Source organism: Hespellia stercorisuis DSM 15480, assembly GCF_900142165.1.
Classification (GTDB): domain Bacteria; phylum Bacillota; class Clostridia; order Lachnospirales; family Lachnospiraceae; genus Hespellia; species Hespellia stercorisuis.
Genome location: NZ_FQZY01000014.1, coordinates 1 through 57,671, shown reverse-complemented (window position 1 = coordinate 57,671; position 57,671 = coordinate 1). Strand labels below are relative to the sequence as shown.

The 57,671-nt window shown below is 48.9% G+C and carries 51 protein-coding genes, 8 tRNA genes, 1 rRNA gene and 1 other RNA gene (1 of these 61 running past the window's edge); 8 read left to right on the top strand and 53 right to left on the bottom strand.

The features are described 5' to 3' along the window. The 20 genes from BUB85_RS05740 to BUB85_RS05645 all read right to left on the bottom strand — a co-directional run. On the bottom strand, nt 1–817 hold the 5' portion of the coding sequence (locus tag BUB85_RS05740) for a type II CAAX endopeptidase family protein (protein ID WP_073106728.1). Its footprint begins 167 nt before the window's first position; the window shows 817 of its 984 coding nt (coding positions 1–817); its start codon is at nt 815–817; the stop codon falls past the left edge of the window. A gap of 21 nt (nt 818–838) precedes the next feature. Beyond that, nucleotides 839–1,564 carry an NAD-dependent protein deacylase gene (locus BUB85_RS05735; RefSeq protein ID WP_073106725.1) on the bottom strand — a complete coding sequence of 242 codons (726 nt, stop codon included), beginning with the start codon at nt 1,562–1,564 and terminating at the stop codon, nt 839–841. A 12-nt stretch (nt 1,565–1,576) separates the two neighbouring features. Next, nucleotides 1,577–2,392, bottom strand: a complete 816-nt coding sequence (locus BUB85_RS05730) for a Uma2 family endonuclease (RefSeq protein ID WP_073106720.1) — start codon at nt 2,390–2,392, stop codon at nt 1,577–1,579. 305 nt (nt 2,393–2,697) lie between these two features. Next, complete coding sequence (locus BUB85_RS05725) at nt 2,698–3,177, bottom strand: MarR family winged helix-turn-helix transcriptional regulator (RefSeq protein WP_408607069.1); 480 nt, start codon at nt 3,175–3,177, stop codon at nt 2,698–2,700. Between the two features lie 90 nt (nt 3,178–3,267). Then, entirely contained in the window at nt 3,268–4,329 is a 1,062-nt protein-coding gene (locus BUB85_RS05720) for an NAD(P)H-dependent flavin oxidoreductase (protein ID WP_073106714.1), read from the bottom strand. Between the two features lie 23 nt (nt 4,330–4,352). Then, nucleotides 4,353–6,221, bottom strand: a complete 1,869-nt coding sequence (locus tag BUB85_RS20950) for an acetyl-CoA carboxylase carboxyltransferase subunit alpha (RefSeq protein WP_084533927.1) — start codon at nt 6,219–6,221, stop codon at nt 4,353–4,355. A gap of 88 nt (nt 6,222–6,309) precedes the next feature. Then, nucleotides 6,310–7,674: an acetyl-CoA carboxylase biotin carboxylase subunit gene (locus BUB85_RS05705; RefSeq protein ID WP_073106711.1), complete on the bottom strand. Its 1,365-nt coding sequence runs from the start codon at nt 7,672–7,674 to the stop codon at nt 6,310–6,312. A 9-nt stretch (nt 7,675–7,683) separates the two neighbouring features. Then, nucleotides 7,684–8,112, bottom strand: a complete 429-nt coding sequence (gene fabZ / locus BUB85_RS05700) for a 3-hydroxyacyl-ACP dehydratase FabZ (RefSeq protein ID WP_073106708.1) — start codon at nt 8,110–8,112, stop codon at nt 7,684–7,686. 35 nt (nt 8,113–8,147) lie between these two features. Beyond that, nucleotides 8,148–8,708 carry an acetyl-CoA carboxylase biotin carboxyl carrier protein gene (accB, locus tag BUB85_RS05695; protein ID WP_073106705.1) on the bottom strand — a complete coding sequence of 187 codons (561 nt, stop codon included), beginning with the start codon at nt 8,706–8,708 and terminating at the stop codon, nt 8,148–8,150. Between the two features lie 26 nt (nt 8,709–8,734). Further along, the gene (gene fabF / locus BUB85_RS05690) at nt 8,735–9,976 is read right to left on the bottom strand and encodes a beta-ketoacyl-ACP synthase II (RefSeq protein WP_073106703.1); all 1,242 of its coding nucleotides are present in this window, start codon (nt 9,974–9,976) and stop codon (nt 8,735–8,737) included. A gap of 11 nt (nt 9,977–9,987) precedes the next feature. Further along, complete coding sequence (gene fabG, locus BUB85_RS05685; protein WP_073106699.1) at nt 9,988–10,728, bottom strand: 3-oxoacyl-[acyl-carrier-protein] reductase; 741 nt, start codon at nt 10,726–10,728, stop codon at nt 9,988–9,990. A gap of 143 nt (nt 10,729–10,871) precedes the next feature. Then, the gene (gene fabD, locus BUB85_RS05680; protein WP_073106696.1) at nt 10,872–11,789 is read right to left on the bottom strand and encodes an ACP S-malonyltransferase; all 918 of its coding nucleotides are present in this window, start codon (nt 11,787–11,789) and stop codon (nt 10,872–10,874) included. Next, nucleotides 11,782–12,717, bottom strand: coding sequence for an enoyl-[acyl-carrier-protein] reductase FabK (gene fabK / locus BUB85_RS05675; protein ID WP_073106693.1), 936 nt, complete (start codon nt 12,715–12,717; stop codon nt 11,782–11,784). Before fabK ends, fabD begins: the two co-directional genes overlap by 8 nt. A 282-nt stretch (nt 12,718–12,999) precedes the next feature. Continuing rightward, a complete protein-coding gene (locus BUB85_RS05670) occupies nt 13,000–13,224 on the bottom strand; it encodes an acyl carrier protein (RefSeq protein ID WP_073106689.1) in 225 nt (74 codons plus the stop codon). A gap of 12 nt (nt 13,225–13,236) precedes the next feature. After that, nucleotides 13,237–13,413 (bottom strand): hypothetical protein, encoded by a 177-nt coding sequence (locus tag BUB85_RS21415; protein ID WP_159434618.1) that lies wholly within the window; start codon nt 13,411–13,413, stop codon nt 13,237–13,239. A gap of 36 nt (nt 13,414–13,449) precedes the next feature. Continuing rightward, nucleotides 13,450–14,442, bottom strand: a complete 993-nt coding sequence (locus tag BUB85_RS05665; protein ID WP_073106686.1) for a beta-ketoacyl-ACP synthase III — start codon at nt 14,440–14,442, stop codon at nt 13,450–13,452. Between the two features lie 268 nt (nt 14,443–14,710). After that, complete coding sequence (eno, locus tag BUB85_RS05660; protein WP_073106683.1) at nt 14,711–16,024, bottom strand: phosphopyruvate hydratase; 1,314 nt, start codon at nt 16,022–16,024, stop codon at nt 14,711–14,713. Between the two features lie 128 nt (nt 16,025–16,152). Next, entirely contained in the window at nt 16,153–17,136 is a 984-nt protein-coding gene (locus tag BUB85_RS05655) for a LacI family DNA-binding transcriptional regulator (protein ID WP_073106680.1), read from the bottom strand. A gap of 17 nt (nt 17,137–17,153) precedes the next feature. Continuing rightward, nucleotides 17,154–17,693, bottom strand: coding sequence for an HD domain-containing protein (locus BUB85_RS05650; RefSeq protein WP_073106677.1), 540 nt, complete (start codon nt 17,691–17,693; stop codon nt 17,154–17,156). Next, on the bottom strand, nt 17,686–21,660 hold the full coding sequence (locus BUB85_RS05645; RefSeq protein ID WP_073106674.1) for an efflux RND transporter permease subunit: 3,975 nt from the start codon (nt 21,658–21,660) through the stop codon (nt 17,686–17,688). Before BUB85_RS05645 ends, BUB85_RS05650 begins: the two co-directional genes overlap by 8 nt. Nucleotides 21,661–21,936: 276 nt before the next feature. Between BUB85_RS05645 and fabG (BUB85_RS05640) the strand changes: the two genes are divergently transcribed. Next, nucleotides 21,937–22,668, top strand: a complete 732-nt coding sequence (gene fabG, locus BUB85_RS05640; RefSeq protein ID WP_073106671.1) for a 3-oxoacyl-ACP reductase FabG — start codon at nt 21,937–21,939, stop codon at nt 22,666–22,668. A 2-nt stretch (nt 22,669–22,670) separates the two neighbouring features. Continuing rightward, complete coding sequence (locus BUB85_RS05635) at nt 22,671–23,576, top strand: DMT family transporter (protein ID WP_073106668.1); 906 nt, start codon at nt 22,671–22,673, stop codon at nt 23,574–23,576. A 4-nt stretch (nt 23,577–23,580) separates the two neighbouring features. Here the strand turns inward: BUB85_RS05635 and BUB85_RS05630 are convergent, their stop codons facing one another. The 4 genes from BUB85_RS05630 to BUB85_RS05615 all read right to left on the bottom strand — a co-directional run bounded on the left by BUB85_RS05630 (nt 23,581) and on the right by BUB85_RS05615 (nt 28,896). Further along, nucleotides 23,581–24,948: an MATE family efflux transporter gene (locus BUB85_RS05630; RefSeq protein ID WP_073106665.1), complete on the bottom strand. Its 1,368-nt coding sequence runs from the start codon at nt 24,946–24,948 to the stop codon at nt 23,581–23,583. A gap of 183 nt (nt 24,949–25,131) precedes the next feature. Next, nucleotides 25,132–26,385: a GTPase HflX gene (gene hflX, locus BUB85_RS05625; protein WP_073106662.1), complete on the bottom strand. Its 1,254-nt coding sequence runs from the start codon at nt 26,383–26,385 to the stop codon at nt 25,132–25,134. 89 nt (nt 26,386–26,474) lie between these two features. Continuing rightward, nucleotides 26,475–27,017, bottom strand: coding sequence for a tetratricopeptide repeat protein (locus tag BUB85_RS05620; RefSeq protein WP_073106659.1), 543 nt, complete (start codon nt 27,015–27,017; stop codon nt 26,475–26,477). Nucleotides 27,018–27,033: 16 nt separating this feature from the next. Then, on the bottom strand, nt 27,034–28,896 hold the full coding sequence (locus BUB85_RS05615; RefSeq protein ID WP_073106656.1) for a heavy metal translocating P-type ATPase: 1,863 nt from the start codon (nt 28,894–28,896) through the stop codon (nt 27,034–27,036). Nucleotides 28,897–29,217: 321 nt separating this feature from the next. Here BUB85_RS05615 and BUB85_RS05610 point away from each other — a divergent pair, with 321 nt between their 5' ends. Continuing rightward, a complete protein-coding gene (locus BUB85_RS05610; RefSeq protein ID WP_073106653.1) occupies nt 29,218–29,988 on the top strand; it encodes a DUF134 domain-containing protein in 771 nt (256 codons plus the stop codon). A 49-nt stretch (nt 29,989–30,037) separates the two neighbouring features. Here BUB85_RS05610 and ung read toward each other — a convergent pair whose 3' ends face one another. The 7 genes from ung to BUB85_RS05575 all read right to left on the bottom strand — a co-directional run bounded on the left by ung (nt 30,038) and on the right by BUB85_RS05575 (nt 38,720). Beyond that, nucleotides 30,038–30,706: a uracil-DNA glycosylase gene (ung, locus tag BUB85_RS05605; RefSeq protein WP_073106650.1), complete on the bottom strand. Its 669-nt coding sequence runs from the start codon at nt 30,704–30,706 to the stop codon at nt 30,038–30,040. A gap of 13 nt (nt 30,707–30,719) precedes the next feature. Then, the gene (hisF, locus tag BUB85_RS05600; RefSeq protein ID WP_073106645.1) at nt 30,720–31,481 is read right to left on the bottom strand and encodes an imidazole glycerol phosphate synthase subunit HisF; all 762 of its coding nucleotides are present in this window, start codon (nt 31,479–31,481) and stop codon (nt 30,720–30,722) included. Nucleotides 31,482–31,502: 21 nt separating this feature from the next. Further along, on the bottom strand, nt 31,503–32,108 hold the full coding sequence (gene hisH, locus BUB85_RS05595; RefSeq protein ID WP_073106640.1) for an imidazole glycerol phosphate synthase subunit HisH: 606 nt from the start codon (nt 32,106–32,108) through the stop codon (nt 31,503–31,505). A 245-nt stretch (nt 32,109–32,353) separates the two neighbouring features. Next, on the bottom strand, nt 32,354–33,823 hold the full coding sequence (locus tag BUB85_RS05590) for a sensor histidine kinase (RefSeq protein WP_073106635.1): 1,470 nt from the start codon (nt 33,821–33,823) through the stop codon (nt 32,354–32,356). Continuing rightward, on the bottom strand, nt 33,823–34,503 hold the full coding sequence (locus BUB85_RS05585; protein ID WP_073106629.1) for a response regulator transcription factor: 681 nt from the start codon (nt 34,501–34,503) through the stop codon (nt 33,823–33,825). The genes BUB85_RS05590 and BUB85_RS05585 overlap by 1 nt, the downstream gene beginning before the upstream one ends. A 117-nt stretch (nt 34,504–34,620) precedes the next feature. Next, nucleotides 34,621–38,001 carry an FtsX-like permease family protein gene (locus BUB85_RS05580; protein WP_073106625.1) on the bottom strand — a complete coding sequence of 1,127 codons (3,381 nt, stop codon included), beginning with the start codon at nt 37,999–38,001 and terminating at the stop codon, nt 34,621–34,623. Between the two features lie 14 nt (nt 38,002–38,015). Continuing rightward, a complete protein-coding gene (locus BUB85_RS05575) occupies nt 38,016–38,720 on the bottom strand; it encodes an ABC transporter ATP-binding protein (RefSeq protein WP_073106873.1) in 705 nt (234 codons plus the stop codon). 230 nt (nt 38,721–38,950) lie between these two features. Here BUB85_RS05575 and BUB85_RS05570 point away from each other — a divergent pair. Continuing rightward, a tRNA-Gly gene (locus tag BUB85_RS05570) sits at nt 38,951–39,021 on the top strand. A gap of 106 nt (nt 39,022–39,127) precedes the next feature. Beyond that, nucleotides 39,128–39,358 (top strand): hypothetical protein, encoded by a 231-nt coding sequence (locus BUB85_RS05565; protein WP_073106621.1) that lies wholly within the window; start codon nt 39,128–39,130, stop codon nt 39,356–39,358. Nucleotides 39,359–39,372: 14 nt separating this feature from the next. Here BUB85_RS05565 and BUB85_RS05560 read toward each other — a convergent pair whose 3' ends face one another. The 9 genes from BUB85_RS05560 to ssrA all read right to left on the bottom strand — a co-directional run bounded on the left by BUB85_RS05560 (nt 39,373) and on the right by ssrA (nt 47,969). Next, nucleotides 39,373–40,809, bottom strand: coding sequence for a C40 family peptidase (locus tag BUB85_RS05560; protein WP_073106617.1), 1,437 nt, complete (start codon nt 40,807–40,809; stop codon nt 39,373–39,375). A gap of 270 nt (nt 40,810–41,079) precedes the next feature. Further along, a complete protein-coding gene (locus BUB85_RS05555; RefSeq protein WP_073106612.1) occupies nt 41,080–42,015 on the bottom strand; it encodes a thiamine pyrophosphate-dependent enzyme in 936 nt (311 codons plus the stop codon). A 13-nt stretch (nt 42,016–42,028) separates the two neighbouring features. Then, on the bottom strand, nt 42,029–43,246 hold the full coding sequence (locus BUB85_RS05550; RefSeq protein ID WP_073106608.1) for a transketolase C-terminal domain-containing protein: 1,218 nt from the start codon (nt 43,244–43,246) through the stop codon (nt 42,029–42,031). A 1-nt stretch (nt 43,247) separates the two neighbouring features. Then, a complete protein-coding gene (locus tag BUB85_RS05545) occupies nt 43,248–43,550 on the bottom strand; it encodes a 4Fe-4S dicluster domain-containing protein (protein ID WP_073106603.1) in 303 nt (100 codons plus the stop codon). Nucleotides 43,551–43,552: 2 nt separating this feature from the next. Further along, nucleotides 43,553–44,125, bottom strand: coding sequence for a 2-oxoacid:acceptor oxidoreductase family protein (locus BUB85_RS05540; protein WP_073106597.1), 573 nt, complete (start codon nt 44,123–44,125; stop codon nt 43,553–43,555). 84 nt (nt 44,126–44,209) lie between these two features. After that, nucleotides 44,210–45,796 carry an ABC1 kinase family protein gene (locus BUB85_RS05535; RefSeq protein ID WP_073106592.1) on the bottom strand — a complete coding sequence of 529 codons (1,587 nt, stop codon included), beginning with the start codon at nt 45,794–45,796 and terminating at the stop codon, nt 44,210–44,212. A 12-nt stretch (nt 45,797–45,808) separates the two neighbouring features. Continuing rightward, a complete protein-coding gene (locus BUB85_RS05530; protein WP_073106590.1) occupies nt 45,809–46,171 on the bottom strand; it encodes a phasin family protein in 363 nt (120 codons plus the stop codon). A gap of 137 nt (nt 46,172–46,308) precedes the next feature. Further along, a complete protein-coding gene (locus tag BUB85_RS22290; protein ID WP_084533926.1) occupies nt 46,309–47,358 on the bottom strand; it encodes a diacylglycerol kinase in 1,050 nt (349 codons plus the stop codon). A gap of 269 nt (nt 47,359–47,627) precedes the next feature. Then, nucleotides 47,628–47,969, bottom strand: a transfer-messenger RNA (tmRNA) gene (ssrA, locus tag BUB85_RS05515). A gap of 194 nt (nt 47,970–48,163) precedes the next feature. Here ssrA and BUB85_RS05510 point away from each other — a divergent pair. Both BUB85_RS05510 and asnA read left to right on the top strand, forming a co-directional pair. After that, nucleotides 48,164–49,690: an InlB B-repeat-containing protein gene (locus BUB85_RS05510; protein ID WP_143160663.1), complete on the top strand. Its 1,527-nt coding sequence runs from the start codon at nt 48,164–48,166 to the stop codon at nt 49,688–49,690. A gap of 105 nt (nt 49,691–49,795) precedes the next feature. Beyond that, entirely contained in the window at nt 49,796–50,842 is a 1,047-nt protein-coding gene (gene asnA, locus BUB85_RS05505) for an aspartate--ammonia ligase (RefSeq protein ID WP_073106586.1), read from the top strand. A gap of 141 nt (nt 50,843–50,983) precedes the next feature. Here the strand turns inward: asnA and BUB85_RS05500 are convergent, their stop codons facing one another. Next, complete coding sequence (locus BUB85_RS05500) at nt 50,984–51,736, bottom strand: YibE/F family protein (protein ID WP_073106584.1); 753 nt, start codon at nt 51,734–51,736, stop codon at nt 50,984–50,986. After that, nucleotides 51,733–52,842 (bottom strand): YibE/F family protein, encoded by a 1,110-nt coding sequence (locus BUB85_RS05495; protein WP_242945358.1) that lies wholly within the window; start codon nt 52,840–52,842, stop codon nt 51,733–51,735. Before BUB85_RS05495 ends, BUB85_RS05500 begins: the two co-directional genes overlap by 4 nt. Before the next feature lie 241 nt (nt 52,843–53,083). Here BUB85_RS05495 and BUB85_RS05490 point away from each other — a divergent pair, with 241 nt between their 5' ends. Then, complete coding sequence (locus BUB85_RS05490; RefSeq protein ID WP_200803547.1) at nt 53,084–53,803, top strand: DUF6465 family protein; 720 nt, start codon at nt 53,084–53,086, stop codon at nt 53,801–53,803. Nucleotides 53,804–53,992: 189 nt separating this feature from the next. On the opposite strand, the gene BUB85_RS05485 is transcribed toward BUB85_RS05490, so the two are convergent. The 11 genes from BUB85_RS05485 to BUB85_RS05435 form a co-directional block, all read right to left on the bottom strand. Beyond that, nucleotides 53,993–54,550 carry a CPBP family intramembrane glutamic endopeptidase gene (locus tag BUB85_RS05485; RefSeq protein ID WP_143160662.1) on the bottom strand — a complete coding sequence of 186 codons (558 nt, stop codon included), beginning with the start codon at nt 54,548–54,550 and terminating at the stop codon, nt 53,993–53,995. Between the two features lie 123 nt (nt 54,551–54,673). Further along, the gene (locus tag BUB85_RS05480) at nt 54,674–55,279 is read right to left on the bottom strand and encodes a hypothetical protein (protein WP_073106578.1); all 606 of its coding nucleotides are present in this window, start codon (nt 55,277–55,279) and stop codon (nt 54,674–54,676) included. Nucleotides 55,280–55,560: 281 nt separating this feature from the next. Beyond that, on the bottom strand, nt 55,561–56,232 hold the full coding sequence (locus BUB85_RS05475; protein ID WP_073106575.1) for a methyltransferase family protein: 672 nt from the start codon (nt 56,230–56,232) through the stop codon (nt 55,561–55,563). 308 nt (nt 56,233–56,540) lie between these two features. Continuing rightward, nucleotides 56,541–56,627: transfer RNA gene (locus BUB85_RS05470), tRNA-Leu, on the bottom strand. A gap of 41 nt (nt 56,628–56,668) precedes the next feature. Further along, nucleotides 56,669–56,741 (bottom strand) — tRNA-Val (locus BUB85_RS05465). 84 nt (nt 56,742–56,825) lie between these two features. Next, nucleotides 56,826–56,899: transfer RNA gene (locus BUB85_RS05460), tRNA-Asp, on the bottom strand. A 24-nt stretch (nt 56,900–56,923) separates the two neighbouring features. Then, nucleotides 56,924–56,997, bottom strand: a tRNA-Ile gene (locus tag BUB85_RS05455). Nucleotides 56,998–57,024: 27 nt separating this feature from the next. Continuing rightward, a tRNA-Thr gene (locus BUB85_RS05450) sits at nt 57,025–57,097 on the bottom strand. A gap of 22 nt (nt 57,098–57,119) precedes the next feature. Beyond that, nucleotides 57,120–57,191 (bottom strand) — tRNA-Glu (locus BUB85_RS05445). Between the two features lie 32 nt (nt 57,192–57,223). Continuing rightward, nucleotides 57,224–57,295, bottom strand: a tRNA-Asn gene (locus tag BUB85_RS05440). Nucleotides 57,296–57,398: 103 nt separating this feature from the next. Beyond that, nucleotides 57,399–57,671 (bottom strand): 23S ribosomal RNA (locus tag BUB85_RS05435); the annotation flags it as partial.

Below are 57,671 nucleotides of genomic sequence, written 5' to 3'. Positions count from 1 at the left end.
ACAGCTTTTGCCGATATCCCGGCACACCTCTGTGAATCAGATAATTGCCCACATAGATGCTGAAGGGAATCACTGCGCCGTACATCACATAAACCCCCAGTGCAAGAATTGACATGGAGTCCATCTCCGAGGTCATATCTCCCGTGCTCATACCAGCGTAAACTCCCTGCACCGCATACAGCAGGATAATGGGGACAGCATTGTTGATGCAGTGGAACAGTCCGTTGTAGACCATGTTGTCCGTCTCCATCATAAGATAGCCCAGCATCATCCCCAGAAGTGCCGTCGGCACAAAACGCCAGATGCTGCCATGAAATGCACCAAATATAATTCCGGTCAGAACAATGATCAGCCACTTGCTGCGAAGTGGTTTGAAGCTGTGAAGAACCACGCCCCGGAACACAGCCTCCTCACAGATAGCCGGAGTGATGGCCACGATGAACATGGACAGCAGAAATGGAACACTGGTAAATGCCTCCCCAAGCGCGGAACTGGTTCCCATCATCTCCTGCGGAAATGCAGCCGTGATCGCCAACGTAAGGATCATTACGCCCATAAAGGTTCCAAGCCAGAGAAGAATCGTGCCAAATACTCCCGCAGCTGTCGGCTTGCGAATTGGAAGATTCGCCCGCAGACTTCCACCGAACGCCACGACCACCAGCACGGAAAGTCCGAGCAGCAGCAGTTCCCCTAAAAATGTTCCATACAATCCGAGCCGTATACTCAGAAGCGGGCTGATCCAAAAGATTACAACAAGACTAAGCAGGAGCAGAATCACTCCCTGATAAGGCCTTAGCTGCCTGTATTGTTTTTCCATATTTTTTCCCTTTTCTTTCTATTAAACCGTAATCCGCCCCATGATTTCTCCGATCGGTGCTGAGATACTGAGTTCCGCACGCACTGCCTTCGCGGTGTCCGATTTGTTGATCACCACCAGATGTCTGCCGTTAAAATAATCGATAAAGCTGGCCGCCGGATAGACCACCAGTGACGTCCCTCCGATAATCAGAGTGTCCGCCTCACTGATTGCATGGACTGCGCCCTGAATCACGCCCGAGTCCAGCCCCTCCTCATAGAGCACTACGTCCGGCTTGATGACACCCCCGCACGCACAGCGGGGAATCCCCTCAGACTGCTTCACATACTCCGCGTCATAAGACTTCCCGCACTTCTGACAGTAGTTTCTCATGATGCTGCCGTGCAGTTCATAGACGCACCGGCTTCCCGCCGCCTGATGAAGCCCGTCGATGTTCTGCGTGACAACCGCCCGCAGCTTTCCGGCCCGCTCCAGCTCTGCCAGCTTCAGATGCGCCTTGTTCGGTCTGGCATCCAGAATCATCATCTTCTCCTTATAGAACTCATAGAACGCTTCTGTATGCTGCATAAAAAAGCTGTGGCTGACCACCTGCTCCGGAGAGTATTTATACTTTTGGTGATAGATACCGTCCGCACTTCTGAAATCCGGAATGTTGCTCTCGGTGGACACTCCCGCGCCCCCGAAAAAGACGATATTGTCACTGTCATCGATAATCTGCTGTAATTTTGCTGCTTCCTGCTCATACATACTGCTACCTCCTTATTCTGATTCATAGCGTGCATTATATTCCTGCAATAACCTGCCTATGTTTATTGTAAACCCTTTTAGGGCAACCGAGGAAACTTTTTGTGAAAATGTCTTCGTAACCGGTGCCAATGCTCCCTCCTGCATGTTATATATCGTAATCTGCTGCGTCTCCGGATTCACGATCCAGTATTCTTTCACACCGTACTTATGATATAATCTTGTTTTTTCAAAATAATCATAGGACGCATTCCCGGGTGAGACAATCTCCATGATCAGATCCGGTGCGCCATAGCACATCCCGCCCCGAAGAAGATTCAGGTCACAGATCACCGAAATGTCCGGCTGGAGCACGATGCCATCTGCCTCACTGGGAACCACACAGAAGGGGGCCGGTATGACCTTGCACTTTCCCTTCTTCTTTTTAATGAACGCAAAAAGCTCCATGCTGAGCTGAAGGCTCAGTTCCTGGTGTGTGTCCGAGGCGGCATTCCTCCTCACCAGCTTTCCCTCCACCAGCTCGTAATCTCCAAAATCCGGGAGCTGCAGGTACTCTTCCAGCGAAAACTCCATAGGCTGTGCCTTATAAACTGCCCGCGCCTCCCGGATGACACTGGGCATCTCGAGATCCTCCTGCCCCATCAGTTCATTCAATGACACATGCAGAACAATGGATATCTTATACAGCATATCCAGATCCGGTGATCTCTTTCCAATCTCATAACAGGCATAAGCTGATCTGGATATACCAAGCTTTTCACTCATCTCGCTCTGTGTAAACCCCCAGGCTCTTCTGATTGCCGAAAGATTCTCCGCAAATCTGCTTTTCATGATATCCCCTCCTTTGAACAACGGTCTCTTTTAAATCTTTTCTTATGTAGAAAGCATATCATCTTTTGTTGCAATATGCAACACTAAAGTTACAAAATCAGGGCTGCTGCACTCAGTATATCTCATACGTGGTACAGACGCTTCCGGTATCATATGATACAATGTCTTATATGATTTATTCTCAGTGCAGCAGCCCCGTTGAACTCATGTCGTGATCTGCTGTCTTCATTTATTATTTTAACCTTATCAGACATACCGCAAAGCTGACTGCGGCCCTCCGCTTTGACTCTGTCGTTCTGATTTTATCATTCGGATCTGCTGTCGCCAATTGCTGCCCGGGTCTTCGGATTTTGCTCTGCTGGATTCTGATACTGTCGGAAGAACGTGCGCAGACTGTCCAGTGTCTTTATCAGCACATCAATCTCCTCTGTTTTTAAGCTCTGGATCACAGCGTCCGTCATCTGCTCGTGAAACTCTTTGTGGTGATTGTATGCCCTGATTCCTTTCGGTGTCAGACGGATGAACACGACCCGTCTGTCCTTGTCGCTTCTCTCCCTCATGGCATACTGCTTGTTGACAAGACTGTTCATTGAAGTGGTCAGCGATCCCGCCGTAATGTTCAGAAGCTTTGCCACCTGGGACATGGTGCGGTCACCTGTGAGCCCGATTGCTTCAATGATATGCATATCGTTGTTGCTGATATCCTTAAATTCTTCTGTTATGATGGCATCTGCTTCCAGCTCCCATATTTCATTAAATAAATGAACCAGTACATCATTGATCATGTCATGTGCATTCACGTTTTCTTATTCTCCTCATCTGCGAGCCGCTCCACCGGAGGTTCATAAAAATCCGCTTTGCCGCTTTCTTCCTGTTTATCTTCCTGTCAGCGAATCCATCACCTCGCGCACCGTCTCGATTCTTGTCGCTCTGTATGCATAGGCTCCGCAGAACAGCAGTGCCTGATCCACATTTCCCTCCGCGGCATTGACCAGCCCGTCGGTAATGCAGTACGGGATCTCCGCCGGCTTGCATCTGGCGAGACATCCATGGCATGGGGAATGGGATACTTTCCCCTCTACTTTAACACGTTTCATAAAAGGATTCAAGATGGCGCGTCCCGGCATTCCCACCGGACTTTTCACAATCACGATATCCTCCTCCTTTGCCTGGATATAGGACTCTTTGTAGTTTTCATCCGCATCGCACTCTGTGGTAGTCACAAAACGGGTCGCGACCTGCACACCGTCTGCCCCAAGTTCCAGCGCATGCTGTACGTCGTCTGCGTCATAGATCCCCCCGGCGATGACCACCGGAACGTGACACTGGTACTTCTCTCCGTAGGCTGCCACGGTCTCCAGAATCTTGTGAATCTCCGCCTCGTACGCCGGCACATCATACTCCTCAAGCTGTTCCATGCTAAAACCCAGATGACCGCCTGCCTTTGGTCCCTCGATGACGACCAGATCTGCAGTTCTCTGAAACTTTCTGTCCCAATATTTCAAGATGACTTTTGCCGATTTATCCGTGGATACAATGGGAGCAATCTTCGTCTGTGATCCCGCCACAAGCCCCGGAAGTTCCGTCGGAAGTCCGGCTCCCGAGATGATCAGGTCTGCACCGGCATCTACCGCCGCCTTCACATGGCTCTTATAATCCTTCAGCGCCACCATAATGTTAAATCCGACGATGCCCTCCGGCGCGATCTCCCGCGCTTTTCGAAATTCTGCCGCAATGGCACGCTCATTTGCGAGAACCCGGTTCGTCTCAAAATCTGGTTCCCGGAATCCGATCTGCGCAGTGGAAATGATTCCCACTCCGCCTTCTGCTGCCACAGCGCCGGCCAGCCCCCCAAGGCTGATTCCGACTCCCATTCCGCCCTGAATCACAGGAACCGCAGCTGACTTGTCTCCAATCATTAATGGGGATAATTTCATAATATACTCTCTTTCTCCATGAATTACATAGCACGGAATCTCTTGTAACGATGTTCTGTCAGTTGTTCTTTTGTCATACCTGTGTAGTCATCCAGAAAACGTGTGATCTCTGTCTCCATCACCTTGCGCACCTGATACAGGGTATGCTTTGTCAGAATCTCCGGTTCCGGAATCACTTTTTCAATGATTCCCATCTCCTTCAGATCCACAGCCGTCAGTTTCATGACCTCAGCTGCCTGGTTCGCCAGCTTGCTGTCCTTCCAGAGAATAGACGCAAAGCCTTCCGGTGACAGGATGGAATAAACAGAGTTTTCCAGCATCCATACCTCGTCCGCCACTGCCATGGCAAGCGCGCCGCCACTTCCGCCCTCGCCGATTACGATGGAGAGCACCGGGACGGTAAGCCCTGACATCTCATACAGATTTCTCGCGATGGCCTCACCCTGGCCACGCTCCTCTGCCTCCAGTCCGCAGAAGGCTCCAGGTGTGTCTACAAAACAGATGACCGGACGGTTGAACTTCTCCGCCTGCTTCATCAGACGAAGCGCCTTGCGGTAGCCTTCCGGTGACGGCATACCAAAGTTGTGCTCTATGTTTTCTTTTGTGGTTCTTCCCTTCGCCTGGGCAATTACCGTTACCGGCATGCCGCCGAATCTGGCTGCACCGCCGATGATTGCCTCATCATCCCCGTAAAGGCGGTCTCCGTGAAATTCCACAAAGTCAGTGAACATGGTCTCGATGTATTCCTCTCCCACCGGACGGTCCTTCTGGCGGGAAAGCTGTACACGCTCCCAGGCATTTGCAGCTTTTCTCGTAATGTCCATGGTCTGCACGGTCTCCTCTGCATTTCTCGCAAATCCAGCGGACATTTCCGACGCCTTTTCCGATCCGGCAGACATTTCTGCGCCTTTTCCGGATTCTGCAGACGCTTCTGCATTTTTATCGGATTCAGCCGCTTCAGACGTTTCCACATCATACTCCGACATGATCTTCTCCGCGGCATCTATTGTCCCCGCATTCATACGATCCAGTTCGTGCTGCTCCGGTTTCCTGTGCAGTTTCAGAATCCGGGCAAGTTCTTCCTTCATTTCTTCGCGCTTCACGATCCGGTCCACAAAACCGTGCTCCAGAAGAAATTCAGAACGCTGAAATCCCTTTGGCAGCTTCTGTCCGATGGTCTGCTCGATCACACGCGGACCGGCAAACCCGATCAAAGCCTTTGGCTCTGCAAGGATAATGTCTCCCAGCATGGCGAAGCTTGCGGTCACGCCGCCGGTGGTCGGATCGGTCAGCACCGAAATAAACAACTGCCCCGCATCACTGTGACGTTTCAGCGCAGCCGACGTCTTGGCCATCTGCATCAGGGACACGATGCCCTCCTGCATTCTTGCCCCACCAGAGCATGCGAATATAATGACCGGCATCCGCTCTTTTGTAGCACGTTCTACCATACGGGCAATCTTCTCACCCACGACCTCACCCATGCTCGCCATCAGAAAACGGCCGTCACACACACCAATTGCGGTCTTTTCCCCGTCAATACATCCGGCCCCGGTGACAATGGCCTCCTGAAGTCTGGTCTTCTCCTGAAGGGCCTCCATTTTCTCCTGATACCCCGGGAACTCCAGCGGATTCGTGGTAACAAGATCATGATTCCACTCCTCGAAGGTTCCTTCGTCTACGATCTGCTCGATTCTGCGATAGGCATGTACGCGGAAATATCCCCCACATTTTGGACAAATGTAGAATCCTTTTTTTACATCGTCTGCCATGATTGCAGCCCCGCATTTATTACATTTGCGAAGCAGACCTTCCGGCACTTCCGGCTTTGTGTTCCGGATCGAAATGTATCCACTTTTATTTGTCTTTTTAAACATGTTATGCAATTTCATGTGTGTCTCCTTACCTGTTTCCGATCATTTTTCTTTGATCTCTCGACTATATCCTAATATCCCCTGTTGAATCCAGGGGATATTTTCATTATTCATGATTCGTTTCCGCAGCCGAGGCATTCAGCTGGTTAATAAATTCAATGTTGATATCTCCACTGATAAACTGCGGATTATTGAAGATTTCGTACTGGTAATCCACATTGGTGTCAATTCCCTCGATGATGATCTCTCCCAGAGCGCTCCGCATCTTCTTGATCGCCTCGTCACGGTTCTTCGCGTGAACGATGAGCTTAGCCAGCATGGAATCGTAGTACGGCGAAACCGTGTATCCGCTGTAGATCGCGGAGTCGATTCTCACGCCCTTCCCGCCCGGAAGATACATGTCCCGGATGGTTCCAGGGCTCGGCCGGAAGTTCTTCGCCGGGTTCTCCGCATTGATTCTGCACTCGATGGCATGACCTGTGATCTTCACGTCATCCTGTGTCAGTGAAAGATGTGCGCCCGCCGCGATTCGAATTTGTTCTTTAATCAGATCCACGCCCGTCACCCACTCGGTCACCGGATGCTCCACCTGGATTCGGGTGTTCATCTCCATAAAGTAAAAGTTGTTACTTTTTTCCAGAAGAAACTCGATGGTTCCGGCATTGGTGTATTCCGCCGCTTTCGCCGCCTTTACAGCCGCCTCGCCCATCCGCTCTCTCAACTCCTGCGAGATTGCCACAGAAGGAGATTCTTCGATCATCTTCTGGTGATTTCTCTGTACGGAACAGTCACGCTCTCCCAGATGGATCACATTGCCATAATTGTCCGCCAGGATCTGGAACTCGATATGTCTTGGATTCTGCACGAAATGTTCAATATACATGGTGTCGTCACCGAAGGCTGCCTTCGTCTCTGTCTGCGCAGTGTTGAACGCATTTTCAAACTCTTCCGGCGTCTCTGCCACACGCATGCCTTTTCCACCGCCGCCGAGCGCTGCCTTGACGATGACCGGATAACCGATTCCCGCTGCGATCTGTGCACCGGTCTTTGCATCGTAAATGGCCTCCGTACTTCCCGGAATCACCGGAACCCCTGCCTCGATCATGGTGTTTCTGGCCTGAGATTTGTGTCCCATTCTGCGCATCACTTCCGCGCTTGGCCCGATAAATGTGATGTTACACTGTGCACACAGCTCCGCGAACTTGCTGTTCTCCGACAGGAAACCGAACCCCGGATGTATGGCATCTGCCCCTGAAATAATGGTCGCACTGATGATCCGCTCCATGCTCAGATAACTCTCGGTCGATGGCGCAGGTCCGATACAGACCGCCTCATCTGCGAGCTGGGTATGGAGTGCTTCTCTATCTGCCTCCGAATACACCGCCACGGTCTCGATTCCCATCTCACGACAGGCGCGGATGATACGAACCGCAATCTCGCCGCGGTTTGCAATTAACACTTTTTCAAACATGCCCTACTCCTATCCGATCATAAATGTAAGCTCTGCGCTCACAACAACTTTTCCATCCACACTGGCCACTGCCTCGCCGACACCGACCGGTCCTTTTTGTTTGATGATCTTCGTCTCAAGTCTCACTTTATCTCCCGGAATAATCTTGCCTTTGAACTTGCACTTGTTAATTCCGCCGAAATATGCGATTTTTCCTTTGTTCTCTTCTTTTCCAAGAATCGCGACCGCGCCTACCTGCGCCAGTGCCTCCACCGTAAGTACTCCCGGCATCACCGGCTCCTGTGGGAAATGTCCCGCAAAAAAGTCCTCTCTGTAGGTCACACATTTGTAGCCGATGGCATACTCGCCCGCCACATAATCTTCAATATAATCCACCAGTAAAAACGGATGTCTGTGAGGAATGATTTCTTTAATCTGGTTAATATCTAAACTGTTCATCTTATTTTCTCCTAATTCTGGGAACATCATGTTTTCTATACAATGCGGAACAACGGCTGTCCGTACTCGACGCCCGATGCATTGTCCACGAGGACTTCCGCCACGGTTCCGTCAAACTCGCTCTCGATCTCGTTCATAAGCTTCATGGCTTCTACGATTGCGAGGACCTGCCCCTTTTTCACCACATCGCCAACCTTCACAAACGCATCCGCATCTGTGGAGGATGCCGTGTAAAATGTTCCCACCAGCGGTGAGGTTACGATCTGCCCCTCCGGCTCTGCCGTGGTTTTCACTTCCTGCCCTGACATCTGTGCCGCCTGCTGTGCATTCCCGGCTGCTGTCATTTCAGCACCTGCCGCTGCTCCATTCGCCATCTGCATCCCTGCCATCGTTCCGTTCACCATGGGCATACCCGTCATAATTCCCTGTGCCGCCGGCATCATATTTCCAGCCATCACAGTTCCCGTCATGGGCACAGCCACCTGCTCTTTTTCACGTTTCAGAGAGATTTTTACGCCATCTTCCTCGTATTTAAATTCTGTAAGGGAAGAGTCTGAGACTGCCTCCACTAATTGTAAAACCTGTTCAAATTTCACGGTTAAGACCTCCTATATCCGTCTGATTAATCCACGTATTTTTTCGCCAGCAAAGTTGCATTGTGTCCGCCAAAGCCGAGAGAGTTGCTCATTGCATACTGCACATCCATCTCCACCGGAGCGCCGATACAGTAGTTCAGATCACATTCTTCCTCCGTCGTGGTAGTTCCCACTGTCTGGTGTACAAAACCGTCCATGATAGACTTCACAACCGCCACAAATTCCACGCCGCCTGCCGCTCCCAGCAGATGCCCGATCATGGATTTTGTAGAGTTGATGACAAGACCTTTCGCGTCTTCGCCGAACGCATACTTGATTGCTCTGGTCTCGAACAGATCATTGTGGTGTGTGCTGGTTCCATGGGCATTGATATAATCCACGTCCTTCGGCTCCACGCCCGCTTCTTTCATCGCCAGCTTCATCGCCATTCCTGCACCGCTTCCGTCCTCTGCCGGGGAAGTAATGTGGTAAGCGTCTCCGGTTGCGCCGTAGCCCACCAGCTCTGCATAGATGGTCGCTCCACGTTTTTTCGCGTGCTCTAACTCTTCCAGTACAACGATACCCGCCCCTTCGCCGAGAACAAATCCGTTTCTGTCCTTGTCAAATGGAATAGAGGCTCTCATTGGATTATCGTTTGTGGTAGAAAGCGCGGTAAGTCCTGCAAATCCGGCCACTCCGGTCGGACAGATGCAGCTCTCGGTTCCGCCAGCCACCATGATATCCGCATCATCGTACTGGATGGCACGGAGCGCATCCCCGATACAGTTTGTTCCGGATGCACATGCGGTCACCACGTTGGTGCATTTTCCCTTCAGGCCAAGCTGAATGGAGACGTTGCCCGCTGCCATGTTGGAGATCATCAGAGGTACCATCAGCGGATTCACACGGCTCGGTCCCTTTTCCACGATCTTAGTGTAGTTCTGCTCAATGGTCTGAAGACTTCCGATTCCAGATCCTACGATCACACCTGCGCGAAACGCATCTTCCTGCGCCATGTCGATTCCAGAATCCTCAAATGCTTCTTTTGCCGCCGCTACTGCATACTGTGAGAACAGCTCCATTCTCTTCGCAGCCTTGAAATCCATCCGTTCTTTTCCAACAAAGTCTTTGACTTCCGCCGCGATCCGCACTTTGTATTCTGACGCATCAAATTTGGTGATCGGTCCGATACCGACCTTGCCTTCTTTGATTCCTGCCCAAAATTCTTCTACTGTATTTCCAATTGGTGTCACCGCACCAAGTCCTGTTACTACCACTCTTCTCTTCATAATCCACTCCTTTACATTGCCATGCCGCCGTCAACGTGAAGCACCTGACCGGTGATGTACTTTGCATCCTCCGAAGCCAAAAATGCTGCCGCTGCCGCAATATCTTCCGTCTGTCCAAACTTTCCGAGAGGAATCTGTGCCACAGATGCCTCTTTTACCGTATCTGACAGAACCTCTGTCATCTCTGTGTCGATAAATCCAGGCGCGATCGCATTGACTGTGATGCCTCTGGATGCCAGTTCCCTGGCCGCCGCCTTGGTCAGCCCGATCACGCCAGCCTTTGACGCCGCGTAATTTGCCTGCCCTGCATTGCCCAGCACACCGGATACAGAAGACATGTTGATGATTCGTCCGCTGCGCTGCTTCAGCATCTGTCTTGATACCTGACGGATGCAGTTGAAAGTTCCCTTCAGGTTGGTGTTCAGCACTGCATCATAATCTGCCTCAGACATCTTCATCATCAGTCCGTCCTTCGTGATTCCCGCATTATTGACCAGAATATCCACCCGGCCGAACTTCGCGGTCACTTCCTTAAAAAATGCTTCACATGCTCCAAAATCTGATACATCACACTGCATGACTTCTGCATTTCCACCGTTTTCTTCGATCTCTTTTTTCACTTCGTCAGCACGCTCTTTTGAGCCATTGTAGTTAATGACTACTGCCGCGCCCTCTTTCGCCAGCTTCAGAGCGATGGCTTTCCCGATTCCACGGGATGCGCCGGTAACAACCGCTATCTTTCCTTCAAACATGTTCCACCTCTTTTTAACTTTCCTGAATGGTTTCTTATTACTCTTGATTTTTTCAATTATGCTCCAGCATAATTGCTGCGAGCGGCTGTCAGCTCTGCAATCCGCCGGAGGCTATATCTCAGTTAAATGTAATGAAAGTTTTCTTATATTAAGTCCGCAATCTTGCCCAGATCTTCCACGCTCTGAATGTTCACCATTTTCACGTCCCGACTGATCTTCTTCATGAATCCTGCCAGCGTTCTTCCCGGACCGATCTCCACGAAGGTGTCGACTCCGTCTGCAAGCATGGCGCGAACGCTCTGCTCCCAGCGCACCGAAGACGCCACCTGCTCTGCAAGCAGCTCTTTTGTCGCGCTGATATCCTTGACATATTCCGCTGTGACGTTGGTCACATAAGGAATCTTCAGCGGACTCAGTTCGACATCTGCGAGGACCTCTCCCAGCTTCACCCCTGCTTCTTTCAGAAGCGGTGAGTGGAACGGTCCGCTGACCTTCAGCATCACCGCACGTTTTGCTCCTGCTGCCAGAAGTGCCTCGTTTGCCTTCTCCACTGCCTCGGTATATCCGGTGATTACAGTCTGTCCCGGGCAGTTGTAATTTGCAACAGTCACACCCTCCAGATCAGCGATCACGCCCTCGATCGCCTCACTGTCCATTCCGAGGATTGCTGCCATGGCGCCCACACCTGCCGGCACCGTGTTCTGCATCAGGATTCCGCGGGTTCTGACGGTGGTGATGGCATCTTCCACGCTCATTCCACCTGCCATCTGAATGGCACAGTATTCGCCAAGACTCAGGCCTGCCGTCACATCCGGTGTAAGCCCCTGCTCCTCCACAACCTTTGCCATCGCCAGACATGTCGTCACAAGCGCCGCCTGTGTGTACTCCGTCTGATCGAGACGATCATTCTCCTCAAAGCATAATTCCTTCATATCAAATCCAAGCAGCTCTGACGCCTTGTCAAAAATCCGGCGTGCTATCTCACTTGTCTCATAAAAATCCCTTCCCATTCCGGCACTCTGCGCGCCCTGTCCCGGGAATAAAAATGCAATCTTACTCAAATCTTTTTCCTCCAAGCAGCTCTGACGCCTCACGCATCAGCTTCTGAATCAATTCCTGGCAGCTCATCTCTTCCTTTACCATACCTGCGATCTGTCCTGCCATAACACTCCCAGTCGTCACATCTCCCTCAACCACTGCCTTACGGAGTCCGCCCAGTGTCAGCAGTTCCAGTTCTTCCACGGTAGCACCTGCATTCTCCTGCTTAATGTACTCGTTTGTCATCTGGTTTCTGAGAGCACGTACCGGGTGTCCGATTGTTCTTCCCGTGACTCTGGAATCAATATCTCTTGCCTTGATGATCGCTTTTTTGTAATTGTCGTGTACCACACACTCATTGGACACCACAAAATGCGTTCCCAGCTGTACTGCCTGGGCGCCCAGCATAAATGCCGCTGCAACACCTCTGCCATCTGCGATTCCTCCGGCCGCGATCACCGGGATGTTCACTGCATCCACGATCTGTGGAACCAGTACCATTGTTGTATTTTCACCGATGTGTCCGCCTGCCTCACATCCCTCTGCCACGACCGCATCCGCGCCGCAGCGCTCCATGCGTTTTGCGAGAGCCACACTTGCGACTACCGGAATGACTTTCATGCCAGCGTCCTTCCACATCTTTATATATTTCTCAGGAGAACCAGCTCCTGTTGTAACCACTTTTACGCCTTCTTCTGCCAATACCTGCGCGATCTTGTCCGATTCCGGATTCATCAGCATGACATTGACACCGAAGGGCTTGTCTGTCAGTTTCTTCGCTTCTCTTACCTGCTCACGCACCCACTCTGCCGGTGCACCGCCCGATCCGATCAATCCCAGACCGCCGGCTTCTGATACGGCTGCTGCCAGATGATATTCAGCGACCCAGGCCATACCGCCCTGTACAATTGGATATTCGATTCCTAGTAATTTTGTAATTTCTGTCTGCATATGACAGCCTCCCTGTTGTTTTGTAATTATTCAGGACTGCATAAGATTCATAATAAAACTCGTGTGAGTTTACTCGCTAAGGGATTTATTATGAATCTTATATAGGCCGGAACGGCCGTAAACCTCAGACAGAAGCTGCTTGCAGCGAATAGTTCGCAAAGCAAACGGGTCTATGGTCTGCTGTCCTGAATAGTTGTGTTTTGATTTCTATGTTTTAATTTCCAAAACAGCAGATCGATGTCTGCTGTTTGGAATGCGTTATATGAATGAATCTGATAATTCTTATTTGTGTGCTTCGATGTATTTGATTACATCGCCTACTGTTGCGATGTTCTCTAAGTCCTCTGTAGGGATCTCAACGCCAAATTCTTCTTCCAGTGACATTACTAATTCGAATAAATCTAAAGAGTCTGCTCCGAGATCTTCTTTAAAGTTTGCTGTCTCTACTACCTCTGATGCATTTACGCCTAATCCCTCTGCTACTAATTCCTGAATTTTTTCTAACATGTCTTTTCTCCTTTAATATGGGTTTATTTTCTTCTTATTGAGCAGTGTCATTTCGAATCCGGACTCTGTCCGAATGGACACTGCGTAGGTACCAAGGTTCTTTCCACCTGCGGCGGATCTCACCTTCGTACATGTTATGTAATCCGGCGAACCGGTCATTACCACTGTCTCTGCTGAGCTTTTACCCATCGGGGTCATGCTCCCGCATCTACTTTTGATCGTTTCCTACCACACCAGCAGGCTTGCCCCCCAGGACAGCCCTGCACCGAAGCCTGTCATCACAAGCTTCTGACCGGCGATCAATTTCCCGGACCGGTTCATCTCATCCAGCAGAATCGCGATGCTTGCGGACGATGTGTTTCCATACTCATCCAGATTCATCGGGAATTTTTCAATTCCTGTGTGGAGTCGTTTTGCAACAGCCTCCACAATTCTTTTGTTGGCCTGATGGAGAAGGAAATAATCGATATCCTCCGTCTCGAGCTGCGCCGCCGCGAGCAGTTCATTTACCGCCTCCGGCACCTTGCGCACTGCAAATTTAAAAACCGCCTGCCCGTCCATGTGCATGTATGTCGGATCCCCCGAAGCGAAGGTGATGTCTTTCTTTTCTATTCCGGACAGGTTCGCATATACTTTCGTATGTCTGCTTTCGCAGGTAAGCGCCCCGCCTTTTGTGCCGTCGGAATGTGAAATCACCGGGAAGGACTCTCCCTCTTCCGTCTGAAGTATGGCCGCTCCTGCGCCATCTCCGAACAAGATGCAGGTTCCTCTGTCGCGCCAGTCCACCAGATTGGAGAGGCTCTCCGCTCCGATGATCAGCACCGTTTTGTAGATTCCGCCTGCAATGTATGCCTGCGCCGTGTTATATGCGAAAACGAAACCTGTGCATGCCGCATTCAGATCGAAGCACGTCGCGTTCACCGCGCCGATTTCTTTCTGTACCTCACAGGCCGCACAGGGGAGAACTACATTGGAAGAAATGGTCGATACTATGATCAAGTCAATCTCTTCCGGAGCAATCCGGCTGTTCTCCAAAGCATTTCTGGCAGCCTTCACCGCCATGCTGACCGTATTGTCCTCTTCTATTATATGCCGTCGAACCACACCGGTTCTCTCTCGTATCCACGCATCGTTTGTTTCGACCATCCCGGATAAATCGTTGTTATCCAGAGTCCTCGGCGGGACGAAAGATCCGGTTCCTCGTATCTTTCCTATCATTTGAAATCTCCATCTTTTAATTTGACTTTAAAATACTTTGGCTCTCAAAGTATTTGATTTTCAAATCTTATCATAAGATTTTGAATTGGTCAACATATTTTCTGTGTTTTTTGTTTTCCTCTTGTACTTTTTTCTGTACAATCCAATACCGTGTCCTCCAGGTAAGGTGATTCAACATGTGAAATTCGTCAAAAAAAAGCGGGAACGGAATCGGTGCATACACTGATTCCATTCCCACTGTGCTTTCTGATATTGCCGTACCTGCTCCCTATCGTTCTCCGAACCCCAAAAACGGATTCTCGTACCGCGCCATCTCCCCCAGCTTCTCCTCAATCCGAAGCAGTTGATTATACTTCGCGGTCCGCTCACCGCGGCAGGGTGCTCCGGTCTTGATCTGCCCGGCATTCACCGCTACGGCCAGATCGGCGATAAAGGTATCTTCTGTCTCGCCGGATCGGTGGGATATGATGGTCTGATATCCCGCACTTTTTGCCAGTTCAATCGCCTCGATGGCTTCTGTCAGCGTGCCGATCTGATTGACCTTGATCAAAATGGCGTTGGCTGCTGCCCGGTCGATGCCCTGTTGGAGACGGGCAATATTTGTCACAAACAGATCATCCCCCACAAGTTGGAGATCATTTCCCAGTCTGGTCGTCAAAAGTTCCCAACCCTCAAAATCTTCCTCATCCAGCGGATCTTCGATAGACCGGATTGGAAATTCCGATGCCAGATCCTCATAATAATCGATCAGTTCCTCCACCGATCTGACCACCTGATGCCCCTGCATCCTGCTCTCTCCAGGAAAGACATACTTTTTAAAGTCCCGGTCATACAGCTCCGACGCCGCCACATCCATCGCAAAGACAATGTCCCGCTCCAGCTCATATCCTGCTGCCCGCACAGCATCTGCAATAAACTTGAGTGCCTCCTTCGCGTTGGGAAGATCCGGCGCAAATCCCCCTTCGTCTCCCACCGAGGTATTCAGCCCGTGAGTGTGCAGAAGTGCTTTCAGCTCGTGATAGATCTCCGTGCACATGCGCAGTCCCTCGCGAAAGCAGCATGCTCCCACCGGCATGATCATAAATTCCTGAATATCCAGTGTGTTATCCGCGTGGGCTCCCCCGTTTAATATATTCATCATGGGAACCGGCATCCGCATAGAGCGCACACCGCTCAGATAGCGGAACAGCGGCTGGTTTCTCGCATTGGCTCCCGCCTTCGCGGCTGCCAGTGAAACACCCAGCAGTGCGTTGGCTCCGAGATTCGCCTTATTCTCACTCCCGTCCGCCTTTTTCAGAATTGCATCGATGCGGATCTGATCGAATACATTGGCCCCGATCAGCTCCTGAGCAAGCTTCTGATTCACATGCTCCACTGCCCGCTGGACTCCTTTTCCCTGATATCTTTTCTCCTTGTCCCGCAGCTCCACCGCCTCGTACTTTCCCGTGGATGCCCCTGACGGCACCGCCGCGCGTCCCACTTTCCGCTCGCCTGCCAGCACTTCTACTTCTATTGTAGGATTCCCTCGGGAATCTAAAATTTCTCTCGCGTAAACATCTGTGATCGGTAAATATTCATGCATACTTTTCTCCTCCTTTTTTGAGATAGTATGCCCTGAATTAAGCCACTTATAAGGGGCAAATTTTATTGTTTTAAAAAAATTGTATATTTTGCGAAAGGCAAATCAGATGGCATGCATCCTATCAGAAATCATCGCAGCGACTCTCCCTCCACGATCCGATATCCCAGCTTCATTTCCCGGTCTGCCGTGTTCTTCCCGGCGAGCAGTTCGAGAATCATGCGCGCAGATTCTTCCCCGCTGGTCTTATACGCCAGATGCACCGTCGTCAGTCTCGGTGTCAGAACTCTGGCAATCTTGGAATCACCAAATCCGATTATCTGAATGTCGTCCGGTATCTTCTTTCCGGTCTCGCGCAGATACTCAATCGCGCCGACGGCAATCGTGTCTGTCGCACAAAACAGGGAATCTGTCTCCGGATGGTTTTCCATGAGCTGTCTGGCCATTTTATAGCCGGATTCTGAATTAAACTTCGCTTCCTTCAGCGCCGATTCCTCCACTGTGATTCCTGCTTTTTCCAGACTATTCAGAAATCCTGCTCTTCGTTTCCTGCCGACCGCCTCATCCCGCAGAGTCGCTCCGATCATTCCAAAATGCTGCCCGCCGGCTCGTATCATAAGCTCAGTCACCGCCTCCGCCGCGGCTTCATCGTCATGATACACCGAGGAATATCCTTCCAGATGCTGTCCTGCGATCACAACCGGAACACGGAGGCTCTTCAGCAGCTTCTTGTGCTCCCCGGTGAAGATGGTTCCGATCAGAATAATTCCATCCACCCGGTTATCCTGAAACAGCTGCAGAAATTCCAACTCTTTTTTTTCATCGTTCTCGGTATTCGCCAGAAGGAGATTGTAGCCCTGCTCCGATAAAACTCCGCTGATTCCCGCAACCATCCGGCTGATACTCTCCGAGTTGATCTTCGGAAGGATTACCCCAATCAGCTTTGTCTTCTTCGTGCGGAGCGTCTGTGCATGAGATGACGGGACAAACCCGGTCTCATCAATCACTTTCTTGACTGCTGCCCTCTTCTCCTCGCTGATATAGCCATTGTTCAGATATCGGGAAACCGTGGCTCTTGATACCCCCGCCAACTCCGCTATCTCATTAATATTCATAACAACCTCCACATGAACTATTCTCCAAAATTCTTTTCCACCAACTGACAGTATTCTCTGTAGGCCGGCTGATCTGAAAACGAATCCTTCAATGCATCCCGCACGCCTTTATAATACCAGCCTATGGTGTCCTTATCTTTCATTCTGAAGCGGTTCCACAGTTCATCACCCAGCACCGGATAATCCCGGTCAATGTCCCGCATGTTGGACAGTTTGTCCGCCAACGCGATCATCTGCACCTCCCAGGGTGCCTCCTTGATATGCTGGATTGTATTCGTCTTCCGCTCCGTCCAGCTCTTGCTCTTGTCTTCGCTTTCCTGGACCACAATGTTCGCAACGCGGGGGCCGAACTCCCGGCAGATTACGTCCTCCGTCACCCACTCACAATCCTCGATCGTGTCATGGAGCACCGCTGCACATCTCACTTCCTCATCCATGGTCATGGAGGATACGATATCTCCCACCTCAACCGGATGCACAATGTAGGGACGCATGGTTCCCTTTCGAAATTGTCCTGCATGTGCCTTCGTCGCAAATACTATCGCTTCGTTAATCATCTGACTCTTCGTCCTCCGTATTCGGCTTTTCATTCGTCTCTATGCTCTCGCGCAATCTTGCCTTCTCTCTCTTGTGGAACAGATCAAAGATGCAAGGTACTACAAATAATGTTAACAGAGTTCCATAAATAAGTCCACCAATAGTTACAACCGCCATCGGCTGAACCATATCTGCTCCCATTCCGACTCCGATTGCCATAGTCGACAATCCAAGGATCGTAGTCAGCGCAGTCATGATGATTGGGCGCAGACGCGTCCTTCCTGATTCCACCAGCGCGTCCTGCCGCTCCATACCTGCCGCCATCAGCTGGTTCGTATAGTCGATGAACACGATCCCGTTGTTGACGATAATTCCGGAAAGCATGACGAATCCAACCATCGCGATGATACTGATCGGATTTCCCGTCAGATACAGCCCGAAGAGACCTCCCGTAAATGCGAGCGGAACCGTGAACATGACGATAAACGGCGAGCGCAGTGACTGGAACTGTGCCACCATAATAAGGTACATAAACACAATTGCAAGCGCAAGCATCTTAAATAGCTCTACCATGGATTCCTGGATTGTCTCATCCTCACCGGTCATCTCATAGGTATATCCGTCCGGCATCTCATAGCTCTTCAGCGCCTTCTGCACCCGGCTGCTGACCAGTCCGATGTTGTCCCCCTCCGCGATCTCTGCGGTCACGCTGATAATCCGGTTCTGGGCATCATGATTGATAGACTGCAGTCCCATGGCGGTCTCGAACTCTGCGATCTCTGTAAGCGGAACTTCCTCTTTCGTCCCATCCTTCTTCGTAGCTGTGATGCTCAGATTCTTGACGGCTTCTCTCGTCAGCTCCTCATTCTTCTGATCCACCACAATCACATCGTAATCATCCACATCTGTAGACAACGTCGTCGCAGCGGACTGTGCGGCAAGCTTCGCCGCGAGCTGCTGATAGATCTGGGCGCTAGTCAGATTGTGCCGGATGGCCTCCTCTTCCTTTACATTTACCCGGAGTTCCTCGGTGGTGTCATCCAGCCCGTCGGATACATTAGCTGTCCCCTTCACTTCCTCCACACGTTTTGCAATATCCTTTGAAATAGTCTGGAGCGTATCCAGATCCTTCCCCTTGATCTGCACGACGATTCCACTGCTGCCCAGCGCACTCATATCCATGTTCGACATGCTGATATCCAGCTCACAGGGCAGATCCTTTGTCTCTTCCTCGATCTTCTTCTGAAGTTTGTCGTTGCTCAGTTTCTTATCATCCTTTAAAATACCATAGAGCTCCACCTCATTCGTGGCCGCTGCCTGCCCGGTGTACGTGTCGGTGGATGCCATCGCACCGACGTCCTTGATGTCGTCGATCGCCAGAAGCTTTTCCATGACCTGATCCGCCACTTCGCCGGTCTCCTGCATGGTGCTCCCCTTCTCTGTCGTCACCGTCATGCTGATCTGTGTACTCTCCATGTCCGGCATAAACGCCGTTCCGTTGCTGTACGCCAACAGACCACTTACCACCAGCATTGCCAGTGCCGCGAGCAGCACCAGCGGTTTCCACCGGAGCGCCCGGCGCAGCAGTCCGCCGTAAACCTTCTTGATTTTTTCAAACAGCTTCGTCTCTTTTTTCTCCTGCTTATTCAGAAGTCCCGCCGACATCATCGGCACAAACGTCAGCGCGATCACGAGGCTCGCCAGCAGTGAGTACGCGATCGTCAGTCCCATATCTACAAACAGCTGTCTGGTGATTCCCTGGGTAAATACGATCGGGGCAAACACACAGACTGTCGTAAATGTAGATGCCGCGATGGCACCGGACACCTGTCTTGCGCCCTCAATGGCCGCCTCTTTCGCTGAGGCCCCCTCCTCGTTGCGCATCCGGTAAATGTTCTCGATCACGACGATGGAGTTATCCACCAGCATTCCGACTCCCAGTGCAAGTCCGGACAGGGAGATGACATTCAGGGTCACTCCGCTGAAATACATCAGAACTAGAGCGGTAACGATACTGATCGGGATCGAGCATGCAATGATAAACGTCGGCCGGATACTCCGCAAAAACAGCAGCAGGATCAAAATTGCCAGAACCGCGCCAAAGAGCATATTCTGAAGTACAGAATTTACGATCAGATCAATATAGACGCCCTGATCCATCAGTGTGACGATGTCAAGATCCTTATTTTCCTTTCGAAGTTCATCAAACTTATCCAGAATACGACCGCTCACATCTCCGGTGGAATACCCGGTCTGCTTCTGCACGGTGAGCAGCACTCCAGGCTCGCCGTTAATCTTCGCATAAACCTCATCCTCGTTGTTTACATACGTGACATCCGCCACGTCCGACAGCCGGATCGTATCCAGACCTTCTATATCCATATCAAACATCGGCATCGCCTTGATGTCATCGATATTGTCGTATTTATCTCCCACACGGATCAGGTAATCGATTCCTTCTTCCTTCACATAACCGGCCGGCATGGAAAAGTTTTCCGCCGTGAGAAGCTGCTCCACCATGTCCGTCGTGATGGTCTTGCTCACATTCGCTGCCTCCAACGCATCTGACTTGGAATTATCCAGCTCAGTCTGCCCTTCGTCCAGCTTGGTCTCAGCCGTCGCCATCTGTGCATTGACGGTGGCCATCTCGATGGTGGCAGTGATCTTCGCCGTCTCAATCTGCGACTGCGCCTGGGCGAGGGAAATCTTTCCCTCGGTCAACTGTAAGCGCACGGCCTCCAGCTGCTTTTTCCCCTCTGCCAGCTGGGTCTTCCCCGCATCCAGTTCCTTCTGGCTGCTGTCCAGCTTTTCCTGCGACTCCGTGATTTTAGCATACCCTTGTTCGAATCCTGCCTCCACCTGCTCTTCTGCTGCCTTTTTTGCCGCGTCAACCGCTTCATCCCGGGACTGTTCCACCGCCGCTATCTGCTGCTTCATGGTATCAATCTGCGCCTGAATCTGCTGTCTCTGCGCGTCATCGGCCGCCTGCTCCAGCTGGGCTTCCAGTGCCTCCAGGCCTTGATTCATGGTTTCCAGCGAAGAGGCAAACTGCTCTGAAACTCCCTGCTCCGCGGCCGCATATGCTTTTTCCAGTGCAGTCTGCTTCTGACTGTCCAGCGCCGCCTTCATGACTTCCAGCGCGCTCCTTCCCTCATCCAGCTGCGTCTGCGCCGCATCCAGCTGTTTCTCTCCATCCTCCAGCTCTGTCATCTTGGAATCGATCTGCGCTTCTCCTTCCAGGATCTGAGCCTCCGCCTCCGAGGCCTGTGCAAGCTGGTCCGTCAACTGATTCTTCCCGGACTCCAGTTGTGCTTTTCCATCCTCCAGCTGTGCCTTGCCCTCATCAATCTTTTGCTGGGCATCATCGAACTTTCCATTCAATGCGTTCTGCACCCGCTGATTCGTGGCAGCGATCTTGTTCTTGTCGATCGTAATCTGAACGGTCTTCTCCACCGTTCCGAAGGAAGACACCGATGCCACTCCCTCCAGACTTTCGATATCCGGCAGAACATCATTCTCGATAATGGCACTGGAATCCGAGACACTGTCTTCTCCTGCGCCAATGGCTGCCACCATAACCGGCATCATATCCGGATTCAGCTTCATGATGATCGGGTTGTTCACCGTATCCGGCCAATATCCCTTAATCTGATCCAGCTTCTCCCGCATATCGATCGTCGTGGAATCCATGTTGGCAGTCTGCTCGAACTCCAGTATCACAGTCGATGCATTCTCCTGTGAGGTTGACGTGATGTTTTTGATATTGCTCACCGTCGCCATAGACTGCTCAATGGGCTTTGTCACCGCCGTCTCCACTTCCTCCGGGCTCGCCCCCACATACGTCGTCATGACGATCGCATAAGGCAGATTCATGCTCGGGAGCAGATCCACCGTCATGTTCATAAATGACACCACTCCCAAAATGATAACCAGCACTACCGCTACCACAACCGTGTAGGGTTTGCGCACACTGAATTTTGATAACATCCTTTTCTCCTCCTGTCAAAATATAAGAAAACTCTGCAAAATGCAGAGCTCCTTTTACACTGTCCTCAAGTCCCGTTTTGTCAAACCTGAAACCTATGATTTTAGCACCTATACATACATCTCTATTTTACTACCTGCCGGTCTGTTAGTAAAGCAGACATTTGAAATCCGCTTCGCAGCTTTTCATTGTTATCTGATTTGTATGCGGACAAATCGGATAATATAGTGTATAATATTTCTCGATTGTAATTTTTCAAATTAAGGAGACACAAAACTATGAGCAAAAAAACCGTACTGGTCACCGGGGCCTCCCGCGGAATCGGAAGAGCCTGTGCACTGGCTTTCGCCGGGGCCGGTTTTCACGTATTTATAAACTGCAGCACTTCTATAGATGAGCTGAACGCGGTCGGCTCTTCGATTGACCGGCTGGGTGGGACCTATACCGCTGTCGTCGGCAATGTCGGGGTGTCCGCAGATGTAGCCGACATCTTTGCGCAGATTTATCGCGAGTGCGGCAGTCTGGATGTGCTGGTCAACAACGCGGGAATCGCCCACATTGGGCTGTTATCCGATATGGCAGATGACGAGTGGAACCGTCTGATCCAGACGAATCTCAGCTCTGTCTTCTACTGCTGCCGCGCTGCCATCCCTGCAATGGTGTCGAAAAAGTCCGGGCGGATCATCAACATTTCTTCCATGTGGGGAACCGTCGGCGCCTCCTGCGAGGCTGCCTACTCGGCCGCCAAGTCCGGCGTCAACGGTCTGACTCGGGCTCTGGCCAAGGAGCTGGCCCCAAGTAACATCCAGGTAAATGCACTGGCCTGCGGTGTGATCGACACCGCCATGAACGGGCAGCTGAGCGCAGAAGAGAAAAGAGAACTGGCCGATGAGATTCCTGCCGGAAGATTCGGCACACCGGAGGAGGTGGCCGCACTGGCACTTGAGCTGGCTTGTGCCCCTGCCTATATGACTGGACAAATTATCGGAATGGACGGAGGATATATCTAATCATGACAAAACTAAAGACAAACTTACTACTGTTACTCACTGCATTTATCTGGGGTATGGCTTTCGTCGCCCAAAAGGTCGGCATGGACTATGTCGGACCGTTTACCTTCAATGCCCTGCGCTCCCTCATCGGAGTTGTGGCACTGCTCCCTGTCGTCGCATTTCTGGACCGGCAGCGCGCACATATGCATATGCCTGCTGCCACCTGGAAAAGCAAAGAGCTCTGGATCGGCGGTCTGCTGTGCGGAATTTTTCTCTGTCTCGGCAGCACCCTGCAGCAGTTCGCGCTGATGCACAGTTCCGTCGGGAAGGTCGGATTTATCACAACGATCTACATCCTGTTTGTGCCCATCCTGGGTCTGTTTCTGAAGAAACGGGTCTCACTGAATATCTGGATTGGTGTCCTGATTGCTCTGGCCGGCATGTATCTGCTTTGCATCACGGAGAATTTCTCCATCGCCCCGGGAGATCTGTTGGCTCTGATCTGTGCTCTGGCCTTCGCATTCCAGATTCTGATCGTGGATCATTTTTCACCGCGGGTTGACGGAGTGCGCCTGTCCTGCATCCAGTTTCTCGTGTGCAGTATCATCTGCTCTGTGGGGATGTTCGCCGTAGAAGCGCCGAAGCTCACTAATGTTCTGAACGCATGGATGCCGCTGCTCTACGCCGGTGTTCTCTCCTGCGGTGTGGCTTACACACTGCAGATCGTGGCACAAAAACACGCGGAGCCAACCATTGCCTCCCTGATTATGAGCCTGGAATCTGTATTTTCTGTGATCGGCGGATGGCTGCTGCTCGGACAGGTTCTGAGTGTAAAGGAATCCTTCGGATGCGTGCTGGTGTTCGCAGCAGTCGTGCTGGCGCAGATGCCTGCCAAAGTGAAGACAAACGACGCTGCCGGTCAATAATTCCTTATTCCCGCATTCTAATCAGTTCCCGCCGCGCAAAGAATACTGCAACAATCGCTGCCGCCCCGTCCGCGATCGGACCTGCATACATCACACCGTCGATTCCCATGATCATCGGGAAAATGACGATCAGCGGCAGCAAAAATATCACCTGTCTCGTGAGTGACATGATGATTCCAAGCTTCGCCTTGCCGATGGACGTAAAGAATCCCGCCGACATGGGCTGTATTCCATTGGCAAAGGTCATGAACATGAATACCTTCAGGTATCGCTCTGCGAAATGAAAGTACTCCTCTGTTCCGGTTCCGAAAATGCTGACGATCTGCCTCGGGAACATCTGAAAACAGAGGAAAAACACTGTTGCAATCCCTGTACACCAGATGGCGGACAGTTTGTACGTCCTGCGCACCCGCTTATAATTCTCCGCTCCGTAGTTGAATCCCCAGATAGGCTGGCACCCCTGAGAGATCCCGATGCAGATGCTTAAAAACACCATGTTGACCTTCGTGATGACACCCACACAGGCCAGCGGAATATCGCTGCCGTAGTTGGATGCCGCGCCGTAATATTTCAGCGTGTTATTCATAACGATCTGTACGAAGAGCATGGCAATCTGGTTGATAAATGAGGATGCCCCGAGGGATGCGATCATCGCCACATCGTGAAACCGCAGACGGAACATTCCCGCCTCCAGCTCCATCTTTTTTAATTTCCAGAAATAAAAAAGCACCAGGAGTCCTGATACAATCTGTCCGATGATGGTGGCAAATGCTGCCCCCTTGATTCCCCAGTGGAATCCAAAGATAAACAAAGGATCAAGTATAGTGTTGATGACCGCACCGGTCAGCATACAGACCATGGAATACCTTGGACTTCTGTCCGCGCGGATCAGATGGCTTCCACCGTTGGTCAGAATCAGAAACGGGATGCCGAACGCCGTGATAGTGGTGTAGTCCAGCGCATACGGCAGCACATCCTTGGTGGCACCGAACAGATGAAGGAGCGGATTTCTCGCCAGCAGCACGATCACCGCGATCGCCACACCGCACAGACACAGCATGGAGATTCCGTTGGCTGCAAGCTGATTTGCCTTTTTCTCCCGCCCTGCCCCCAGTTCCAGGTTATAGTTTGATGCACTTCCGATGCCCAGCAGCAGTGCTGTTGCCGTGCAGATCGTTGTGACCGGAAACGCGACATTTGTCGCTGCATTTCCGAGCATTCCGACTCCCTGCCCAATGAATATCTGATCTACAATATTGTACAGGGCACTTACCAGCATACTGATAATCGCGGGGATTGCAAACTTCATCATCATCTTCCCCAGCGGCTCTGATGCAAGTGGATTCCCGCTTTTTGTCCCTGTTTCTGCCATAGTTTTCTTCCTCTCTGTCTTATATATCTCTTTTTTAATCTGTTTTTTCACCAGTTTTTTAATTCTATCCCTAATCTGTTTATCCTGCCGACTTTTCTATCCGACTTTCTTATCCAGCTTTTTCATTCGGCCTGCCTGATCTGATTTTTCAACCAGATTTTTTCTCTGCCTGCCCCACATCATTTACTCATCAGATACCTTCGGATAGATCGCCGCCGGCACATATCCTCTGACAAAGATCCCATCGTCGCGGTACTCTTCCTCCAGCAGTTCCCCATATTTTCTGATTAACTGTATCTTTCCCGCATCCGCATAAGAATAAACACGCTCGATCGCAATCTTCTGCTCCCGCAGCACTTTTTCGATCACCGTCTGCAGATCATCCAGACCCTCGCCCGTCTTTGCGGACACCTTCACGATATAATCTGCCTTGAAATCCCGCAGCAGCGGCTGTTTCCCCAGCAGGGCCAGTTTATCCTGTTTATTGAGTGCCGTAATCACCGGCTTGTCTGTAACTTCCAAATTAGCGAGCGTCTCATAGACAATACACATCTGTTCATCCACCTGCGGATTTGACGTATCTACCACGTGGAGGATGATGTCTGCATATTTCGCTTCTTCCAATGTACTTTTAAAAGCTTCAATCAAGTGATGCGGCAGCTTTCGGATAAACCCGACGGTATCCGTCAGCAGAACCTCCTGCCCACTCGGCAGCTGCATGCCTCTCGTCGTCGGATCCAGCGTGGCAAATAATTTGTCCTCCGCCAGAATCTCGGATCCGGTCAAGCTGTTCATGAGCGTGGATTTTCCGGCGTTGGTATACCCCACGATTGCCACGACCGGAATCTGGTTACGGCTTCTCTGCTCCCTCGTCACCTCACGGTGACGCTTCACTTCCTTCAGCTCCCGGTTCAGCTGCGCGATCCGCCCTTTGATAAGACGCCGATCCATCTCCAGCTTCTTCTCACCGGGGCCCCTCGTTCCGATTCCGCCGCCCAGTCTGGACAGCGAGACTCCAAGCCCTGTCAGTCTGGACTGGCGATACTTCAGCTGGGCAAGCTCCACCTGGATTTTCCCTTCATTCGTGGTTGCCCTGGCCGCAAAAATATCCAAGATAATCAAGGTACGATCCATGACCTTCGTATCCAGGACATCTTGGAGATTGCCTAACTGGGCTGGACTCAGCTCATCATCACAGATGATGCCGGTCGCATCCAGCTCCCATATTTTTTCTTTGATTTCGTCGATTTTTCCTTTGCCAACGTAGGTTCCCGGATGAACCATCTCCCGGTTCTGAATCAGTTTTCCTACAACCGCAGCTCCGGCCGTCTCGGCCAGTTCTCCCAGTTCATCGAGTGACATCTCCGTGTCATCGTTCTCACTTGTGCGGACGCCGACCAGCAGAACCCGCTCTTTTATCTCATCATTATCAAACATTTATTTTCCTCAAAATATGATACCTCCAAAGGAGGCGTTGCCTGAACAGTGCCCTGCCGAACACCGTTCGGGTTTGCTGCACTGCTCCACTACCGTGTCTCTAAAAATTGAGCCTCTTTCTGTGCGTCCGTATCATCCGGATACTGGATCATATATTCCGCCATCTTTGTCTTGGCACTTTCCCAGTCAAGCTGCTTTTCATAACAGATGATGATATTGTATTTCATCTCCTGCACCGTCTTGGAATAATCCGTCTCATCGTCACCAGCCAGCTCATCGGCCACTGCAATTCCCAGATTAAAGTTGTTGAAGGCACTCTCCATATCATCCTGTTTCATATAGCAGATACCAAGCATATTGTAAATAATCGGAGTCTCCTCCACACCATTGTTCAGAGCTGACTCCAATGCTCCCTGTGCAGAAGCATAGTCTCCCAGTTCATAGTATGCCATTCCCTGTCCACGATATGCTTCTCCCGCGTTCTTTCCTTTGTCAATTGCCTCCTGAAACTTGTCAACCGCGCCCTGATAGCTGCCTTCCTCCATCAGTTTCACTCCATCTGCCACCTTGCTCGTGCATCCCACCAGCATGCAGGACATAAGCACCGTCAATACTATCAAAAATTTCTTCATAATTATCTCCTAATATTTATTGTTCCGGATACCGCAGCACCCATAATGAATTAAGCAGGTTGATTGCCAGCACCACCATATCTGCCACGATTGCATCGCGCATGGAAACGTATCCCATAATCGCAAATACCAGAAGTATCACCTTGATTCCAATCGCGAATACCATATTTTCCTTTACCACACTCAAAGTCTCTTTTGCGATACGGATAGCTTTGATAATTCCGGATGGCTCATCTTTCATAAGGACGATATCTGCCGCTTCAATTGCGGCGTCCGATCCAAGACCTCCCATTGCTATTCCGACATCTGCCATGGCAAGTACTGGTGCATCATTGATACCGTCACCGACAAATACCAGTTTTTCTTCCTCCAGCTGACTGTCCATAAATTCCTGCAGCTGCTCAACTTTTCCTTCCGGCATCAGGTTGGCAAACACATTCTCGATTCCAAGTTCACGCGCCACAGATTTTGCCACGCGTTCGTTATCTCCGGTCAGCATTACCAGGATCATCTGGTGGTGCCGCAGCTGCGAAATTGTGTACTTGGCATCCTCGCGCAGTGTATCTGCAATCAGTATGTAGCCGGCATAGACTCCGTCCACCGCCAGATGTACTGCTGTTCCGGCCGAACGGACTTTACTGTATACAATCTCATTGCGTCTCATAAATTTGGAATTGCCGATGTATACCTTCCGGCCCTCGATGTTCGCTCTGACACCAAATCCGGAGTACTCCTTCACCCACTTCACTTTCTTCTTGTCCAGCTCTTTGCCGTATGCCTCCCGCAGAGACTGGGCAATGGGATGGTTGGAATGAATCTCTCCGTACGCCATAAGCTCCAGCAATTCTTCTTTTGACATATTGCGCGGATGATATTCCTTCACCACGAAAACCCCCTTGGTCAGCGTACCCGTCTTATCAAACACAAAGGTCTCCGTCTTCGCCAGATTCTCCAGGAAATTTGCCCCCTTGACCACGACTCCCTGCCTGGATGCCGCACCGATTCCTCCAAAAAATGCCAGTGGAACCGAAAGGATCAGACCGCATGGGCATGCCGTCACAAGAAAGATCAGTCCACGATATACCCAGATGTAACGTTCCTCCGGAGCAAATGTCACCGACGGTATGATCATGACCGCAAATCCCAAAAGTGTCACGATCGGTGTGTACCATTTGTTAAAACGTGTCACAAAATTCTCACTGTCAGACTTGCGGTTGTTTGCATTCTGAACCAGATCCAGAATTTTCGACACGGTGGACTCACCGTACAATTTTGTGACACGCGCCTCCAGCAGCCCGGTCAAATTGATGCTTCCACTGTAAAGTCTGTCTCCCTCTCTCACCTCGTGTGGAACAGATTCACCGGTCAGTGCCATCGTGTTGACCGTACTGTTTCCCTTCACGATCACCGCGTCCACCGGAATCCGCTCTCCGGGCTTCACAATAATAATATTTCTCAGTTTTAATTCTGAGGGATCCACTCTGACCTCCTGGCCGCGGACTCTTCGATTCGCATAGTCCGGCCGGATGTCCATAAATTTTTCAATTGATTTCTGTGAGTGCCGCAATGCCAGATGTTCAAATAATTTTCCCATCTGATAAAACAGGAGCACCCCCACCGCCTCCGCGTTTTTTCCACAGAGAAATGCGCCTACCGTCGCCAGAAGTATCAGAATATTTTCATCAAAATACTTTTTCCCCTTAGTATTTGTCCATATTGTCCTCAGCAGTTCTCCGACCACTGTCAGATACGGGAGCAGAAATAAAATCACCGTCTCCCATTTGCCGGTATGCCAGTATTGTTCCGAAAAAATCGCATAAATATACAGAACAATGCCCACACCAAGCTCTATTAATTTTCGCTTTAACTCTTTTGTCATTCCAAACCCTCTGGGCTCCACACTCTCAGATCGGAGCCTTCTATCGCTTTACTGCCTGTTTCAATCCTCAATTGTATGATAACCGGTAACATCTTTGGTAAGGTTCTATACAAATAGATGTTTCCTAATTTATTATACGTTAATAATGAAGCACGGTCAAGGAGATCATCAGACAAATCTTTCTGTGAAAACGCTCTCAAATTCAGGGCTGCTTAAGGTCTGTTTCCCTTTTGTTTGGACCTTTATTGTACCGATAATTATTGACATATGTCATAAACGCATGTATGATAATACTCAACAAGCAAACAAGGAGGTGTTTTTTTGGCCAGACCCAGAAAATGCAGAAAAGTCTGCTGCCTGCCCGGTATCAGCCTGTTTGGCCCCGCACACCGCCGCTGTTCAGAGGCGCAGCTGATTCTCATGACAGTGGAGGAATACGAAGCCATCCGTCTGATCGACTATCAGGGCTTTACTCAGGAAGAATGCGGGCGCTACATGCAGATTGCCCGAACCACCGTCCAGCAGATTTACAACGACGCCAGAAAAAAGCTGTCGCAGTCTCTTGTAGAGGGCCGATTTCTCCAGATTGAAGGTGGAACCTACACTCTCTGTGACGGCAGGGAAGATTCTTGTGACTGCGGAGGATGTCAGAAACACCGCACCTGCAGCAATTGTAACAATAAAAATGGTTTTGAAAAGAGGAGAAGGAATATGAGAATTGGAGTAACTTACGAAAACGGGAATATTTTTCAGCATTTCGGACACACAGAAAATGTAAAATTTTATGATATCACTGACAGAAAGGTAACCGGTTCAGAGGTCATCAGTGCAATCGGCAGCGGACACAGTGCCCTCGCCACCTTCTTGTCCGCCAACAAAGCCAATGTTCTGATCTGCGGCGGAATTGGTGGATGTGCCATCACTGCACTCGGTGAGGCAGGCATCGAACTCTGTGCCGGAGTCAGCGGCTCTGCTGATGACGCAGTTGAAGCATATCTTGCAGGAACACTGCAGTATGTGCAGCAGGCAAACTGCAGCCACCATCACAGCCACGAAACCGGTGAGGGCTGCGGTGAACATTCCTGCCACTAACAGGACTGTTCACCGGGGAAACCGTTCCCCGAAGCAGCCAGTCCCTGCGCTAATCGATCTGCCAGTCCACTGGCTCCACACCATTCGCGGTAAGAAACGCGTTCGTCTGACTGAAGGGTCTGCTCCCGAAAAATCCGCGGTAAGCTGACAGCGGGCTCGGATGCGGTGCTTCCAGAATCAGGTGCTTGGGATTCGTCAGCATCTTTTTCTTCCTCTGCGCCGGACCTCCCCACAGGATAAACACGATTGGTCTGTCCTGTGTATTCAGCGCCATAATCGCTGCATCCGTAAATTCCTCCCAGCCGATTCCCCTGTGGGAATTGGCCTGGTGGGCGCGGACCGTCAGCACAGTGTTGAGCATCAGCACCCCCTGCTCGGCCCATTTTGTCAGACATCCATGGTTCGGAATCGTACAGCCGAGATCGTCGTGAAGCTCCTTATAAATGTTTACAAGAGAAGGCGGGACCTCCACACCTTTTTTTACGGAGAAGCACAGACCATGTGCCTGGCCGTTATTGTGATACGGATCCTGTCCCAGAATCACCACCTTCACATCCTTCAGCGGTGTCAGATGGAATGCATTGAACACATCATTCGCGGGTGGAAATATCAGGTTTGTCCTGTATTCTTCATTCACCTTCTGAAATAACTCCTTATAATAAGGTTTCTTAAATTCTTCCTTTAAAGCTTCGTACCAATCTCCGTTAATCCCCGGCATCGTCCGTCCTCCTTTACAGTCTCACTGAGATTCCCTCGTCTCTCAGATATTCTTTTACCTCTTTGATTTCCAGCTCTTTATAGTGGAAAAGTGATGCTGCCAGTGCCGCGTCCGCCTTTCCCTCAGTCAGAGCCTCCTTAAAATGCTCCAGCGTCCCTGCTCCTCCGGATGCGATAACCGGTATCGAAACATTCTCCGCGATTGCTCTGGTCAGTTCCAGATCATAGCCGGCCTTTGTGCCGTCACAGTCCATGCTGGTCAGCAGGATTTCCCCTGCCCCCAGGCTCTCCACCCTGCGGGCCCATTCCACAGCATCTATTCCCACATCAATCCGGCCCCCATTTTTGTAAATATTCCAACCGCTTTTATCTTCTCTGCGCTTCGCGTCAATCGCAACCACAACACACTGGCTGCCAAACTTTTCCGCCGCATCATGTACCAGCTCCGGCGTGTTAATGGCCGACGAGTTGATGGAGATCTTGTCCGCTCCCTCCCGAAGAAGTGCCCGGAAATCATCTACCGTGCGGATTCCGCCTCCTACCGTAAACGGGATAAATACACAGTCTGCCACCTTGCGCACCATGTCAGCTACAGTTTCCCGCGCATCGGAGGATGCGGTAATGTCCAGAAATACCAGCTCATCGGCCCCCGCCTTATCGTACGCTTTTGCTATCTCAACCGGGTCTCCGGCATCTTTTAAATCCACAAAATTTACGCCCTTCACCACGCGTCCTGCATGGACATCCAGACATGGAATAATTCTCTTTGTAAACATCAGTTTTGTCCCCCTTCTGTTCTAGATCGACACGAAATTCTTCAGTATCTGCAAGCCCACATCGCTGCTCTTCTCTGGATGAAACTGGCACGCGAACACATTGCCCTTCTCCACCGATGCGTGAATGTGAGTGCTGTACTCTGTGGACGCTTTCACGATCTCCGGCTCAGAAGCCTTCAGATAATAAGAATGTACAAAATACACATAAGCCCCCTCTTCCAGTCCCACAAAAAGACGTCCGCCGTTCTCAAGGTGCAGCGAATTCCAGCCCATATGCGGGATTTTCAGACCTTCACCGTCCGGGATCCGCAGAATCTCCCCCTTCAGCACGCCAAGGCCTTCCACTCCCGGAGCCTCATCGCTGCGCTCAAACAGAAGCTGCAGTCCGAGACAGATTCCAAGAAAGGGAATATTTCTCTCCACCACCTGCCTGATCACAGGCACCAGTTCATATTGATTCAGTTTTTCCATCGCGTCACCGAAGGCCCCCACTCCGGGCAGAACCACCTTTTGTGCACTGAGAATTTCCTTCGGATCTCTCGTTATCTTCACTTCCTGCCCCAGCAGTACCAGCGCTTTTTCCACGCTTTTGATATTGCCTGCATCATAATCTATTATCGCTATCATCGACATTTTCTCCTTTATTTTGGTATATCTTGTCATTCGCCAAAGACGGATGACCTGCACACGCATCCGCGTGCCCACGAATTTACACGATACAAGTGTACCACACTTTCTATCCGTCGAAAAGATGAAAAAAAGAAGTCCCCGGCGAATCTGATTGCCGGAGACCTCGTAGACTCTGCGCCGGCAAATCCGCCTCAACACGAGAAGGATCTTTGCCGCCTGCACAGATACACAAAGCATTTCTGCTATTTGGCATCCAGCTCAAACCAGAACTCGACGCCATTGTCATAATTTTTCACACCATACTGCTGATGGAAAGATTCCATAATCGCTTTCACGATTGAAAGTCCAATTCCGTTTCCACCGTACTCTCTCGTATGTGCTTTATCCACTTTATAAAATTTATCCCACAGCTTGGCGATATCATCCTGCGGGATCGGGAATCCGCTGTTGAACACGGTAATCCGCACGGTGTCGCCCTGCCGGATCAGACGAATCTCGATCTTGCGCTCATTGTCCACATGATGGATCGCATTGGTCAGGTAATTGCGCAGTACCTGCTCGGTCTTAAATTCATCCGCCCACACATATGTCGGCTCTGTCTCCACAAATGTAGCCGTGGCATCCGCCTGCTGGATCAGGATCTCACAGCTCTGCAGAACCCCCCTGATCATGTCCACAATGTCAAATCGCTCGAACTGCACATCATCCTCGCCGAACTCCAGCTGATTGAGCGTCAGCAGGTTCTTTACCATCTGGTTCATCTTCCCTGCCTCGTCCATGATGACGTCGCAGTAGAACTCTCTTCCCTCCGGATCGTCATTCACCCCTTCCTTAAGGCCCTCCGCATATCCCTGAATCAGGGCAATCGGAGTCTTCAGTTCATGGGATACGTTACCCAGGAATTCGGTCCGCATGTTCTCAATCTTCTCTTTCTGCTCGATATCCTTCTGCAGCTTGTTGTTCGCGCTTTTCAGTTCAGAGATCGTCCGTTCCAGCGTGATCGACATGGTATTGAAATTCGCACCCAGAATTCCGATCTCGTTGACGCCGCCGCTGGTATAGCGTGCATCAAAATCAAGGTTCGCCATCCGCTTTGACAGATCCACCAGCTCCATAATCGGCTCGGTAATCTTCTTCGAGAAAAACATTACCGCCAGAATGCTGAAAAAGACCGCCGCGACTCCGACATAGACCAAAAACTGATTGGCCAGAGATGCGCTCTCCTTGATGCTCTCCAGCGGACTTCGAATGATAAACAGATAGCTGTCCGCTATACTGCCCCACATCTCGATATAATCTGTTTTATTTTTGGGATCCGTACTTTTCTGGATTTCATAGTTGTCCGTAGTTTTCAGTATATCACTCTTATCCTGATTCTTTCCCAGAAGATATCCCATCATCTGTGAGGTCAGTCTGCCATCGTCCTCCCGGGCCGTCATGAACACCACCTGCCCGACACCGTCCGTGATCACCGCAGACATGTTAGCTTGCTCACACATCCGGCTCAGCTGCTCCTGCGTCGCCGCATCCGAGATGCAGCCATCATTGATTGCCTGACTGACTGTCGCATACATCTCCGTCAGGTCGTTCTGTTTGTTTGCGATATAGTACCGTTCCAGAAACTGGGAGTTGATCCCGAACATCGCAAGCAGAACCACCAGAATCAGTCCGATGAACACGACGATCATCTGGCGTTTCAGAGAACGCTTCATCATGATTCCACCTCGAACTTATAGCCCATGCCCCAGATGGTCTTGATGTAATTCCCTTTGTCTCCCAGCTTATTTCTCAATTTCTTCACATGTGTATCGATGGTCCTGGCGTCTCCAAAGTAATCGTAATTCCACACATTGTTCAGGATTTTCTCACGCGACAGGGCAATCCCTGTGTTCTCCACAAAATAAGTCAACAGTTCAAATTCCTTGAAACTGAGATCAATATTTTCCTCATTGATCCGAACGATATGCGCCGCCTTATCAATCTTGATTCCGCCGGCGTCAATGATATCGCCTGTATCGATTCCCTGTGTTCGCCTGAGAATTGCCTCCACTCTCGCCACGAGAATTTTCGGGCTGAACGGCTTGGAAATATACTCATCCACGCCCAGCTCAAATCCCTGTAATTCATCACGTTCATCGGCTCTCGCCGTCAGCATGATGATTGGAACTTTCGACAGTTCACGCACCTCACGGCACACCTGCCAGCCATCCATCTTCGGCATCATCACATCCAGAATGATCAGCGAAATATCCTTGTTGTCATAGAACACATCCATGGCTTCCATTCCATCTCCCGCTTCCAATACATTATAGTTCTCACGTGCCAGGAAATCTTTTACCAGTTTGCGCATTCTGCTCTCGTCATCTACCACCAGGATTTTAATCTTATCCATTGCTGCTCCTCTCTTTCGTCTGTTTATTTACATCTGTCTGCTGTTTTTCCGGTGCAGACACTTACTCTCAATGGTTATACTATCAGATAATTATGTTTGTTTTGTGACGGTAGCCCTTTATTCCACGCTTTTTAGTGATTCTACCATGTTGATCTTCTTTAGTTTATAATACATCACCCAGTTGACAAACAGAGAGAAAGCGACCGTGATCAGTACGCTGTAAATATAGCTGCTGAAATCAATATTCCGGCCGAACATACAATTGTCAATCTCCACCGTCACAATGATGAACCGGTGCAGAACCCTTCCGAGCAGCGCGCCGAATCCCGCACCCACAAAGGTCAGAACAACATTTTCCCGGTACACATAAGACGAAACCTCTTTGTCATAAAAGCCCAGCACTTTCAGTGTCGCGAGTTCCCTCTTCCGCTCCGTGATGTTGATATTGTTCAGGTTATACAGCACTACAAATGCAAGCATTCCGGCCGAGATGATCAGCACCACGAGTACGATATTCAGGCTTGCCAGCATGTCATCCAGCTGCTCCTCCACATCGCTCGTGTAGCTCACACCCAGTGCCGCGTCCTCGTCCAATGCAGCTTCTCCGGTCTTTCGCAGTGTCGCTTTGTCAAACTTCTTCAGTTCAAAATAGTCCGCATTATATAATGGTTCTTTTCCGTACAGATTTTCATACAGCCCCGGTGTCATATAAATGTAGTGACCAATATAGTTCTCACAGATCGTGGTGACCTTTACCTTGAGTTCCCCCTTGACATCATCCTGAACAATAATGGTGTCGCCTGCCTTCACATCGAGCTGCTTTGCCGTCTTTTCTGTCATAATGACCCCATCGTCATTCAGAGTGTATTTTTCTTTTGTAATACGATCCTCAAAACGTACGTAATCTGAAAATGAATCCACCTTCTCCGGCACGTTCAGGTAGATTTCTTTTTCCTTGCTGCCATGCTCCACGGTAACCTGTGTGAGCAGTGTCTGTGCCGCCCCCTTCACATCCTTGTTGTTGCTGAGTACGTCGTGCAGCTTGCTGCGTACCGCATCAGAAGCTTCATCTTTTACGATCACCATACCGTCATATACCTGAATCTCATTGTACTGAAGCAGTGCAATGTCGAAAATGGAATCCTTCAGTCCGAATCCGACCAGCAGCAGCGCCATACAGCCGCCGATTCCGAATACAGTCATAAAAAACCGTTTCTTATAGCGGATCAGATTCCGGATCGTCGCTTTCCAGATAAAACTCAGATGTTTCCATATAAATGGCAGCCGCTCCATAAAAACACGTTTTCCATTCTTCGGTGCCGGCGGTCTCATCAACTCTGCCGGCTGGGCGCGCAGTTCTTTGTAGCACGCAAACGTGGTCGCCACAATGGTACATCCCATGGCAGCCGCCGTCGCCATCGCCGCATAGTACATATTGTATGGTGCCAGCACGATATTCATATGCTGGTACATAATTCCGTAGGCAACAATGATGATGTATGGGAATATCTTTTCTCCGATCAGCACTCCGGTAATACATCCGCCCATGGTTGCAATAAATGCATAGCCGAGATACTTGAACGCGATGGCGCCTTTGCCGTAGCCTAATGCTTTGAGCGTACCGATCTGGGTTCTCTGCTCCTCCACCATTCTGGTCATGGTCGTCAGACTGATCAGCGCCGCCACCAGAAAGAAGAGTACCGGGAACACCTTGCCGATCGCGCGCATACGGTCTGCATTTTCCCCGTAACCATCGTATTCAGTCAGGGTGCTCCGGTCGTAGATATACCATTTGGCATGGTCGATTTTCTCTATCTCGTCTTGTCCGTCTGCCAGCTTTTTCTCCGCATCCGCAATCTTTTCGTCTGCCTCAGCCTTTGCATTATCATATTCTGCCTGAGCGTCATTCAACTTCTTCTCATTCTCCGCAATCTCTGTCTCTCCGCTCGCCAGCTCTGCTTTAGCTGTCTCAATCTTTGCCCATCCATCGTTGATCTGATTCTGCCCGTCGTCAATCTGGGCCTGACCCGCATTGATCTGAGCCTGCCCATCGTCAATCTGGGCCTGACCCGCGTTGATCTGAGCCTGACCGTCATCGATCTGGGCCTGACCATCATTGATTTGGGCCTGACCCGCATCAATCTGAGCCTGCGCTGCCTGAATCTGGGCACCAGCCTCATCCAGCTGGGTCCGGGTCGTCTGGATCTGCGGTTCTGCCGCATCGATCTGGGCTTTCAGGAGCGCCATTGTCTGCAGCGTTACCGGGTCAGTCGCCCCACCGGCCTCCAGCGCGGCGTACTGTTCTTTCATCTGTTCCACTGCATCCGCCTGCTGATTCAGCTGCTCGATTCCCGCCTGAAGCCCTGCTGACTTTTCGTCCAGTTCTGCCTGACCTGCACTCAGTTCATTCTGTTTTGCCATCAGCTCCGCCTGCTGTGCACTCAACTCTGCCTGATTCCCATTTAGTTCATCCTGATTGGCATACAGCTCTTCCTGCTTTGCACTCAGTTCTGCCTGGCTGTCATCCAGTTCCGCCTGCTTCGCATATAACTGTCTGGTATTTTCCGCAATCGTCTGTTTTCCGTCCGCAATCTTCTGTTTGGCATCCTCCAGCTGCTGCCGCCCGTCATCCAGTTTGGCTTTGGCATCTGCCAGTTTTTCGTCCGCCTCAGATTTTGCATCCGACAATTCTTTTTTTGCCTTGTCAAGTTCTTCGTTTGCCTCATCTACCACTTCATCGTACCGCGCGGTCTGGCGTTCTTCCTTGATTTCCTTTACATGATCCAGAACTTCCTCTACCCGGTCATTGTACCCATCCGTAAATGCCGTCAGACTTTTGGCGCCGTCCACCGTCGCGTACAGCTCTGTGTAGACCTCCGAATCAAAGCTTTTTTCTGGAACCGCCACAAATCCGCCGACCGTTCCGGTTCCGATGCTGCTGCTTCCCCGGTAAAAAGAAATATAACACGGACTGCTCACCAGACCAACGATCTTGTACTGATCCGTCTTCAATGTATCCTTGATATTCTTATCATTTCCTTCTGTGAACCGGATCGTGTCTCCGATTTTGTAATCGCTCCCCGCGATAAAATCCACGTCCACAACACACTCATTCTGCTTCTTTGGCAGCCGCCCTTTTTCCACCACCAGCTGGTTCATGGACGGAAGTATTGAAGTGATGTGCACAACCTTCTCGCTGTCATTGACATTGCACAGCGCATCCACCGAGTATCCCGCCTCCACCTTCTGGATGCCGTCCACAGCCCCGACTGCCTTCACATCGTCCTCCGTGAGTCCCAGCGTGCTGACAACCTTGACATCCATCAGATTCTGCCCGTCAAAATAGGCATCTCCCGAGTAACGCATATCCGGCTCTGTAGAACGGATCCCGGAAAAGAATGCCACGCCGATTGCCACGATAAAAAAAATCGACAAAAAGCGGCTCAGACTTTTTCGGATTTCCATATAAAAATCTTTTCTCAACGCTTTTTTCTTCATATTTTTCTCCCGCACTACCACTCTATGGAATCAATGGACTCTGGACTGTCATTTCTGACCATGCTCGATACCTTTCCGTTCTTGATTTTGATCAAACGGTCTGCCATCGGTGCGAGCGCCTGATTGTGCGTGATGATGATAACCGTCATGCCACGCTCCCGGCACATATCCTGCAGTAATTTCAAAATCGATTTTCCGGTATTATAATCCAGCGCTCCCGTGGGCTCATCACACAGCAGGAGCTTTGGGTTTTTGGCCAGTGCTCTCGCGATTGATACCCGCTGCTGCTCTCCGCCCGACAGCTGCGCCGGGAAATTATCAACCCGGTCGCCCAAGCCTACCTCCTCGAGTACTTCCCTCGCATCCAGCGGCTCTTTGCATATCTGCAGCGCCAGTTCCACATTCTCCAAGGCAGTCAGGTTCGGAACCAGATTGTAGAACTGAAAAACAAATCCGATATCCTCCCGGCGGTATTCCGTCAGCTGTCTCGCATTGTAGGATGTAATATCCTGCCCATCCACACTGATTTTTCCGCCCGTCGCAGTGTCCATTCCGCCCAGAATATTGAGCACCGTCGTCTTCCCTGCACCACTCGGGCCAACAATCACAACCAGCTCGCCCCTTCCAATTTCAAAATCAATCCCATCCACTGCGTGAATCTCTACTTCACCCATCTTATATACCTTTGTGATCCCATCTAATTTAACGAAAGCTTCCATAGGCACTGATCCTTTCCATTCTGATTGTCCGGGCATAACACTCCTGAAATCTCCTCCGGACCCTGGTATTCTGTTATAGTAATTATATCATATTTCACTTAGAAAGCGATCTGTTTTGTCGTCTGTTTTATTGGGGACAGGTCAAAAGTGCAATTGGGGACGTAGCAAAATGACATTTTGCTACGTCCCCAATTGCACTTTTCCAAAAATTGTGTTATAATACCATTCATGCAGATGTAGTTCATTGGTAGAACTCCAGCTTCCCAAGCTGGTGAGGCGGGTTCGATTCCCGTCATCTGCTTTTTTTGTGCTTTAAATATACGAAAGCACCCACGCAGATGCCGCGGGCAAAGCCCGCCTTTTCATGCATCCGCTCAACAACTATGTACAAAGGAGAGTGTATCATTATGAGAGAAATGGATTTCAAAATGGAGCGCCAGGGTCTTCTGGCCGAGGGTGACAAGGTCAACATCAGTGAGGGAAAGCTGCCCTCTTCCTATTATTACACCATCGAGCCTGCGCTGGCCATGAGTGCTAACTTTGTCAGCCGCGAGCGGCTCACCACCCGGGAGGGTGTCGTCAAGTCTATCGAACGGACACCGCGCGGATTTTATGCAACCGTCGTATTCGATGAATAAGATTGACGGAACGGTCAGATCCGGGCGGGTGAAACGTAAACTACAGCGTCTGTCAATTCCTCCTTCCATGTGTTTCCGTTCCGCCTCTGCACGGACAGATTATTAATAATTACGCTCCGTACTTCTCTGACCGCTTTCTCTCCCGGCAGCCTCAGAGAACCGACGGAACTGAGCACATAGTATTCTTCTTTCTCTTTTCCCAGGTAGATCATCGTATGACCGGGAAAAAACAGCGCACTTCCGGGCGGGAGCGCATCCAACATACTGCCACGCTCTTCTTCCGTCATATCAGGTGAAAATTTCACACGTATCCCGGGAGCCTCTGCCTGACTGCCTGCATCCCTCGGCAACTGCAGCCCAAAACAGCTGTAGACCTCCTGTACCAGTTGGGAGCAGTCCACTGAATCAAACATCCCGCCCCATCCATAGCAGTTCCCCAGAAACTGTTCCGCCGTTTTCAGCACATTTTTCGTCGTGTAAGGCAGATAGCCTTCATGCACCCCCGCATTTTCCGGGATCGTCACATAGACGTTCTGATAGGTTCCATCCTTTTTCACAGCTGGAAGCTCCGCCACATAGCAGCCCCATGTGCATTGTGCCAATTCTGTTTTTTCCACTTCCCCCACCCGCAGCAGACGTACCTTCGTCCCCATGGTCAGTTCCTCTCCCGTTCGGATGCCATTCTGATTCTGGCGGCACTGCTCTATTCGCAGTCTCGGAACAGTCACCACAAGAAAATCCTTCATCTGCTGCGCTTTCATCCAGGTGTCCCGATTCGGGCAGACCGCAAAATGCTCCCTTTTCCCCCACCCCTCATAGTCATACATGATCACATGGTAAAATGTTCCATCCGCCGTCTCCCCGTCAATGAGCACAGGAGTGTTGACCCGGGCAGCCGTCACCTGAAACTTATCATAGTAAATGTCTGCCGCATCCGCCGACACAATATCGGGCTCCGGCCATATCTTGATATCCGCACGTCTGACACAGATTCCATACCGCATCTGCTGCCTCTCCCTGCTCTCCATATCCAGAATGTTCTTCTGATATTCTGCGAAATCCTCCTTCCGCAGTTTCTTCCCTGTACGATACACCGGATCCTCCAGCGGTTCCTGCTCCGCCCATTTCATTTTTCGCTTTGTCCCATCAAATTCCGTGGCCATCTTCCAAATGTCATTGACAAGAGCCTTTTTATGCAGGATCTCCGCATTAAACCGGTCGATTTCTTTTTTGTCCATCAGCAGATACTCCGGCCCGTCACATTTTCGAAGCCAGTAAGCAGCTTCGTACATCTCCTTCGTAACATTTGGTGCATACGTGATATACGGGCTCTGATTCATGGCGTCCTCCCCGTTTTCCCCTCTGCTGTCCAGGACAGGAGTGTGCAGCTCAAAGCACCTGCCGGCATCAGCTTGAAAATTGCGGTAATTCTTTTTTCCTTCTTTTAGCATATGCAGCCACCCATTCTTTTGTAATTACAAGATCATAAATTCACGCTGTGAATTTCTCCAAAACATTTCTCTTACCGCTTTCCTCTGCTTCGACATACAAACCGAAAAAAGGACTGCCACTTTCGTGACAATCCCTCTTCCCTCATTCTGTCTTTTACACTTTCTGTCATACTGTCTTTTGAACTTTCTCTCACACTGTTTTTGAACTTTCTTTCACACTGCCTTTTGACGTTCTCTCACACTGCCTTTCACACTATCTTCCGTACCGTCTTATTCACATCTCGCCCGCAGTTCTTCCCACCTGCGGTCGACCTCCGCCTGGTACTCAGCAATCAGATGCTCATTCTCCGGTTTGAAAAGATGCTTGAATCTCCCCTGCGACTTCAGAAATTCCTCGATCGGCAGCTTGTTCTTGGGCTCATAGGAAATGCTCCACTTGCCCTCAACAATCTCAAACATCGGCCAGTAGCAGGTTTCCACTGCCGCCTTGCAGATATCGATGATATCCGGTGCATTGTATCTCCAGCCACGCGGACATGGTGCCATGATATTTAGAAATGCCGGTCCCGGCGTGTAGATCGCCTTCTCGGACTTAGTGTACAAATCCTTCATATTTCCGATAAATGTAGTCTGCGCCACATACGGAATATTGTGCGCCGCCATGATCGCCGCCAGATCTTTCCGGTACTGCGGCTTTCCGTTGGATACCTTTCCCGCCGGAGTGGTGGTGGTATCCGCATACATCGGTGTCGCAGAAGAACGCTGGATTCCCGTATTCATATACGCACCGTTATCATAACAGACATAAACCATATCATGTCCGCGCTCCATCGCACCCGACAGGGACTGCAGACCGATGTCATAGGTTCCGCCGTCACCGCCAAAGGTGATAAATTTATAAGTCTCGTCTATTTTTCCTTTTTTCTTCAGTGCATTGTAGGCCGTTTCCACACCGCTCATAGTCGCGCCCGCATTTTCAAATGCAGTGTGAATGTAGCTGTCCTCATATGCCGTATACGGATACATGAAAGTAGATACCTCCAGACATCCGGTCGCGTTGCCGATGACCGCCCGATCCCCCGGATGAATTGCCTTCAGCACATTTCTTGCTGCGATCGTTCCACCACAGCCCGCGCACATTCTGTGTCCAGGTGCTAAGCGGTCTTCTCTCTCCTGTATTTCTTTGAAATTAAATGTATTGTCCATGTCTTAACACCTCCTATTCTCTGAGTCCTAAGTATCTGTATGTATCACCCGCTCCATTACTTGTGACATCTCCGGTGGAGGTGTTACCCACGCCGTGTTCCGCAATGTCAGCGAGGTCAGCAAAAATCTTCTCCACATCTTCCACACGAATATCTCTTCCAGATAAGCCGTAGACAATATTGACCGCCTCCGCCTTGCTCTTGCCCCGGAACAGTGCCGCCATCAGTTCCGCACCGAGCGGTCCTCCCTGTGAGCTGTAGCTCTCGCAGCGGTCCATAATCGCAATGGACTTACAGTTCTTCAGCGCCTCCACCATCTCCTCCGCGGGGAATGGCCGAAATACGCGCACCTTCAGGAGCCCGGCCTTCACACCCTGTTCCCGTAGCTTGTCGATAGCATCCTTCGCCGTTCCGCACGCCGAACCAATCGCAACGATGGCGTAGTCCGCATCTTCTAACTTATATTCCTCAAACAGACCGTACTCCCGGCCTGAGATTTCCGCAAATTCCTTCGCCACATCCAGAATCACCTGCTTGGCATTCTTCATAGCCTCAGCGTGCGCCTTCTTTGCCTCCATGCAGTAGTTTGACACCGCGTAAGCGCCAACTGCCATGGACTCCCTGGGATTAAGCAGAAAATGCTCCGGGTGGTATTCGCCCACGAACGGTTTCACCTTTTCATCCTCGATCAACTCGATGTTCTCCACCGCATGGCTGGTGATAAAGCCATCCTGGCAGATCATGATCGGCAGCATGACATCCTTGTGCTCCGCAATGCGGTATGCCTGCAGGAAGTTATCGTAAGCCTCCTGATTGTTCTCCGCATAAATCTGCAGCCAGCCCGAATCTCTGGCGCCCATACTGTCCGAGTGCTCGCAGTTGATATTCAGCGGTCCGGTCAGGGCACGGTTCACCACCGCCATGGTGATCGGCACTCTCGTAGAAGCCGCCACGTAAATGACCTCCCACATGAGGGCAAGTCCTGCTGAAGATGTAGCCGTCATGGTTCTCGCTCCCGCAGCGGACGCTCCGATTGCCGCACTCATGGCGCTGTGCTCGCTCTCCACCGGAATAAATTCTGTATCCATCTCCCCATTTGCTATATAATTTGCAACAAACTGTGGTAACTCCGTAGAAGGAGTGATTGGAAATGCCGGCATGACATCCGGATTCACTTGCTTCATCGCGTATGCAACTGCTTCATTTCCCGACATTCTCTCTTTGACTGCCATCTTACTTTCCCTCCTTCATCGTAATCGCACCGAACGGACAGGCGCTCACGCAGATGCCGCATCCCTTGCAGTGGCCCAGATCAAATTCCCCGCGCTTTCCATCCTTCACCGGAATACTGCTGTCCGGACAATAAGGCACACAGAGCAGACACTGTCTGCATTTTTCCATGTCAAGCACCGGCGTGTTGGTTCTCCATTCCCCTGTGTCAAATGTCTTCGAAGTCGCAGGCTCATATACATGCAGCCCCATATGAAGGTCCTGCCATCTCGTCTGTTCGTTGATATCTTTCACTTTTAAACTCATCTTTAGCATACCTCCTGTAAGGCGAGCTCAAGCGCCTTCATATTTCCCTGCAGCACTTCCGGTTTCTTCGCGAACTTATGCTTTAAGGATGCTTCCATCTCTCTTAAGAATACGTCCGGTTCCATCACGCCAGACACCTTGACGATTGCCGCCAGCATCGGAGTATTTGGAAAATATTTTCCCAGTGTTTTCATGCAGACATCATGTGCATCGATGGTGTAGACTGCGCCCTCGTACCCCTTGAGCAGCGGACGGATCTCCTCCTTGGAAAGTGCGGTGTTGATCAGGATTCCGCCCTCTTTTTTCAATCCGTTCGTCACATCGACACCGTGGAGCAGGGTCTCATCGACCACCACCACGAAATCCGGATCGTAAATATTCGAATGAACCCGGATTTGTGTATCGCTGATCCGGTTAAATGCCGTAATGGGTGCTCCCATTCGCTCCGGACCGTACTCCGGAAACCCCTGTACGTATTTCCCGATGCTGAAAGCAACATCAGCCAGCAAAAGCGCCGCGGTCTTTGCCCCCTGCCCGCCGCGACCGTGCCAGCGTATTTCTGTTAAACTGCTCATGATTCTCCTCCTTTGTAAATATCAGATTTTTTGAATAATTATACTGATTTTATCACATTTATTCATCATGTACCAGCCGGTTTTCTATCTTTTCCGCTTCTTCACATGGCGCAGAAGCACAAAAATCATCAGAATCAACGCTGCAATGTATCCCACAATTCCAAGCATGGGAATCCCGAGCATCCGCGGCTTCATATCGGTCAGACAGAGAATGCTGGAGCTGACGAGCAGTGCCGTGATCAGAAATCCGATTACCAGGTTTTTCACCAGTGTGTTCATCATCCGCGCCAGATCGTCCGATGCATGCAGGTCGAGATTGATTCTCGTCTCCCCCCTGCGGTACTCCTGCAGGATATCTGCGGCAAGAATCGGAATATCCACCGTCTTGTGCAAGGCTTCATGAAGTCTGCGCCCTTCCTTCAGCACGCTTTTCTTCCAGTCAAAATCCTGCAGCCATTGCTCATTCATTCTCGCCGCCGCGATCTCCACCATGTTAATATCCGGGCTGATTTCCATCAGAACCCCTTCCATGGTGGACAGTCCCCGTGCGAGCATGGTGAGACCATGGGGCATGGAGATGCGGTTGGCTTTCATAATCTCCAGAAGATCCTCCATAACCTTTGCCAGATCAATTTCCCCAAGCTCCATCTTACCATAGCGCTTCATCAGTTCCGTGATATCCTTATAGAGCCGCGCATGATCCGGCTCCCCGCGAAACTCTCCCAGAGTTGTCACCGCATCCATGATCCGGCCTGCATCCGACTGGGCCAGCCCCAACACGGCCTCGCTGATCTGCTCTTTGTCCCGCGCAGACAGCCTTCCCATCATGCCCATATCCATCCAGACGATTTTCCCGTCCCGAATACGCAGATTCCCTGGATGTGGATCTGCCTGAAAGAAACCGTCCTCCAGAATCTGCTGCATATAGTGATTAACCAGTTTCTTTCCGATCTCGTCTAGATCGTATCCGGCCTCGTTCAGAGCCTCTTTATCGTCGATCTCGAAGCCATCCACATATTCCATGACCAGCACCTGATTTGTAGAATATTCCCGGTACAGCTTCGGACAGCAGGCGTAGGCAATTTCCTTACTGTTGGCCGCGAACTCTTCCATATTGGAGGCCTCCTTCAGAAAATTCATCTCCTCCTGCGCCACAGTCCACATCTCGTCCAGCACCATGTTCAAATCGACAGACTCCTTGATGCTGACCGGTGGTACCAGCCGGACTGCCCTGTGGAGAAGTCCGATGTCCCTCGCCATCATCTCATAGATCCCGGGGCGCTGTACCTTCACCACCACGTCCTCACCGGACCGCAGCACGGCGCGGTGCACCTGGGCAATCGAAGCCGCCCCCAGCGGAGTCTCCTCCACGGAGGCAAATATTTCTTCCGGCGGACATCCGTAAGAATCTGTCAGCATCTGACGCACTTCTCCAAACTCCAGAGGGTTGACGCTGGATCGCAGTTTCATAAGCTCCAGACAATATCTGGACGGCAGGATATCCGAGCGCATGGACGCTATTTGACCCAGCTTCACATACGTAGGCCCCAGGTCTGCCAGAATCTGGCGCAGTTTTTCCGGATTCATTCCCGCTGTCAGCTTATGCCGGTGCAGCACCGCTGTAATTTCTTTCATTCTCTGAACATACTCATTGCTATCTTTACCACTCATATTTATCGTTCCTTATGAAGCAGTGCCATTAGAATCCGCTTCTTCTGTTCCCTTTGTTTCCTCTGCCTCCGCTGCCGCCAGCTCCATCTCCGCAATCTTTGCTTTCATCTGAGCGAGCTGCTCTGGCGTCATTTTAGAAACCAGATCAATCATATCATCGGGATTCTCCGGTGTAACCTTCACTGTCATCTTCTCTTTCATTTTTTCAGAAGCCTTATGCTTCAGTTCTTCATTCAGCACCTTCCCCTGCTCCACGGTCAGCTCACCTTTTTTCACCAGTTCCTCAAGCACGTCCTTTGACTTATCCGCTGTAATTGCCACTGCTCCGATACCTGCCAATACGATTTTTTTCAAAGAATCTCCCATTTTTTCCATAATGTTCTCCTTTCCTGTGCAAGCACTGCCACATGCCGTTTCTGCTGCGGCTCTCTACTCTCGCACGCAAATCCTCGTGTTTCCTTTCTATAGTCAACCGGATTTTTCAATCCGCATGGCCACACTCTCATATTGCCCTATGTGAACAGCGCAATTATCTTCGGGACGAAAATGAATCCGCCAATCACAGCCGCGATAATTGCCGCCACCAGCACGGCTCCCGCCGCCATATCCTTCGCCTTTTTGGCCCGCACATCAAACTCTTCCGTCACCAGATCCACCGTGCACTCCACCGCCGTATTAACCAGTTCCAGGCTGATGACAAGCGCGCAGAGAATCAGGCAGATACACCACTCCGTGGCAGACAGCTTCAAGGTGATGCCAAACACGATCACCATACAGAGTGCGAAATAATGGATCATCATATTCCGTTCACTCTTGAGCCCTTCCACAATTCCAGAAAATGCATTGTAAAAACTATAGAACAGATGATTAGTCTCCGGCTTCTTCCGCTTGTAAAACAGCGACTCATCCATATCCAGATATTTTCCCACAACCAGCGTGTAAACCAGCAGATAAATCACAGAGACAAGATAACCGCCCAGAATATCTGTCGCGTAGTGTACGCCGAGATACACCCGGCTGCATCCCACCAGTAGAATCAGCAGCAGACACAATGCAATTGATGCCGCTCTTCGTTTTGCCCCCATCTTTGTCTGGAGTAATAAGAAGACCAGAAATCCATAAAATGACGCCGCAATCATGGCATGTCCACTTGGAAAGCTGTACCCAGTCTCCGCGATCAGACGAAAGTCTTCCGGCGGGCGCATCCGCATAATATTTCCCTTGATTGCCAGATTCAGCAGCAGAGTCAGTATCAGATTGCCAAACAACGCCACCAGATACCGTCTCTGCTTCAGAATATGGATCATGAACATGCTGACTGCAAACAGAACTACAGGGTGTACCATATTCGTCATCAGTTTGAAAAAGCCGTAGAGAAAGCCGTTCCGTGCCGATCTTACAATCTGGATAACCGTATTATCAAGCCACTCTGTCCGATAGGCTCCTGTCACATCCATTGTCAGCAAAACAAATAGAATTACACTGACAACAAACACAACAATCTTAAATCTGGACCATATCCTAATCATCTTGTTTCCGGTGGGTGTCTCACTCTTCACCATGTCTGTTTTCCTCCGTTCCGGTTCTGTATCTGTAAAGGGCTCTCCGCGGTAATTTCAGCGGCGGCCCTTTTCTTCTTTCGACTCATTTTAGATATTCCCTTATATTGCTTTTAGTATAACAGATTTGTCAGAAAGTGTCTTATTCGCATACTATAATTTATGATTTTTTTATCAGCGACACTAGGTAATGTCTGCGCATCAGAACGCAAAAAAGAACAAATCAAAAATAGGGAAACACCCGTAAATCAGGCATTTCCCTATTTTTAAAGTAGTGGACCTGGCGGGAATCGAACCCGCGTCCAAAAACTCATCCCATGTACTTCTACTATCATAGTCAGTTATTTGACATTCCCTCTACCACACGAAAACTAACATCCTTGCGGCTTCAGTAGCTTCATAATACGCCCACTGGCTCAAAGCTTTGCCAATGTCGTTTCTCACAGAGTCGACGCCAGATTCTTAATGTGTGAGTGCACTAAGGCTGACGAGCAGCAACTAGGCTGCTAACGCGTAATTTTCGTCTGCGTTTAAATTTAAGTTTGCGGTTTAACGCACCTTCCTGCGGATAGCTTCTCCATCTTCAAAGTCCCTGTCGAAACCAGTACAAGCCCTAAGTGTATCACTTAGAATCGGGATAAATTATAATCCCTTCTGCTGGTGTACAGACGATGTTTCTATATTCTAGTCTTTATAGAACAAAAAGTCAAGAGAATTGCTTCATTTTCTCCACGATTTTATTTACATTTTACTTACGAAGTGATACTATAATGAAAGGTATTTTGGGGAGAAGTAGTGGGAGTATAACATGCAAAGGAAGACCGGCCTTAGATTCAAGGGGAATTTAGCAGGAACAATAATAGGCATAGCATTCATGTGGGTTCTGATGAGCCCACTGATTTGTTATGCCGAAATTGCAAGTGACAACGCCTTTGAGGGCGTCTCCTGGGAAATGGTTCGCGAAGAGCCAATTGTCTCCCAGGGTACCGGAGTTGTCCAGTCCATCTGCTGTACACAAGATTATATTGTCTGTATAGAGAATACCTCTGATTTTACCACTGACCCGGATACGATTTCCATTTTCTATAAAAATGATGTCGACGCAGACGGCAATCCGGTGGAACAGTATTCTCTTTTCAAACAGATTACGGACAAGAACTATGAACATGCCAACGGCATGGCCTATAATCCCAATACCAACGAAATATTAGTCAGCCTTTACACGAACAATGAAGGGGATGACAATATCGGTTCCCTCTATATCATGGATGCCAGTACCTTCGAGTACAAAACCAAGGTACAGATCAGCACCGACTACAACATTCTCGGTATCGATTACGATGAATCCAATGACCGCTATGTGATTCAGACAAACGTCGACGGGAATTACAGCTTTAAGATTCTGGATTCCAACTATCAGATCATCGAGGATCTCGGGGAGTATGCTGACACCGCGGAGGGTGATAATTTTCAGGACCTGTGTGTGGTCGGAGATTATATCATCAACTTTCCGCTTGCTCTGAATCTTGGAATTGGTGATTTTGTTCACATGTACTCCATTTCGCGCAAGACAATGGTCTCCTCAAGCCAGCTGGACTTCAAGTTTGAAGGCGTCACTTCCGATGAACCAGAGTCCCTCTGCGAGATAGATCCCGGTGTGTTTCTGGCCGCTGTCAATGTTACCCTGACCGATGGCTCCAAAAAGCTGCGTCTGTATCGGACTACTGTCCCTTACAATTTTACTGTCACAACCTCTGCTGAAAACGGAACCATATCCGACGGCTCCAAGACCGCACTGAGTGGCGAAAGCTATAAGGTCACCTTCTCCCCTGACGAGAAGTACAAGCTCTCCGCTTTGACCATCGATGGCAGTGATGTGGACATCACAAAATATCCGGACAGCTATACCTTCGAGAATGTTTCCAGTGACCACACCGTAAAAGCAACTTTCGAGGAAATGACCTTCGGTGAAAAAGTCAGCAGCTTCTTCTCTTCCGGCAAAGATAAAAAGGCTGCAGAAGTTGCCTCCGCTGATCAGGAAAACAAATCTGATAACAACGCTTCGAAAAAAGACGATTCAACGAAAAACACAAAAACCGCCAAATCCACGGACAACACAAAAAAATCGTATACCGGGCTGATTATTGCGCTGGTTCTACTGGTGATTCTGGGCGGTCTGGCACTGTACCTGCGTATCATTTACGTTCGGCGTATGCGAATCATCAAACGCCGCCGTGCAAACCGTGAGCGCCGCCGTATAATCCATGAATATCAGGAACACGAACTGGATGAACTGGAAGACATCGAGATGCGTGAATATATTGAAATAAAATAACATATGCAATACCAATAAGTACAAACGAGCCATGCGCCTGCTTGAAAACGCATGCCTAAGATCGTATGAAACTACAGTGACTACATTTTTTAAAGGAGATTTCACATGAACAAACAAGGAAAAACCATAATTCCGTCTGCTGCAGACCGAATGAACATTCCGGCAGACTACACTTCTGCACTGGATATCAAGCAAACAGAGATTGCCATCAAACAAGTTAAGGATTTCTTCGAGAGAGAGCTGGCCATCCAGTTGAATCTAAAGCGTGTTTCCGCGCCGCTTTTCGTTACACCCGAATCCGGATTGAACGATAATCTCAACGGTGTGGAACGTCCGGTATCTTTCGGAATTAAGGAGCAGCGCGGACAGCGTGCTGAAATCGTACACTCCCTTGCCAAGTGGAAACGTCTGGCTCTGAAAAACTACAATTTCGAGGAAGGCGAAGGTCTCTACACGGACATGAACGCAATCCGCCGCGATGAGGATACCGACAACATCCATTCCATTTTCGTTGATCAGTGGGACTGGGAAAAAATCATCCGCAGGGAAGACCGAACAACAGATACCCTGATCCATACAGTCAAATCCGTGTACGAAGCACTCCGTGTCACCGAAAAATATATGGCCAACAAATACGACTATATCCAGTGTTTTCTTCCGGAGGAGATTACCTTTATCACCTCGCAGGAATTGGAGGATAAGTATCCGGGTCTGACTTCTAAAGAGCGCGAAAAAGCCATTGCAAAAGAAAATGGTGCAGTATTTATCATGCAGATTGGTGGGGTCCTGAACTCCGGAGAGCCGCATGACGGACGCGCACCTGACTATGATGACTGGTCTCTGAACGGTGACATCATTGTGTACTATCCTGTTCTGGACATGGCTTTGGAGCTCTCCTCCATGGGAATCCGTGTAGATGAAAATGCTCTCAAAGAACAGCTCGCCATCGCAGGCTGCCCGGAACGTGCCGAGTTTCCATTCCAGAAAGCATTGTTAAGCGGAGAACTCCCTTATACAATCGGCGGGGGAATCGGTCAGTCCCGAATCTGTATGTTCTTCCTTCGGAAAGTACATATTGGTGAGGTACAGGCTTCTCTCTGGCCGGACGACGTCTGGGCAAAGGCAAAGGAAAACGCACTGCAGCTGCTGTAATTTATCGGATTGAGCATGTACGATATCCGAGGTGTAAAGTGGATTGTGAATGCCCTCTTTACAAAACAAAAATAGTCAAGTGGATTTTAAGTATCCGCTTGACTATTTTTTATAACCGCACGCAGCTTTGCTTTTCCTCCATCAATCCCAATCCTTAAACATCGTGGATGACACATACGCACTGAGCGGAATGACAATCAGACATCCAATTGCACTGAACATAATACATGAGAAATCCTGCAGGAACGCCTTTGAGTTAATCATCTGAACCACTGAATAATTGTATTTCTGCAGATATAAAAACAACATCAGAGCCTCTCCTATATAGGCAAAATAAAGCGTATTCAAAGTCGTTGCCAGCACATCCCGTCCCATCGTAATCCCCGATCTGAATAACATTTTCTTAGACAGGGAAGGATTGTTGACATGCACCTCATATATCGCCGAAGAAATCGCCACAGCCGTATCCATTACTGCACCAAGAAGTCCGATAATGATAAGAGAGATACACACCATATTCATATCGATATGTATATTGAACGAATAGTACATCGAAAGATCCCCCTTCAGTTCAATCTCATTCAACCCGTTCAGGTGCATCCGGCTTCCGATCAAAAATACTCCCACAAACAAAACCAGCATCACACATGCTACCGAGATAACCGCCGCAATCGTTTTCTTATTTCTCCCATTCTGATACAGCAGCGTAATCCCATTGATAAACAGACTCCCGGCTATTGTTACAAGAACCGGCCATATTCCGCTGCTCATCAAAAGAATCATTGCGATGAATACGATAATATTTCCGCAGAGTGCTATGAGCGACATGGCCCCGCGCTCACCACCAATCAGAAGAATCAGCACGAAAAATATGGCAGCAAGAATAAGTATCATAACTTTTTCCTCCTTATCTTCAGTAAAACGGCAGACAGCAGGATGGATATCGGGATTCCAAGCATAATCCCGATCCCGCCAATCAGGAATCTGCAGATTTCAAATGGTATCTGAATGCGGATGATCGTGAACAGACGGATCTGATTTTTTATCTTGATAATCATCAACGGCATCAGGCCGCATATATATGTAAAAAGCAGTACATTGATCATCGTCCCCATAATATCATATCCCAGTTCCCTCCCAGAGCGTATCATCTGCCTGAATGAGACGTTTGGATCCTTCACGACCAGTTCGTTCAATGCGCTGGAAATAGAGACGGAAACATCCATAATTGCGCCCAGACCCGCAATCGAAATGCTGGCAATAAAAATCGTCTCCAGATCCTGGCCACCGGTAATATAATCTAAATTTGCATAATCAATATCCCCGCCATATTCCAGCACGATTCGAAACAATGCAATTGAAATAAATGTTGTCATAAATGTTGCCGCAATAGCAATCATCGTCCTCTTATTGACTCCATTTACAATAAAGAGTGTACAGACTGTGAAGATTACAATCATTATGTTGCACAGCCTGATCAAGTCAGCTCCATTCTCGTACATAATCAGTGCAAACACAAAAATGCCGATATTGATTGCAAGCGAGACCAGAGCAAAAATTCCACGCTTTCCTGCCAGGATCAACACAAGATAGACCAACAGAGCCAGCAGAAGGATTCCATACTGATCTCTTTTGATTCCACTGACTGTTGCGGATGAAATTTCCCCTTCTCCTGAAATATTCAGAAAGACCTGGTCACCACGTCTGCATTTTTCTGTGTCGATCAGCGAATATTCATATGAGTTTTTGACTGTAATTTTCTTTCCCTTATAAGTGCCGTTCAATACCTTCACCGTCAGCTTCTGTGTATAAGTCGGCTCAGATGCATTCTCACTTGCACTGTTATAATTCGTTGCACTTCCGGTCTCCTCCGTCTGGACCTTTACAACCTTTCCAATTGTCGTCTTATAAGCACCTGCATTGTGAAAAGCAAATAGCACGATCAGAAGAAGAGCCATTCCCAGTATCATCTGCCATGCATATTGTTTTAACCTTTCCATCTGTATATCCTCCAAATCATCCAAGTCAAGCATAAATACATTTATTAGTATATCACTCCTGTCAAGATATGCCTTAACGGAAAACTACTCATTTCACTATAGGCAAAATACACAGCACGAGCAGGAAAAATCCCCCGTAACACTAACAAACGCCCAAATTTCGGGAAAACTTGCAATTGCATCACATTTGAGTTATTATAATAGCGAAACACAGTTTTGAAGTTCTAGGAGGGAAAAGAACATGCCATTATCCAAAAATAGTAAAACACCAACGACACCTATTGCTAAGACCAGTACAAAAGATACAATCAAACCTGAAGTAAAGGCGGATGCAAAGACAACTGCTGCTCCTGCTAAGACAGAAGCAAAAGCAGTTACGCCTGCTAAAGTAGAAGATACCGTAAAAGCTCCTGCTAAGACTGCAGCAGCTGAGACAGCTAAAACAACCACAACCGTAAAAGCGGATGCAAAAGCTGCTGCTCCTGCTAAAGCAGAGACAAAGACTGTCGCTCCTGCTAAAGCTGCTACACCAGCTAAAACAGTGGCAACAACTACTGCCCCTGCTAAAACAGAAGTAAAAGCTGCCCCTGCTAAAGTAGAAGTAAAAGCTGTTCCTGCTAAAACAGAGACAAAAGCTGCTACAGCTAAGACAGAAGAAAAACCAGTAGCAAAAAAGACCGCTGTCAAGAAAACTGCAGCTAAAAAGACCGCTACTAAAACCACTGCAAAAAAAACCACTGCATCTAAGACTGCTACTAAAGTGAAAACCCATGAAGTATATGTTCAGTATGAGGGAAAAGAAATTTCAGCAAATTCTATATTAGAACAAGTGAAAAAGATTTGGACTGATAATCTCGGAAAAAAAGTTTCTGATATAAAGGATATCAAGATCTATATCAAACCACAAGAATCAAAAGCTTACTATGTTATCAATGACGTAACTGGAAGCGTTGATATCTAAGAATTGTTAGTTATATAGAATACATACCCCAGACAGAACAGGATTTCCAAAGTGTGAAATCCTGTTTTTATATTTTTCTATACGTTTTTCTTTCTGCCTTTCTCACATCTTCTATTTTAAGACGCCATCACGATCCCAGTGCTCAAAAAATGTTCAAAGATTTCCACTTCGCAAACTGGAATTTTCGCCTTAACCGACCAGTAATGCATACGCTAAATCGTACAGCGTATGTGCTATTATAGGATTCCATATAGATTTACCTTTCTGTAATAACCTACAAAATATAATTCCCCAAATCAACGCTGCTATACTTTGTCCGATTATCCCAGCAAAATCAAATATACCAAATCTGAAGAATTTTATAAAATACGCTGGCCAATGTAGTATTACAAACAAAATAGTTGTTATGAATGTGGCTTTTATATGTGTTGTGTTTTTTACCAACGCATTATATCCCCATCCTCTAAAGACCATTTCCTCAACAAAACCAACTAGCATAAATTTTATAATTACTAATCCTAATATTTCATCGTCATTAAAGAAAAATCCTTTATGTACCCAAAACATACTAACTATCACATAGCACATAGACAATATCAAAACAGTAACTAATGTTTTATCAAATTTGGGATATGAAAACAGTTTTATTTTATCAATGCTAACATTTTCACTGTATTTTACTATCATAAATACAGCTGGCATTCCCCAAAGAATACGACTTATATATCCGTAAATGCATTGTCCCACACTGTTATCATTATTTGAAAATATGTAATCAGAATATCCCCATGCATCAGTAATTATAGACCAGAACACAGTATACAGGATAAGCGAAAAAACAATCTTCTTTGAATTAATATTTCTTTCCGTCTAAAATCGACTATCTATCGCTGTTTCTATTGCATCCCTAATATATTCATCACTGAAAGGTTCCATATTTGGGGATATCGTCTGCCAAAAAATATTTCCGTCACTTGAATCAATTCTTACTTCTAGTGAAATGTCTTGATTGTACATTTTTTGTAAAATTGTCTCGATTGTATTGACATACTCACTTTCCATAATTGTATCCTTTAGTTGAATTTCTAAAATCAAATATGCATTACTTTCCTGAATAAACTGATTTAGAGAACATTGTAAATCCCATTTTTTTTCGGATACTCCCATTTCCGGAATCACTTTATATGTTTCTATGTCATCCCCATTTTCAATTAATAATTCTCCCTTTTTTATTAAATCGTTCCAAAATAACCATAACGAAAAATCATCTTTCAACTGCCCATTAGAAGTAACAACTGCATTAAATTCTTGATTCACATTTTCCTTTGGAGCTGCTATACAAGAATATGAATTAATCAAGCCCTGTTTATTGTATTTTTCGTTTTTTACCATCACAAATTCGCAATTATATTTTTCTTTTAATAGTTCTAATAATTCCATCTTTCCAGATTCCTGATCTGTAAATGCTGTTTTCATAGAACAACCACCTGTTATTATAACTATGGTCATTGTTACTATTGATATCAATAGTAATCGAAGTTTTCCATCCATCACACACCCATTCCAATCTTCTCTGCAAAATTCACTTCTTTAGAAAGAGAAAGCAGACATAATCTCCATATGGGAATACGTTCATTATCTAAAAAAGAACTATCCAACAATTTTTATTTTCCTATAACCTTTCTGAATAGGATTCACTATTTTTATTTTCATGTATCTCATGTGGCTTTCTTGCAAACTGGAATTTGCCCGCTTAATCACCAAACAAAGGGAAGCAGCCTATACTTTGTTTGACTTGTGTATTCAAGATATCCTTCCAGGCCTTGCTTAAGCATCTTATCTTCCAATGCCGTTCTTACAACGATGATCAACGCTGTTATTGCCATACATATCCAAACACGCACATAAGGAAATATCATACATAGCCCGATACAATTCAAAATCAGCCCACTATATGCAGGGTGCCGCACAATACTATAAGGCCCCGTTTTACATACCGTTTGATTTCTATCTCTTTGGATTCTGGCTGTGGATTCCAAAAAAGTATTTTCCAAGAGTGCTTTTGTGGAAATCCAAGCTGCAAAAAAGATTGCCACCATGCCACACCAATATACGATACCTAGATGTTCTTCTGTTTCGGATGCACCGGCAAGCCAATAAACCACAAAATAGTTTAACAGCCAGAATAATGCTAAGAGCACCTTATCCCATAATGGTGAACTCGTAGCTGTTTTCCCTCTTTGCGCAAGTGTTTCCTCGTTTGCTTTCAATAAAAGCAAAGAAATAATCATTGTACCTGCAAAAAGGGAAATAAAATAGATGCTTCCGGCATAGGTCAGTACAAAACCAGCACCGGCCAAATACAAGGAGAATCCTATTATCTTCTGCAAAAGAACTCTTACAAGATAGACCATCGCTTTTTTTCTCATTGTAACCACCTCATTTGCTAACTTCATTCGAGAAGCATCGCTCGCAGAAGAGCTCACTCAATTCAATTTTATCCAGCTCCCACTACTCATAGTATAATTCTATTTTATAAAATTCACAAGAAAAAAAGGCATGAGAGACTTCCATATCTCTGCATACCCTTTTATGCATTCCATGTTATTAACAGTAACCATCTACTAGTATAAGCGACATTAAATATAGCTTGATTTTACTGGCTGTACAACTTTTTCAACAAAACAAGAAGTGCCTCAAACCCTTAAATATAAGGATTTGAAGCACCTCTCAATAATGCCGCAGACCGGAATCGAACCGGTACGGGAGTATAAGTCCCGCAGGATTTTAAGTCCTGTGCGTCTGCCAGTTCCGCCACTGCGGCATATGCTTAGGAATACCCTATTCAATTTAAAACGACACAAATGGGACCTACAGGGCTCGAACCTGTGACCCCCTGCTTGTAAGGCAGGTGCTCTCCCAGCTGAGCTAAGATCCCATGGATATAAAGAGCATAGCATACAATAAATGGCTGTATATTGAATGCTTATAGACGCTATGCGATGGTGCATAAACATCAAAGCGACCCGGAAGAGACTCGAACTCTCGACCTCCGCCGTGACAGGGCGGCGCTCTAACCAACTGAGCCACCGGGCCAAATACTATTAAATTATAAAAAAATGGACCTTCGGGGACTCGAACCCAGGACCGATCGGTTATGAGCCGATTGCTCTAACCAGCTGAGCTAAAGGTCCAAATTATTTCGTCCCTAAATGGAACAAAGCCGTTGATCGGACTCGAACCGATGACCTGCTGATTACAAATCAGCTGCTCTACCAACTGAGCCACAACGGCATAACTGTTTAACGTAGAAAAATGACTCCACCGGGAATTGAACCCGGGTTACCGCCGTGAAAGGGCGATGTCTTAACCGCTTGACCATGGAGCCTTAATTTTTTATTTATTATTTCATAAGAAAAACTCCCCGAGCTGGGCTCGAACCAGCGACCCTTCGGTTAACAGCCGAATGCTCTACCACTGAGCTATCGAGGAATATTCAGGTAAACATCTTACTCTAACGAGTATTAAGTGTATACCTTCAAAACTTCACACAAAGAGTTAAATACTATCTAATCCATCCTATTACCTATTCCGTTTGGTTATGCCCTCGACCTATTAGTAACAGTCAGCTCCATACATTACTGCACTTCCACCTCTGTCCTATCTACCTTGTCGTCTTCAAGGGGTCTTACTAACTTGACGTTATGGGATATCTCATCTTGAGGGGGGCTTCACGCTTAGATGCCTTCAGCGTTTATCCCTTCCCGGCTTGGCTACTCTGCTATGCTCTTGGTAGAACAACAGATACACCAGCGGCCAGTCCAACCCGGTCCTCTCGTACTAAGGTCAGCTCCTCTCAAATATCCTA

Excerpts from the sequence above, each read along its gene's own strand:
- BUB85_RS05735 (WP_073106725.1), bottom strand. The coding sequence starts at position 1,564 with ATGTATGAGCAGGAAGCAGCAAAATTACAGCAGATTATCGATGACAGT.
- BUB85_RS05730 (WP_073106720.1), bottom strand. The coding sequence starts at position 2,392 with ATGAAAAGCAGATTTGCGGAGAATCTTTCGGCAATCAGAAGAGCCTGG.
- BUB85_RS05725 (WP_408607069.1), bottom strand. The coding sequence starts at position 3,177 with ATGATCAATGATGTACTGGTTCATTTATTTAATGAAATATGGGAGCTG.
- BUB85_RS05720 (WP_073106714.1), bottom strand. The coding sequence starts at position 4,329 with ATGAAATTATCCCCATTAATGATTGGAGACAAGTCAGCTGCGGTTCCT.
- BUB85_RS20950 (WP_084533927.1), bottom strand. The coding sequence starts at position 6,221 with ATGAAATTGCATAACATGTTTAAAAAGACAAATAAAAGTGGATACATT.
- BUB85_RS05705 (WP_073106711.1), bottom strand. The coding sequence starts at position 7,674 with ATGTTTGAAAAAGTGTTAATTGCAAACCGCGGCGAGATTGCGGTTCGT.
- fabZ (WP_073106708.1), bottom strand. The coding sequence starts at position 8,112 with ATGAACAGTTTAGATATTAACCAGATTAAAGAAATCATTCCTCACAGA.
- fabF (WP_073106703.1), bottom strand. The coding sequence starts at position 9,976 with ATGAAGAGAAGAGTGGTAGTAACAGGACTTGGTGCGGTGACACCAATT.
- fabG (WP_073106699.1), bottom strand. The coding sequence starts at position 10,728 with ATGTTTGAAGGAAAGATAGCGGTTGTTACCGGCGCATCCCGTGGAATC.
- fabK (WP_073106693.1), bottom strand. The coding sequence starts at position 12,717 with ATGCAGACAGAAATTACAAAATTACTAGGAATCGAATATCCAATTGTA.
- BUB85_RS05670 (WP_073106689.1), bottom strand. The coding sequence starts at position 13,224 with ATGTTAGAAAAAATTCAGGAATTAGTAGCAGAGGGATTAGGCGTAAAT.
- BUB85_RS21415 (WP_159434618.1), bottom strand. The coding sequence starts at position 13,413 with ATGGGTAAAAGCTCAGCAGAGACAGTGGTAATGACCGGTTCGCCGGAT.
- BUB85_RS05665 (WP_073106686.1), bottom strand. The coding sequence starts at position 14,442 with ATGATAGGAAAGATACGAGGAACCGGATCTTTCGTCCCGCCGAGGACT.
- eno (WP_073106683.1), bottom strand. The coding sequence starts at position 16,024 with ATGCATGAATATTTACCGATCACAGATGTTTACGCGAGAGAAATTTTA.
- BUB85_RS05655 (WP_073106680.1), bottom strand. The coding sequence starts at position 17,136 with ATGAATATTAATGAGATAGCGGAGTTGGCGGGGGTATCAAGAGCCACG.
- BUB85_RS05650 (WP_073106677.1), bottom strand. The coding sequence starts at position 17,693 with ATGATTAACGAAGCGATAGTATTTGCGACGAAGGCACATGCAGGACAA.
- BUB85_RS05645 (WP_073106674.1), bottom strand. The coding sequence starts at position 21,660 with ATGTTATCAAAATTCAGTGTGCGCAAACCCTACACGGTTGTGGTAGCG.
- fabG (WP_073106671.1), top strand. The coding sequence starts at position 21,937 with ATGAGCAAAAAAACCGTACTGGTCACCGGGGCCTCCCGCGGAATCGGA.
- BUB85_RS05635 (WP_073106668.1), top strand. The coding sequence starts at position 22,671 with ATGACAAAACTAAAGACAAACTTACTACTGTTACTCACTGCATTTATC.
- BUB85_RS05630 (WP_073106665.1), bottom strand. The coding sequence starts at position 24,948 with ATGGCAGAAACAGGGACAAAAAGCGGGAATCCACTTGCATCAGAGCCG.
- hflX (WP_073106662.1), bottom strand. The coding sequence starts at position 26,385 with ATGTTTGATAATGATGAGATAAAAGAGCGGGTTCTGCTGGTCGGCGTC.
- BUB85_RS05620 (WP_073106659.1), bottom strand. The coding sequence starts at position 27,017 with ATGAAGAAATTTTTGATAGTATTGACGGTGCTTATGTCCTGCATGCTG.
- BUB85_RS05615 (WP_073106656.1), bottom strand. The coding sequence starts at position 28,896 with ATGACAAAAGAGTTAAAGCGAAAATTAATAGAGCTTGGTGTGGGCATT.
- ung (WP_073106650.1), bottom strand. The coding sequence starts at position 30,706 with ATGCCGGGGATTAACGGAGATTGGTACGAAGCTTTAAAGGAAGAATTT.
- hisF (WP_073106645.1), bottom strand. The coding sequence starts at position 31,481 with ATGTTTACAAAGAGAATTATTCCATGTCTGGATGTCCATGCAGGACGC.
- hisH (WP_073106640.1), bottom strand. The coding sequence starts at position 32,108 with ATGATAGCGATAATAGATTATGATGCAGGCAATATCAAAAGCGTGGAA.
- BUB85_RS05590 (WP_073106635.1), bottom strand. The coding sequence starts at position 33,823 with ATGAAGCGTTCTCTGAAACGCCAGATGATCGTCGTGTTCATCGGACTG.
- BUB85_RS05585 (WP_073106629.1), bottom strand. The coding sequence starts at position 34,503 with ATGGATAAGATTAAAATCCTGGTGGTAGATGACGAGAGCAGAATGCGC.
- BUB85_RS05580 (WP_073106625.1), bottom strand. The coding sequence starts at position 38,001 with ATGAAGAAAAAAGCGTTGAGAAAAGATTTTTATATGGAAATCCGAAAA.
- BUB85_RS05575 (WP_073106873.1), bottom strand. The coding sequence starts at position 38,720 with ATGGAAGCTTTCGTTAAATTAGATGGGATCACAAAGGTATATAAGATG.
- BUB85_RS05565 (WP_073106621.1), top strand. The coding sequence starts at position 39,128 with ATGAGAGAAATGGATTTCAAAATGGAGCGCCAGGGTCTTCTGGCCGAG.
- BUB85_RS05560 (WP_073106617.1), bottom strand. The coding sequence starts at position 40,809 with ATGCTAAAAGAAGGAAAAAAGAATTACCGCAATTTTCAAGCTGATGCC.
- BUB85_RS05555 (WP_073106612.1), bottom strand. The coding sequence starts at position 42,015 with ATGGACAATACATTTAATTTCAAAGAAATACAGGAGAGAGAAGACCGC.
- BUB85_RS05550 (WP_073106608.1), bottom strand. The coding sequence starts at position 43,246 with ATGGCAGTCAAAGAGAGAATGTCGGGAAATGAAGCAGTTGCATACGCG.
- BUB85_RS05545 (WP_073106603.1), bottom strand. The coding sequence starts at position 43,550 with ATGAGTTTAAAAGTGAAAGATATCAACGAACAGACGAGATGGCAGGAC.
- BUB85_RS05540 (WP_073106597.1), bottom strand. The coding sequence starts at position 44,125 with ATGAGCAGTTTAACAGAAATACGCTGGCACGGTCGCGGCGGGCAGGGG.
- BUB85_RS05535 (WP_073106592.1), bottom strand. The coding sequence starts at position 45,796 with ATGAGTGGTAAAGATAGCAATGAGTATGTTCAGAGAATGAAAGAAATT.
- BUB85_RS05530 (WP_073106590.1), bottom strand. The coding sequence starts at position 46,171 with ATGGAAAAAATGGGAGATTCTTTGAAAAAAATCGTATTGGCAGGTATC.
- BUB85_RS22290 (WP_084533926.1), bottom strand. The coding sequence starts at position 47,358 with ATGGTGAAGAGTGAGACACCCACCGGAAACAAGATGATTAGGATATGG.
- BUB85_RS05510 (WP_143160663.1), top strand. The coding sequence starts at position 48,164 with ATGCAAAGGAAGACCGGCCTTAGATTCAAGGGGAATTTAGCAGGAACA.
- asnA (WP_073106586.1), top strand. The coding sequence starts at position 49,796 with ATGAACAAACAAGGAAAAACCATAATTCCGTCTGCTGCAGACCGAATG.
- BUB85_RS05500 (WP_073106584.1), bottom strand. The coding sequence starts at position 51,736 with ATGATACTTATTCTTGCTGCCATATTTTTCGTGCTGATTCTTCTGATT.
- BUB85_RS05495 (WP_242945358.1), bottom strand. The coding sequence starts at position 52,842 with ATGGAAAGGTTAAAACAATATGCATGGCAGATGATACTGGGAATGGCT.
- BUB85_RS05490 (WP_200803547.1), top strand. The coding sequence starts at position 53,084 with ATGCCATTATCCAAAAATAGTAAAACACCAACGACACCTATTGCTAAG.
- BUB85_RS05480 (WP_073106578.1), bottom strand. The coding sequence starts at position 55,279 with ATGAAAACAGCATTTACAGATCAGGAATCTGGAAAGATGGAATTATTA.
- BUB85_RS05475 (WP_073106575.1), bottom strand. The coding sequence starts at position 56,232 with ATGAGAAAAAAAGCGATGGTCTATCTTGTAAGAGTTCTTTTGCAGAAG.